This is a genomic window from Pseudomonas sp. URIL14HWK12:I5 (genome assembly GCF_900176445.1).
GTDB lineage: Bacteria > Pseudomonadota > Gammaproteobacteria > Pseudomonadales > Pseudomonadaceae > Aquipseudomonas > Aquipseudomonas monteilii.
The window spans coordinates 282,879-336,294 of the sequence record NZ_FWXQ01000007.1; the positions used below are offsets into that span (position 1 = coordinate 282,879).

67 protein-coding genes and 1 tRNA gene (2 of these 68 only partly in view) are annotated in these 53,416 nt (G+C 61.2%); 19 read left to right on the forward strand and 49 right to left on the reverse strand.

The genetic code is table 11. The features are described 5' to 3' along the window. The 16 genes from hisS to trmJ form a co-directional block, all read right to left on the reverse strand. Positions 1 to 523 carry the start of a histidine--tRNA ligase gene (gene hisS, locus B9A31_RS18035; protein WP_016713198.1) on the reverse strand. The gene continues 767 nt to the left of window position 1, outside the view, so only the first 523 of its 1,290 coding nucleotides appear in the window; its start codon is at positions 521 to 523; its stop codon lies beyond the left edge, outside the window. 25 nt (positions 524 to 548) lie between these two features. Continuing rightward, complete coding sequence (gene ispG / locus B9A31_RS18040) at positions 549 to 1,658, reverse strand: flavodoxin-dependent (E)-4-hydroxy-3-methylbut-2-enyl-diphosphate synthase (RefSeq protein WP_016713199.1); 1,110 nt, start codon at positions 1,656 to 1,658, stop codon at positions 549 to 551. A gap of 3 nt (positions 1,659 to 1,661) precedes the next feature. Further along, the gene (locus tag B9A31_RS18045; protein WP_027615474.1) at positions 1,662 to 2,696 is read right to left on the reverse strand and encodes a RodZ domain-containing protein; all 1,035 of its coding nucleotides are present in this window, start codon (positions 2,694 to 2,696) and stop codon (positions 1,662 to 1,664) included. Beyond that, a complete protein-coding gene (pilW, locus tag B9A31_RS18050) occupies positions 2,693 to 3,454 on the reverse strand; it encodes a type IV pilus biogenesis/stability protein PilW (protein WP_019098531.1) in 762 nt (253 codons plus the stop codon). Before pilW ends, B9A31_RS18045 begins: the two co-directional genes overlap by 4 nt. 14 nt (positions 3,455 to 3,468) lie before the next feature. Beyond that, on the reverse strand, positions 3,469 to 4,614 hold the full coding sequence (gene rlmN, locus B9A31_RS18055) for a dual-specificity RNA methyltransferase RlmN (protein ID WP_016713202.1): 1,146 nt from the start codon (positions 4,612 to 4,614) through the stop codon (positions 3,469 to 3,471). Between the two features lie 28 nt (positions 4,615 to 4,642). Beyond that, complete coding sequence (gene ndk, locus B9A31_RS18060; RefSeq protein ID WP_016713203.1) at positions 4,643 to 5,068, reverse strand: nucleoside-diphosphate kinase; 426 nt, start codon at positions 5,066 to 5,068, stop codon at positions 4,643 to 4,645. An 88-nt stretch (positions 5,069 to 5,156) separates the two neighbouring features. Continuing rightward, the gene (gene iscX / locus B9A31_RS18065; RefSeq protein ID WP_016713204.1) at positions 5,157 to 5,357 is read right to left on the reverse strand and encodes a Fe-S cluster assembly protein IscX; all 201 of its coding nucleotides are present in this window, start codon (positions 5,355 to 5,357) and stop codon (positions 5,157 to 5,159) included. Positions 5,358 to 5,367: 10 nt separating this feature from the next. Continuing rightward, positions 5,368 to 5,709: an ISC system 2Fe-2S type ferredoxin gene (gene fdx / locus B9A31_RS18070; protein WP_016713205.1), complete on the reverse strand. Its 342-nt coding sequence runs from the start codon at positions 5,707 to 5,709 to the stop codon at positions 5,368 to 5,370. 3 nt (positions 5,710 to 5,712) lie between these two features. Further along, positions 5,713 to 7,575: a Fe-S protein assembly chaperone HscA gene (gene hscA / locus B9A31_RS18075; protein WP_025753810.1), complete on the reverse strand. Its 1,863-nt coding sequence runs from the start codon at positions 7,573 to 7,575 to the stop codon at positions 5,713 to 5,715. A 42-nt stretch (positions 7,576 to 7,617) separates the two neighbouring features. Next, positions 7,618 to 8,139: a co-chaperone HscB gene (hscB, locus tag B9A31_RS18080; RefSeq protein WP_025753811.1), complete on the reverse strand. Its 522-nt coding sequence runs from the start codon at positions 8,137 to 8,139 to the stop codon at positions 7,618 to 7,620. An 8-nt stretch (positions 8,140 to 8,147) separates the two neighbouring features. Continuing rightward, entirely contained in the window at positions 8,148 to 8,471 is a 324-nt protein-coding gene (gene iscA, locus B9A31_RS18085) for an iron-sulfur cluster assembly protein IscA (protein ID WP_003248536.1), read from the reverse strand. Positions 8,472 to 8,499: 28 nt separating this feature from the next. Next, positions 8,500 to 8,886, reverse strand: a complete 387-nt coding sequence (gene iscU, locus B9A31_RS18090; RefSeq protein WP_003248539.1) for a Fe-S cluster assembly scaffold IscU — start codon at positions 8,884 to 8,886, stop codon at positions 8,500 to 8,502. Between the two features lie 46 nt (positions 8,887 to 8,932). After that, positions 8,933 to 10,147, reverse strand: a complete 1,215-nt coding sequence (locus B9A31_RS18095) for an IscS subfamily cysteine desulfurase (RefSeq protein WP_012270592.1) — start codon at positions 10,145 to 10,147, stop codon at positions 8,933 to 8,935. A 46-nt stretch (positions 10,148 to 10,193) separates the two neighbouring features. Then, positions 10,194 to 10,685, reverse strand: coding sequence for a Fe-S cluster assembly transcriptional regulator IscR (gene iscR, locus B9A31_RS18100; RefSeq protein ID WP_025753812.1), 492 nt, complete (start codon positions 10,683 to 10,685; stop codon positions 10,194 to 10,196). Between the two features lie 179 nt (positions 10,686 to 10,864). Beyond that, positions 10,865 to 11,650, reverse strand: a complete 786-nt coding sequence (gene cysE / locus B9A31_RS18105) for a serine O-acetyltransferase (RefSeq protein WP_016713210.1) — start codon at positions 11,648 to 11,650, stop codon at positions 10,865 to 10,867. Between the two features lie 3 nt (positions 11,651 to 11,653). Continuing rightward, positions 11,654 to 12,409 carry a tRNA (cytosine(32)/uridine(32)-2'-O)-methyltransferase TrmJ gene (gene trmJ, locus B9A31_RS18110; protein WP_016713211.1) on the reverse strand — a complete coding sequence of 252 codons (756 nt, stop codon included), beginning with the start codon at positions 12,407 to 12,409 and terminating at the stop codon, positions 11,654 to 11,656. Positions 12,410 to 12,560: 151 nt separating this feature from the next. On the opposite strand from trmJ, the gene suhB reads away from it, so the two are divergent. Continuing rightward, on the forward strand, positions 12,561 to 13,379 hold the full coding sequence (gene suhB, locus B9A31_RS18115) for a type III secretion system regulator SuhB (protein ID WP_016713212.1): 819 nt from the start codon (positions 12,561 to 12,563) through the stop codon (positions 13,377 to 13,379). 103 nt (positions 13,380 to 13,482) lie between these two features. On the opposite strand, the gene B9A31_RS18120 is transcribed toward suhB, so the two are convergent. The 6 genes from B9A31_RS18120 to queA form a co-directional block, all read right to left on the reverse strand. Continuing rightward, positions 13,483 to 14,025, reverse strand: a complete 543-nt coding sequence (locus tag B9A31_RS18120; RefSeq protein ID WP_025753813.1) for a glycine zipper 2TM domain-containing protein — start codon at positions 14,023 to 14,025, stop codon at positions 13,483 to 13,485. 120 nt (positions 14,026 to 14,145) lie between these two features. Next, complete coding sequence (gene secF / locus B9A31_RS18125; protein ID WP_016713214.1) at positions 14,146 to 15,054, reverse strand: protein translocase subunit SecF; 909 nt, start codon at positions 15,052 to 15,054, stop codon at positions 14,146 to 14,148. Positions 15,055 to 15,064: 10 nt separating this feature from the next. Continuing rightward, positions 15,065 to 16,927, reverse strand: a complete 1,863-nt coding sequence (gene secD / locus B9A31_RS18130; RefSeq protein ID WP_016713215.1) for a protein translocase subunit SecD — start codon at positions 16,925 to 16,927, stop codon at positions 15,065 to 15,067. A 63-nt stretch (positions 16,928 to 16,990) separates the two neighbouring features. Beyond that, positions 16,991 to 17,326: a preprotein translocase subunit YajC gene (gene yajC / locus B9A31_RS18135; RefSeq protein WP_016713216.1), complete on the reverse strand. Its 336-nt coding sequence runs from the start codon at positions 17,324 to 17,326 to the stop codon at positions 16,991 to 16,993. Positions 17,327 to 17,369: 43 nt separating this feature from the next. Then, the gene (gene tgt, locus B9A31_RS18140) at positions 17,370 to 18,485 is read right to left on the reverse strand and encodes a tRNA guanosine(34) transglycosylase Tgt (RefSeq protein WP_014589748.1); all 1,116 of its coding nucleotides are present in this window, start codon (positions 18,483 to 18,485) and stop codon (positions 17,370 to 17,372) included. A gap of 14 nt (positions 18,486 to 18,499) precedes the next feature. Then, a complete protein-coding gene (gene queA / locus B9A31_RS18145; RefSeq protein ID WP_025753814.1) occupies positions 18,500 to 19,549 on the reverse strand; it encodes a tRNA preQ1(34) S-adenosylmethionine ribosyltransferase-isomerase QueA in 1,050 nt (349 codons plus the stop codon). 106 nt (positions 19,550 to 19,655) lie between these two features. Here queA and B9A31_RS18150 point away from each other — a divergent pair. The 5 genes from B9A31_RS18150 (at position 19,656) to B9A31_RS18170 (ending at position 23,889) form a co-directional block, all read left to right on the forward strand. Beyond that, positions 19,656 to 19,740, forward strand: a tRNA-Leu gene (locus B9A31_RS18150). A 276-nt stretch (positions 19,741 to 20,016) separates the two neighbouring features. Continuing rightward, the gene (locus B9A31_RS18155) at positions 20,017 to 20,544 is read left to right on the forward strand and encodes a hypothetical protein (RefSeq protein WP_084297197.1); all 528 of its coding nucleotides are present in this window, start codon (positions 20,017 to 20,019) and stop codon (positions 20,542 to 20,544) included. After that, a complete protein-coding gene (locus B9A31_RS18160) occupies positions 20,541 to 20,990 on the forward strand; it encodes a hypothetical protein (RefSeq protein ID WP_084297198.1) in 450 nt (149 codons plus the stop codon). The genes B9A31_RS18155 and B9A31_RS18160 overlap by 4 nt, the downstream gene beginning before the upstream one ends. A 501-nt stretch (positions 20,991 to 21,491) precedes the next feature. Continuing rightward, positions 21,492 to 21,851, forward strand: coding sequence for a hypothetical protein (locus B9A31_RS18165; RefSeq protein ID WP_084297199.1), 360 nt, complete (start codon positions 21,492 to 21,494; stop codon positions 21,849 to 21,851). A gap of 448 nt (positions 21,852 to 22,299) precedes the next feature. Further along, entirely contained in the window at positions 22,300 to 23,889 is a 1,590-nt protein-coding gene (locus tag B9A31_RS18170; protein ID WP_084297200.1) for a hypothetical protein, read from the forward strand. 71 nt (positions 23,890 to 23,960) lie between these two features. Here B9A31_RS18170 and B9A31_RS18175 read toward each other — a convergent pair whose 3' ends face one another. From B9A31_RS18175 to B9A31_RS18290, 25 genes are all read right to left on the reverse strand, one after another. After that, complete coding sequence (locus B9A31_RS18175) at positions 23,961 to 26,399, reverse strand: hypothetical protein (protein ID WP_084297201.1); 2,439 nt, start codon at positions 26,397 to 26,399, stop codon at positions 23,961 to 23,963. 1 nt (position 26,400) lies between these two features. Further along, positions 26,401 to 27,351, reverse strand: coding sequence for a phage baseplate assembly protein V (locus tag B9A31_RS18180; RefSeq protein WP_084297202.1), 951 nt, complete (start codon positions 27,349 to 27,351; stop codon positions 26,401 to 26,403). Beyond that, on the reverse strand, positions 27,324 to 28,028 hold the full coding sequence (locus B9A31_RS18185; protein ID WP_084297203.1) for a hypothetical protein: 705 nt from the start codon (positions 28,026 to 28,028) through the stop codon (positions 27,324 to 27,326). Before B9A31_RS18185 ends, B9A31_RS18180 begins: the two co-directional genes overlap by 28 nt. Then, positions 28,025 to 28,579 carry a baseplate complex protein gene (locus B9A31_RS18190; RefSeq protein WP_084297204.1) on the reverse strand — a complete coding sequence of 185 codons (555 nt, stop codon included), beginning with the start codon at positions 28,577 to 28,579 and terminating at the stop codon, positions 28,025 to 28,027. The genes B9A31_RS18185 and B9A31_RS18190 overlap by 4 nt, the downstream gene beginning before the upstream one ends. After that, positions 28,576 to 29,496 (reverse strand): hypothetical protein, encoded by a 921-nt coding sequence (locus B9A31_RS18195; protein WP_084297205.1) that lies wholly within the window; start codon positions 29,494 to 29,496, stop codon positions 28,576 to 28,578. Before B9A31_RS18195 ends, B9A31_RS18190 begins: the two co-directional genes overlap by 4 nt. Next, positions 29,493 to 30,203, reverse strand: a complete 711-nt coding sequence (locus tag B9A31_RS18200; RefSeq protein ID WP_084297206.1) for a DUF4376 domain-containing protein — start codon at positions 30,201 to 30,203, stop codon at positions 29,493 to 29,495. Before B9A31_RS18200 ends, B9A31_RS18195 begins: the two co-directional genes overlap by 4 nt. 10 nt (positions 30,204 to 30,213) lie before the next feature. Next, on the reverse strand, positions 30,214 to 31,815 hold the full coding sequence (locus tag B9A31_RS18205) for a phage tail-collar fiber domain-containing protein (RefSeq protein WP_084297207.1): 1,602 nt from the start codon (positions 31,813 to 31,815) through the stop codon (positions 30,214 to 30,216). Between the two features lie 8 nt (positions 31,816 to 31,823). Further along, the gene (locus B9A31_RS18210; protein ID WP_084297208.1) at positions 31,824 to 32,411 is read right to left on the reverse strand and encodes a phage tail protein; all 588 of its coding nucleotides are present in this window, start codon (positions 32,409 to 32,411) and stop codon (positions 31,824 to 31,826) included. Continuing rightward, positions 32,404 to 33,579, reverse strand: coding sequence for a baseplate J/gp47 family protein (locus B9A31_RS18215; protein WP_084297209.1), 1,176 nt, complete (start codon positions 33,577 to 33,579; stop codon positions 32,404 to 32,406). Before B9A31_RS18215 ends, B9A31_RS18210 begins: the two co-directional genes overlap by 8 nt. Continuing rightward, a complete protein-coding gene (locus tag B9A31_RS18220) occupies positions 33,576 to 33,893 on the reverse strand; it encodes a DUF2590 family protein (protein WP_084297210.1) in 318 nt (105 codons plus the stop codon). Before B9A31_RS18220 ends, B9A31_RS18215 begins: the two co-directional genes overlap by 4 nt. Then, positions 33,893 to 35,860 (reverse strand): phage tail tape measure protein, encoded by a 1,968-nt coding sequence (locus B9A31_RS18225; RefSeq protein ID WP_084297211.1) that lies wholly within the window; start codon positions 35,858 to 35,860, stop codon positions 33,893 to 33,895. Before B9A31_RS18225 ends, B9A31_RS18220 begins: the two co-directional genes overlap by 1 nt. Positions 35,861 to 35,864: 4 nt before the next feature. Next, positions 35,865 to 36,032, reverse strand: a complete 168-nt coding sequence (locus B9A31_RS27780) for a DUF6890 family protein (protein WP_371851094.1) — start codon at positions 36,030 to 36,032, stop codon at positions 35,865 to 35,867. Continuing rightward, a complete protein-coding gene (locus tag B9A31_RS18230; RefSeq protein WP_084297212.1) occupies positions 36,029 to 36,319 on the reverse strand; it encodes a putative phage tail assembly chaperone in 291 nt (96 codons plus the stop codon). Before B9A31_RS18230 ends, B9A31_RS27780 begins: the two co-directional genes overlap by 4 nt. Further along, complete coding sequence (locus tag B9A31_RS18235) at positions 36,316 to 36,810, reverse strand: lysis system i-spanin subunit Rz (protein WP_084297213.1); 495 nt, start codon at positions 36,808 to 36,810, stop codon at positions 36,316 to 36,318. The genes B9A31_RS18230 and B9A31_RS18235 overlap by 4 nt, the downstream gene beginning before the upstream one ends. Continuing rightward, a complete protein-coding gene (locus tag B9A31_RS18240; protein ID WP_084297214.1) occupies positions 36,807 to 37,337 on the reverse strand; it encodes a lysozyme in 531 nt (176 codons plus the stop codon). The genes B9A31_RS18235 and B9A31_RS18240 overlap by 4 nt, the downstream gene beginning before the upstream one ends. After that, a complete protein-coding gene (locus B9A31_RS18245) occupies positions 37,334 to 37,540 on the reverse strand; it encodes a hypothetical protein (RefSeq protein WP_027615456.1) in 207 nt (68 codons plus the stop codon). The genes B9A31_RS18240 and B9A31_RS18245 overlap by 4 nt, the downstream gene beginning before the upstream one ends. Then, complete coding sequence (locus B9A31_RS18250; protein ID WP_084297215.1) at positions 37,537 to 37,749, reverse strand: TraR/DksA C4-type zinc finger protein; 213 nt, start codon at positions 37,747 to 37,749, stop codon at positions 37,537 to 37,539. Before B9A31_RS18250 ends, B9A31_RS18245 begins: the two co-directional genes overlap by 4 nt. Beyond that, on the reverse strand, positions 37,749 to 38,201 hold the full coding sequence (locus tag B9A31_RS18255; RefSeq protein ID WP_084297216.1) for a phage protein: 453 nt from the start codon (positions 38,199 to 38,201) through the stop codon (positions 37,749 to 37,751). Before B9A31_RS18255 ends, B9A31_RS18250 begins: the two co-directional genes overlap by 1 nt. Before the next feature lie 3 nt (positions 38,202 to 38,204). Then, positions 38,205 to 39,320 (reverse strand): DUF2586 domain-containing protein, encoded by a 1,116-nt coding sequence (locus B9A31_RS18260; RefSeq protein WP_084297217.1) that lies wholly within the window; start codon positions 39,318 to 39,320, stop codon positions 38,205 to 38,207. Between the two features lie 10 nt (positions 39,321 to 39,330). Next, positions 39,331 to 40,008: a phage virion morphogenesis family protein gene (locus tag B9A31_RS18265; RefSeq protein WP_084297218.1), complete on the reverse strand. Its 678-nt coding sequence runs from the start codon at positions 40,006 to 40,008 to the stop codon at positions 39,331 to 39,333. Continuing rightward, complete coding sequence (locus tag B9A31_RS18270; protein ID WP_084297219.1) at positions 39,998 to 40,441, reverse strand: phage tail protein; 444 nt, start codon at positions 40,439 to 40,441, stop codon at positions 39,998 to 40,000. Before B9A31_RS18270 ends, B9A31_RS18265 begins: the two co-directional genes overlap by 11 nt. Further along, complete coding sequence (locus tag B9A31_RS18275) at positions 40,438 to 40,902, reverse strand: head completion/stabilization protein (protein ID WP_084297244.1); 465 nt, start codon at positions 40,900 to 40,902, stop codon at positions 40,438 to 40,440. The genes B9A31_RS18270 and B9A31_RS18275 overlap by 4 nt, the downstream gene beginning before the upstream one ends. A gap of 98 nt (positions 40,903 to 41,000) precedes the next feature. Continuing rightward, the gene (gpM, locus tag B9A31_RS18280) at positions 41,001 to 41,798 is read right to left on the reverse strand and encodes a phage terminase small subunit (protein ID WP_084297220.1); all 798 of its coding nucleotides are present in this window, start codon (positions 41,796 to 41,798) and stop codon (positions 41,001 to 41,003) included. After that, positions 41,798 to 42,814 (reverse strand): phage major capsid protein, P2 family, encoded by a 1,017-nt coding sequence (locus B9A31_RS18285; protein WP_084297221.1) that lies wholly within the window; start codon positions 42,812 to 42,814, stop codon positions 41,798 to 41,800. Before B9A31_RS18285 ends, gpM begins: the two co-directional genes overlap by 1 nt. Position 42,815: 1 nt before the next feature. Continuing rightward, positions 42,816 to 43,745 carry a GPO family capsid scaffolding protein gene (locus B9A31_RS18290; protein ID WP_084297222.1) on the reverse strand — a complete coding sequence of 310 codons (930 nt, stop codon included), beginning with the start codon at positions 43,743 to 43,745 and terminating at the stop codon, positions 42,816 to 42,818. A gap of 160 nt (positions 43,746 to 43,905) precedes the next feature. Here B9A31_RS18290 and B9A31_RS18295 point away from each other — a divergent pair, with 160 nt between their 5' ends. Genes B9A31_RS18295 through B9A31_RS18305 form a run of 3 tightly spaced genes read left to right on the forward strand, consistent with a single transcriptional unit; the run spans position 43,906 to position 47,086 of the window. Then, positions 43,906 to 45,972, forward strand: coding sequence for a terminase large subunit domain-containing protein (locus B9A31_RS18295; RefSeq protein WP_084297223.1), 2,067 nt, complete (start codon positions 43,906 to 43,908; stop codon positions 45,970 to 45,972). Continuing rightward, a complete protein-coding gene (locus tag B9A31_RS27550; protein ID WP_256576251.1) occupies positions 45,899 to 46,768 on the forward strand; it encodes a phage portal protein in 870 nt (289 codons plus the stop codon). The genes B9A31_RS18295 and B9A31_RS27550 overlap by 74 nt, the downstream gene beginning before the upstream one ends. A gap of 60 nt (positions 46,769 to 46,828) precedes the next feature. Next, positions 46,829 to 47,086 carry an ogr/Delta-like zinc finger family protein gene (locus tag B9A31_RS18305; RefSeq protein WP_084297225.1) on the forward strand — a complete coding sequence of 86 codons (258 nt, stop codon included), beginning with the start codon at positions 46,829 to 46,831 and terminating at the stop codon, positions 47,084 to 47,086. A gap of 44 nt (positions 47,087 to 47,130) precedes the next feature. On the opposite strand, the gene B9A31_RS18310 is transcribed toward B9A31_RS18305, so the two are convergent. Continuing rightward, a complete protein-coding gene (locus B9A31_RS18310) occupies positions 47,131 to 47,313 on the reverse strand; it encodes a hypothetical protein (protein WP_084297226.1) in 183 nt (60 codons plus the stop codon). Between the two features lie 87 nt (positions 47,314 to 47,400). Beyond that, entirely contained in the window at positions 47,401 to 47,739 is a 339-nt protein-coding gene (locus B9A31_RS18315) for a helix-turn-helix domain-containing protein (protein ID WP_084297227.1), read from the reverse strand. 84 nt (positions 47,740 to 47,823) lie between these two features. Between B9A31_RS18315 and B9A31_RS18320 the strand changes: the two genes are divergently transcribed. The 10 genes from B9A31_RS18320 to B9A31_RS18365 all read left to right on the forward strand — a co-directional run. Beyond that, positions 47,824 to 48,036, forward strand: a complete 213-nt coding sequence (locus B9A31_RS18320) for a DNA-binding protein (RefSeq protein ID WP_084297228.1) — start codon at positions 47,824 to 47,826, stop codon at positions 48,034 to 48,036. Positions 48,037 to 48,066: 30 nt separating this feature from the next. After that, positions 48,067 to 48,546 (forward strand): YmfL family putative regulatory protein, encoded by a 480-nt coding sequence (locus B9A31_RS18325; protein ID WP_084297229.1) that lies wholly within the window; start codon positions 48,067 to 48,069, stop codon positions 48,544 to 48,546. Further along, positions 48,543 to 48,782: a hypothetical protein gene (locus B9A31_RS18330; protein ID WP_135002085.1), complete on the forward strand. Its 240-nt coding sequence runs from the start codon at positions 48,543 to 48,545 to the stop codon at positions 48,780 to 48,782. The genes B9A31_RS18325 and B9A31_RS18330 overlap by 4 nt, the downstream gene beginning before the upstream one ends. 66 nt (positions 48,783 to 48,848) lie before the next feature. Beyond that, positions 48,849 to 49,082: a hypothetical protein gene (locus B9A31_RS18335; protein ID WP_064492840.1), complete on the forward strand. Its 234-nt coding sequence runs from the start codon at positions 48,849 to 48,851 to the stop codon at positions 49,080 to 49,082. A gap of 8 nt (positions 49,083 to 49,090) precedes the next feature. Beyond that, positions 49,091 to 51,778 (forward strand): toprim domain-containing protein, encoded by a 2,688-nt coding sequence (locus tag B9A31_RS18340; protein WP_084297245.1) that lies wholly within the window; start codon positions 49,091 to 49,093, stop codon positions 51,776 to 51,778. A 5-nt stretch (positions 51,779 to 51,783) separates the two neighbouring features. Further along, complete coding sequence (locus B9A31_RS18345) at positions 51,784 to 52,074, forward strand: hypothetical protein (RefSeq protein ID WP_084297231.1); 291 nt, start codon at positions 51,784 to 51,786, stop codon at positions 52,072 to 52,074. 71 nt (positions 52,075 to 52,145) lie between these two features. Beyond that, complete coding sequence (locus B9A31_RS18350; protein ID WP_084297232.1) at positions 52,146 to 52,598, forward strand: hypothetical protein; 453 nt, start codon at positions 52,146 to 52,148, stop codon at positions 52,596 to 52,598. After that, positions 52,595 to 53,008 carry a DUF2528 family protein gene (locus tag B9A31_RS18355; RefSeq protein ID WP_084297233.1) on the forward strand — a complete coding sequence of 138 codons (414 nt, stop codon included), beginning with the start codon at positions 52,595 to 52,597 and terminating at the stop codon, positions 53,006 to 53,008. The genes B9A31_RS18350 and B9A31_RS18355 overlap by 4 nt, the downstream gene beginning before the upstream one ends. Further along, positions 53,005 to 53,208, forward strand: a complete 204-nt coding sequence (locus B9A31_RS18360) for a hypothetical protein (protein WP_084297234.1) — start codon at positions 53,005 to 53,007, stop codon at positions 53,206 to 53,208. The genes B9A31_RS18355 and B9A31_RS18360 overlap by 4 nt, the downstream gene beginning before the upstream one ends. Beyond that, positions 53,198 to 53,416 carry the 5' portion of a hypothetical protein gene (locus B9A31_RS18365; RefSeq protein ID WP_084297235.1) on the forward strand. 21 nt of this gene lie beyond the right edge of the window, so the window shows 219 of its 240 coding nt (coding positions 1–219); its start codon is at positions 53,198 to 53,200; the stop codon falls past the right edge of the window. Before B9A31_RS18360 ends, B9A31_RS18365 begins: the two co-directional genes overlap by 11 nt.

Consider the following 53,416-nt stretch of genomic DNA (forward strand, 5'->3'; position numbering starts at 1 on the left):
GGGCCTCACTGGTACCCAGGCTGTTGAGCTCCAGCTTGACCGCGTCCTGGATGCCCAGCAGTCCCCACAGGCGCCAGGTCAGCATGATCAGCTCGGCATCGATGTCCGGGCCGTCCAGGTTGAACACTTCCACGCCAATCTGGTGGAACTGGCGGTAGCGGCCTTTCTGCGGGCGCTCGTGGCGGAACATCTGGCCGATGTACCACAGTTTCTGCACCTGGCCATTGCCGGTGATGCCATGCTCCAGCACGGCACGCACGCAAGCGGCGGTGCCTTCAGGGCGCAAGGTGAGCGAATCGCCGTTGCGATCCTCGAAGGTGTACATCTCTTTTTCGACGATATCGGTCACTTCACCGATCGAGCGCTTGAACAGCTCGGTGAACTCGACGATCGGCGTACGGATCTGGCTGTACCCGTAGGTGTCCAGCAGCCCGGCCACGGTGCCTTCGAAGTAGCGCCACAGTGGCGACTGTTCTGGCAGGATGTCGTTCATGCCACGGATGGCTTGCAGCGATTTGCTCACGAATAGTCCTTACGAATTCTGTGTGTCAGCCACGGGCGATCAGCGCCGCGTCGGCTTCGGCCTTTTCGGCCGCTTTCTGGCGGATGAGTTTTTCCAGCTCATCGACCAGGTTGTCATTGGTCAGCTTCTGCGCAGGCTTGCCATCGATGTAGATCAGGTTCGGCGTACCGCCGGTCAACCCTACATGGGCTTCCTTGGCTTCGCCCGGGCCGTTGACCACGCAACCGATCACTGCCACATCCAGCGGCACCAGCAGGTCTTCAAGGCGCCCTTCCAGCTCGTTCATGGTCTTGACCACATCGAAGTTCTGCCGCGAGCAGCTCGGGCAGGCGATGAAGTTGATGCCACGCGAGCGCAGGTGCAGCGACTTGAGGATGTCGTAGCCGACTTTCACTTCTTCGACCGGGTCGGCCGCCAGCGAGATACGGATGGTATCGCCAATGCCTTCGGCCAGCAGCATACCGAGGCCGACGGCGGATTTCACCGTCCCCGAACGCAGGCCACCGGCTTCGGTGATGCCCAGGTGCAGCGGCTGCACGATCTGCTTGGCCAGCAGGCGGTAGGCTTCGACGGCCATGAACACGTCCGAGGCCTTGACGCTGACCTTGAAGTCCTGGAAGTCCAGGCGGTCGAGGTGCTCGACGTGGCGCAGGGCCGACTCGACCAATGCGGCCGGGGTCGGCTCGCCGTACTTCTTCTGCAGGTCTTTTTCCAGGGAGCCGGCGTTGACGCCGATACGGATCGGGATACCACGGTCGCGGGCGGCATCGACCACGGCGCGTACACGATCTTCACGGCCGATGTTGCCGGGGTTGATGCGCAGGCAATCCACGCCCAGCTCGGCCACACGCAGGGCGATCTTGTAATCGAAGTGGATGTCGGCGACCAGCGGCACGCTGACCAGCTGTTTGATCTTGCCGAACGCCTCGGCGGCGTCCATGTCCGGCACCGATACACGCACGATGTCCACGCCGGCATCGACCAGGCGCTGGATTTGCGCCACGGTGGCGGCCACATCGTTGGTGTCGGTGTTGGTCATGCTCTGCACCGCGATGGGCGCATCACCACCCACCGGCACATTGCCGACCCAGATTTTGCGGGATTCGCGACGTTTGATCGGAGATTCGCCGTGCATGACTTACTGTCCCAACTTCAGGCGAGCGGTCTCGCCACTGGTGAACGGGGCAACATCGACGGCCTGGCCGTTGTAGCTGACCTGGGCGCCACGGGCAAAGCCCAGACGCACCGCGAACGGCGGCTTGCCGGTCAGTTCGAGGTTGTCCCCCTTGCGCTTGATGGCGCTGAACAGCACCTTGCCGTTGCCATCGGACACCTGGGTCCAGCAATCGGCGGTGAACTGGATGGCGACCTTGGCGCTGCCTGCCGGTACTGCGGCTGGCTCGGTGACAGCCACGGCCGGCGCCGGTGCGGCAGGTGCAACAGCGGCCGGTGCCGGGGTAGCCGGTGCTACCGGGGTAGCCACTGCAGCAGGTGCAGGCTGCGCGGACACTGGCTGGGCCGGTGTCGGCGCAGGCACTGCAGCAAGGGTTGGCGCCGGGCTTGCCGGTGCCTGTTCAGCAGCGGCGGCGGGCTGTTCGGCAGCGCCCTGCTCCAGCGCCAGCGGTGCGCTTTCGGCTTGCTGGCCAGCGGAAACAGCCTGGTCTTCAGGCTCATCGAGCGGGTGAATCTGGGTGGTGCCGTCGGCACTTTCGACTTCGACGTGCTCCAAAGCAATCTTGGCCAGGTCCTTGCCACGCAGGCTGCCCTGGTCCTGCCACCAGACGAAGCCGCCACCGACCACCGCCACCAGCAACAGCAGGCTGACACCGCGCAGAATGTTGTGCGACAGGCGCACCGGCTCTTCGATACGGCCCAGCGAGTGCACCTCGCTGCCTTTGGCGTGGGTGCCGGTGTAGCGGTCGAAGGCCTCTACCAGGGCGGCCTGGTCGAGGTCCATGAGCTTGGCATAGGCGCGAATGTAGCCACGGGCAAACGTATGCCCTGGCAGCTTGTCGAAGGCGCCGGTTTCCACGTGGTTCAACGAACTGACAGTGAGGTTGAGCTTGCGGGCCACCTCGGCTTGAGACCAGTCCCGTTTCTCACGGGCCAGGCGCAAAAGCTCACCGGGGTTCTGGCCAGGCGCTACTGCTACTTCGGGATGCGCGGCGTTCATCGTTGCTCCGACAGGTATTGCTGATATTCCGGCGTACCGGGATAAAGTCGTTGTAATTGCTGGCCCATCTCGGCCAGTGTGCCCTGCTCGTCGAACACCCGGGCAAGGCGACTGCCCAGCAGCAGGCTACGGGCATCGTGGTCGCTCAACTGGCTGAAACGATCGTAGTAGTCCCGGGCCGGCACATAATGCCTGTTTTCGTAGGACAACTCAGCCATTTCCAGCAACGCTTTCGGTTGCCGCTGGTTGAGTTGCAACGCTTTCAGCAGGTAAGCATGCGCCTGGTCGCGGCGATCGAGCTTCAGGGCAGTCAGGCCCAGGTTCTCGTACACGCGTGAGCGCTCAGGATACAGGGTATCGGCGCTGGCCAGGCGAAACATCTGCTCGGCCTCGGCAAATCGCCCCTGAGCATAAAGGAAACTGCCGTAATTGTTGCGCATTCGCGTGTCGCCGGCGCGGGCTTGCAAGGCCTTGCGAAAGTGGGCTTCGGCGAGTGCCGGCTCACCTTCGGCCTGGAATACCAGCGCCAGGGCCGCGTGCGCGTCGGCATCGGTGCTGTCGAGGGCCAGGGCCTTGCCCAGTGGCGCCTTGGCCTGCGCGGTCAAACCCTGTTGCAAATACCCCAGGCCCAGTTGCACATAAGCCCGCCCCGCCTCTGCCCTGCCCTGGCGGCTGGCCAGGGGGTCGCTCGCGCCGCCCGACACACAGCCGGCCAGCAGCAAGAGCGCAAGGATCGACAGCGCGGCGCGCAGGCTCATGGGCAAAGTCCCGGTCAGTGGCTGGCGGCGCTGTCTTGCAGCTCGACGTCCGCGGAGAGCTGGCGCACAGCGATGTAGCGCTCGCTACGGCGGGTGCGGTCGTTGACCTGGCCGACCAGCTGACCACAGGCAGCATCGATATCGTCACCACGGGTGGTGCGGGTGGTGACGTTGAAGCCACCGTGGTGCAGCAGGTCCTGGAAGCGACGAATGGCGTTGTTGCTTGGCCGCTCGTAGCCCGAATGCGGGAACGGGTTGAACGGGATCAGGTTGATCTTGCACGGTACATCGCGCAGCAATTCGATCATTTGCGCGGCATGCTCAGGCTGGTCGTTGACGTCCTTGAGCAGGGTGTACTCGATGGTCAGCACGCGCTTGCCACCCAGGGTGGACATGTAGCCCATGCAAGACTCCAGCAGCACTTTCAGCGGGTACTTCTTGTTGATCGGTACCAGCTTGTTGCGCAGTTCGTCGTTCGGTGCGTGCAGCGACAGGGCCAGCGACACGTCAATGTGCTTGGCCAGCTCGTCGATCATCGGCACCACGCCCGAGGTGGACAGGGTAACGCGACGCTTGGAAATGCCATAGCCCAGGTCATCCATCATGATTTTCATGGCGGCGATGACGTTGTCGAAGTTCAGCAAGGGCTCGCCCATGCCCATCATCACCACGTTGGTAATCGCGCGGTCGACTTTGGCAGGGACGGTCCCGAAGGATTTGTTGGCAAGCCACACCTGGCCGATCACTTCGGCGGCAGTGAGGTTGCTGTTGAAGCCTTGCTTGCCAGTGGAGCAGAAACTGCAGTCCAGGGCACAGCCGGCTTGCGACGATACGCACAAGGTGCCGCGGTCGTCGGTAGGAATGTAGACGGTCTCGACGCAGCTGCCGGAGGCAACGCGGATCACCCACTTGCGGGTACCGTCGGCGGAAATGTCTTCACTGACCACTTCCGGAGGCCGAATCTCGGCAACGGCCTCGAGCTTTTCGCGCAAGACCTTGCCTACGTTGGTCATGGCCGCAAAGTCGGACACGCCAAAATGGTGAATCCATTTCATCACCTGGCCGGCACGGAAGCGTTTTTCCCCGATCGAGTCGAAGAATTGTTCCATTTCCGGCTGGGTCAGACCCAACAGGTTGATTTTGCCAGTAGATGTCGTCATGGATTCACCCTCACCCGTAAGCTTTCGCTTAGCGAGTGGTTACCTCGGTAGCAGCGAAGAAGTAAGCGATTTCGCGAGCAGCAGCAGCTTCGGAGTCCGAACCGTGAACGGCGTTGGCGTCGATCGACTCGGCGAAGTCAGCACGGATGGTGCCTGGAGCAGCTTCTTTAGGGTTGGTAGCGCCCATCAGCTCACGGTTCAGAGCGATGGCGTTTTCGCCTTCCAGAACCTGAACAACAACCGGGCCGGAAGTCATGAAGGCAACCAGGTCACCGAAGAAGCCGCGCTCGCTGTGCTCAGCGTAGAAGCCTTCGGCTTCGGCTTTGGACAGTTGCTTGATTTTCGAGGCAACGATTTTCAGGCCGGCTTCTTCGAAGCGAGTGGTGATCTTGCCGATGACGTTTTTGGCAACGGCGTCAGGCTTGATGATCGAGAAAGTACGTTGAACAGCCATGGAAAACTCCAGAATATGAGTGACACGAAAAATTAAACCCGCGAATTATACGCGGGTTCCGGGGGATTGCCTAACCTGCAAGTGACGCTTAGTCGGCTTCGTCGATCCAGGCAGCCTGGATGGCCTCGAGCACTTTCTCACCGCCGCGTGACGGATCGTCGCTGAACTCTGGCAATGCCAGCACCCAGCGGTGCAGGTCTACGAAATTCACATAACGAGGATCGACCTCAGGCTTGCTTTCTGCAAGCTGAATGGCGATCTCAAGTACATCAATCCATTTCAGGCTCATGGTGCAAACCTCAGTGCGGCGCTTCAGCGGCGTGGTTGAGCGAGTACTTGGGGATCTCGATGGTCAGGTCTTCGTCAGCGACGACCACCTGACACCCCAGGCGCGACTGCGCTTCCAGGCCCCAGGCCTTGTCCAGCATGTCTTCTTCCAGCTCGTCGGCTTCTTCCAGCGAGTCGAAACCCTTGCGCACGATGCAGTGGCAAGTGGTACAGGCCTTGACGCCGCCGCAGGCACTTTCCATCTCGATGTGATGGTCGTGGGCCAGTTCCAGGATATTGGTCCCGGTCGGCGCCTCCACGGTCAGCCCCTCGGGGCAGAACTTCTCATGCGGCAGGAATGTCACCAGCGGCATCGGTTACTCCTCGATCTCATTCAGGTTGCGCCCGGCCAGTGCGGCTTTGACCGTCGAATCAAGGCGACGGGCGGCAAATGCGTCGGTCACCTGCGACAGACGCTTGGTCTGTTGCTCGATGGCTGCGCCATCGGTGCCGGCCAGCAAATCACGTAGTTCTTGCATCTGGAATTCGATGGCTTCGCGCTCGTCACGGCTGAGCAGGCGCTCACCGTCGGCGTCCAGGGCGCCCTGTACCGCTTCAAGCAGGCGCTCGCCGTCCACCTGGTGCTCGCGCAGCTGGCGGGCGTGCTTGTCGGAACCTGCGTGTTCGAAGGAGTCCTTCAGCATGCGGGCGATTTCACCATCGGTCAGGCCGTAGGACGGTTTGACCTGGATGCTGGCTTCCACGCCCGAACCCAGTTCGCGGGCGGCGACGCTGAGCAGGCCATCGGCATCCACCTGGAAGGTGACGCGGATTTTCGCCGCACCGGCAACCATGGCCGGAATGCCGCGCAGCTCGAAACGGGCCAGCGAGCGGCAGTCGCTGATCAGCTCGCGCTCACCCTGCAGGACATGGATCATCATGGCCGTCTGGCCATCTTTATAAGTGGTGAACTCCTGGGCACGCGCCACCGGAATGGTGGTGTTGCGCGGGATCACCTTCTCCATCAGCCCGCCCATGGTCTCAAGACCAAGCGACAGCGGGATGACATCGAGCAGCAGCAGTTCACCACCTTCGCGGCGGTTGCCGGCCAGGGTGTCGGCCTGAATGGCGGCACCGATGGCCACCACCTGGTCAGGATCGATCGAGGTCAGCGGGGGACGGCCGAACAGCCCGCCCACGGCTTCGCGCACTCGTGGTACGCGGGTCGAGCCACCCACCATGACCACGGCACTGACTTCTTCCAGCTCCACGCCACTGTCGCGCACGGCGCGGCGGCAGGCCTTGAGGCTGCGGGCAACCATCGGTTCGATCATGGCTTCGAACTCGGCACGGCTCAGCTCACCCTGCCAGGCGCCATGGCTGACGCCGACCACGTCGGCGTCGGTCAGCGCTTCCTTGGCGGCGCATGCTGTTTGCAGCAACGCACGCTGGGTGGCCGGATCCAGGTCGGACGACAGGCCAGCCTGCTCGATGATCCAGCCGGCAATGGCGTGGTCGAAATCGTCACCACCCAGGGCGGTATCGCCACCGGTGGCCAGCACCTCGAACACACCAGCGGTCAGGCGCAGAATGGAAATATCGAAGGTACCGCCACCCAGGTCATAGATGGCCACCACACCTTCGGCATTCTGGTCCAGGCCATAGGCCACGGCAGCCGCCGTCGGCTCATTGAGCAGGCGCAGCACGTTCAAACCAGCCAGGCGCGCAGCGTCCTTGGTGGCCTGGCGCTGGGCGTCGTCAAAATAGGCCGGCACGGTGATCACCGCGCCTACCAGCTCGCCACCCAGGGTCGCTTCGGCGCGCTCGCGCAGCACCTTGAGGATGTCAGCGGACACTTCCACCGGGCTTTTCGGGCCCTGCACAGTGTCGATGAACGGCATATGCGACTCGCCACCCACAAAGCGGTAGGGCAACTGCTCGCCCAGCTGCTTGACGTCGGCCAGGCCGCGCCCCATCAGGCGCTTGACCGACAGCACGGTGTTCAGCGGGTCGCTGGAAGCGGCATCACGTGCGGCCTGCCCCACTTCGTTGCGCCCTTCGAGGTAGCGCACCGCGGACGGCAGAATGACGTTACCCTGCGCATCAGGCAGGGGCTCGCTACGGCCGCTGCGCAATGCAGCGACCAGAGAGTTGGTGGTACCCAGGTCGATCCCCACCGCCAGGCGGCGCTGGTGCGGCTGAGGGCTTTGACCGGGTTCGGCAATCTGCAGTAGGGCCATGCTTATCTGAATACCTTAGGTGCCATCACGGGCGACACCGGGTTAATCGTCGAGGCGCTCTTCCAGTTGGCGCACTTCTTGGGCGAGCTTGTCGAGGAATTGCATGCGACGCATCAGGCGCTCGGCCTTTTCGCGCTCGCCTGGGGCATCCCAGCAGGCGGCAAAGTCCTCGTTCAGGGTGTCCTGGGCAGCCTTCAGGCGCCGCTTGAACACACCCACGCCGTCAAGGTCGGCTTCGTCCTGCAACTCTTCGAGCTCTTCGCGCCACTGCATCTGCTGCAACAGGAAGTCCGGGTCGTGGACCGTGACTTCCTGGGGCACTTCATGACCACCGATGGCCAGCAGATAGCGGGCGCGACGCGGCGCACTGCGCAGTGTCTGGTAAGCGTCGTTGAGGGCTGCGGACTTCTCCAGCGCTACACGCTGCTCACGCTCGGAGGCGTCGGCAAAGCGGTCGGGATGGACTTCGCGGGCCAACTCGCGGTAGCGAGTGGCCAGCTTGTCGAGGTCCAGGCGGAAGCTTGGCTGGAGGTCAAACAATGCGAAATGACAAGGAGTTCCCACAGCCAGCCTCAAACGTTGAAGCTTTCGCCGCAGCCACACTCACCGCGCACGTTGGGGTTGTTGAACTTGAAGCCTTCGTTCAACCCTTCCTTGACGAAATCCAGCTCGGTGCCGTCGAGGTAGACCAGGCTCTTGGGATCGATGATCACCTTCACGCCGTGGTTCTCGAACACCTGGTCTTCGTCCGCCAGTTCGTCAACGAACTCCAGCACGTAGGCCAGGCCCGAGCAACCGGTGGTGCGCACGCCCAGGCGAATGCCCTCACCCTTGCCGCGCCCGTCGAGGGAGCGGCGAATGTGGTTGGCGGCGGCTTCTGTCATGCTGATAGCCATCAGGACTCCTTACCTCGCAACAGGCGGCTTAGATCAAGCCTTTCTTCTGCTTGTAATCGCGTACCGCTGCCTTGATGGCATCTTCGGCGAGTACCGAGCAGTGGATCTTGACCGGCGGCAACGCCAGTTCTTCGGCCAGCTGGGTGTTCTTGATGGTCTCGGCTTCGTCCAGGGTCTTGCCCTTCATCCACTCGGTGGCGAGGGAGCTGGAAGCAATGGCCGAACCGCAGCCGTAGGTCTTGAACTTGGCGTCTTCGATAACGCCCTGCTCGTTGACCTTGATTTGCAGACGCATTACGTCACCGCACGCCGGGGCGCCGACCATGCCGGTGCCAACGTCTGGGTCTTCGGCATTCATCTTGCCGACGTTGCGTGGGTTTTCGTAGTGGTCGATGACCTTTTCACTGTATGCCATGGTGCAATTCCTTCCTCATCAGGGAGCCGCTCTTGCCGGCGACTGCTTAGTGGGCGGCCCACTCGATCTTGGAGATGTCAACGCCGTCTTTGTACATGTCCCACAGCGGCGACAGCTCACGCAGTTTGTTGACGGCCTCGCAGACTTTCTGCGCGGCGTAGTCGACTTCTTCTTCGGTGGTGAAACGGCCGAAGGAGAAGCGGATCGAGCTGTGCGCCAGCTCGTCGTTGCGGCCCAGGGCACGCAGTACGTACGAAGGTTCGAGCGACGCGGAGGTGCAGGCCGAACCGGACGAAACGGCGATGTCCTTCAGCGACATCAGCAGCGATTCGCCTTCGACGTAGTTGAAGCTCAGGTTCAGGTTGTGCGGTACGCGGGCAGTCTGGCTGCCGTTGACGTACAGCTCTTCAAGGTCCGAAACCTGCTTGAAGAAGCGGTCGCTCAGGGCCTTGATGCGCGCGTTCTCTGCGACCATTTCCTGCTTGGCGATGGCGAAGGCTTCGCCCATGCCGACAATCTGGTGAGTTGGCAGAGTGCCCGAACGCATGCCACGCTCATGACCACCGCCGTGAATGATGGCTTCCAGGCGTACACGCGGCTTGCGGCTGACGTACAGCGCGCCGATACCTTTAGGGCCGTAGACCTTGTGCGCCGAGAACGACATCAGGTCGACTTTCAGTTTTTGCAGGTCGATTTCGACCTTGCCGGCCGACTGGGCGGCATCGACGTGGAACAGGACGCCGCGCGAACGGGTCAGTTCACCGATGGCGGCGATGTCGTTGATCGAGCCGACTTCGTTGTTCACGTGCATCAGCGAGACCAGGATGGTGTCGTCGCGCAGCACTGCTTCTACCATGGCCGGGGTGACGATGCCGTCTTCGCCTGGCTCAAGGTAGGTGACTTCGAAACCTTCACGCTCCAGCTGGCGAGCGGTATCCAGGACCGCCTTGTGCTCGATCTTGGAGGTGATGATGTGCTTGCCCTTGGTCTGATAGAAGTGCGCGACGCCTTTCAGCGCGAGGTTGTCGGACTCGGTGGCACCGCTGGTCCAGACGATTTCGCGCGGATCGGCGTTGATCAGCTCGGCAACCTGGCGACGACCGTTCTCGACCGCTTCCTCGGCCTTCCAGCCGAAGACGTGGGAGCGCGAAGCCGGGTTACCGAAGTTCCCGTCGACCAGCAGGCAGTCGGCCATCTTCTGGGCCACGCGTGGGTCGACCGGAGTGGTCGCGGAGTAATCGAGGTAGATCGGCAACTTCATTTGTCTCTCCTATCAGGCGGTGGCGTCGCTCATCGTCCCTGGGGGATCAATCGACGGCGGACGTCTCAATCTTGTCCAGCTGGGCGGTTCGGCCTGCGACACGTCGCAAGTCCTGGCGCTGGGCGACTTCCTGTACCTCACGGCGCATGACGAGGTCGGCCAGGCTGATGCCGCTGAGGAATTCATGGATCTGCTGGCTGAGGTCGCACCACAGGTGGTGGGTCAGGCAGGTATCACCGGCATGGCAGTCCCCGAGGCCCTGGCAACGGGTAGCATCGACCGACTCGTTGACCGCATCGATGACCTGGGCCACCTGGATGGTTGCCATGCCCCGCGACAGCTGGTAGCCACCGCCTGGACCGCGCACGCTGGAAACCAGGCTGCTGCGGCGCAACTTGGCGAACAGCTGTTCCAGATAAGAGAGGGAAATGCCCTGGCGCTCGGAAATATCGGCCAAAGACACCGGCCCATGCTGCGCGTGCAACGCCAGGTCGAGCATGGCGGTCACGGCGTATCGGCCTTTGGTAGTCAGTCGCATGGCTATTGGGTACCACGGGAGTTTCGGGATGTGTGCGAGTATGCGATTCCCGAGCATTTAAGTCAACTATAAGACCTACTGCTTTAGTCGGGTTTGCATCGGGGAGGCGGGCGCGAGTGTAGCAGACGAGGGGCGTGAGCACACGCCCCGTATGTCACTATGATTTCAGTGCGGCGCAATCAATGCGACTGAGTGTCGCGCTGGGCCACCTTGGCCTCCTCGGCAAAATCATCTTCCGGCAGGGCTGGCAGCTCCTTGGCGCAGTAGTCGCTCCCCATCTTGGTCAGGGCGCCACACATACCCTCCAGCCGCTCGTCCACCGCTTGCAAGTGGTCGAGCATCTGGCCGATGGCACGCGCCACCGGGTCGGGCATGTCGCCACTGACGCCGTAGGCATCGAAGCCGATCTTCTCGGCCATGGCCTTGCGCTTGGCCTCGACTTCGTTGTCTTCGCTCTTGACGATGATCCGCCCAGGGATGCCCACCGCCGTGGCGCCCGCTGGCACCGCCTTGGTCACCACTGCATTGGAACCAATCTTGGCCCCCGCGCCGACCGTGAACGGGCCCAGCACTTTGGCCCCCGCCCCTACCACCACGCCGTTTTCCAGAGTGGGGTGGCGCTTGCCTTTGTTCCAGCTGGTTCCGCCCAGGGTCACGCCCTGATAAAGGGTGACGTCGTCGCCGATCTCGGCGGTTTCGCCAATGACGATACCCATGCCATGGTCAATGAAGAAGCGCCGGCCAATGGTGGCGCCCGGGTGGATCTCGATACCGGTCAGCCAGCGGCCGAAGTTGGACACCAGCCGGGCCAGCCACTTGAAATCACGCTTCCACAAGGCATTGCCCAGACGGTGCAGCCAGATGGCATGCATGCCGGGGTAGCAGGTGAGCACCTCGAAGGCATTGCGCGCAGCCGGGTCACGGTGGAATACGCTTTGAATATCTTCACGCAGGCGTTCGAACATCTGTCAGTCCTTCCGTTTATGCGGCTCGCCCCGGACCACTTTCTGGGTCTCGGTAAGGATGCCGCGCAAAATGCTCATTTCCGAACGCTCGACCGCCACCCGCCCATAAAGCCGGCGCAAGCGCGGCATCAGGTGCTTGGGTTTTTCCGGGTCGAGGAAGCCGATGCCCACCAGGGTTTTTTCCAGGTGGTCGTAGAACAGCTCCATTTCGTCCATGGTCGCCAGCTCGCTGGCGTCAACCTTCTCGACTTTTTCCGGCGCTGCACCGCCAGCTAGCCACGCCATGCGCACCTCATAGGCGAGCACCTGCACGGCAGCAGCGAGGTTCAGCGAACTGAAGTCGGGGTTGGAGGGAATGTGCACGTGGAAGTGACATCGCTGCAGTTCTTCGTTGGTCAGGCCAGCGTGTTCGCGCCCGAACACCAGGGCGATTTCTTCGCCACCATTGGCATGCTCCACCGCCTTGGCACCGCACTCGCGCGGGCCGATCAACGGCCAGGGAATGCTGCGCTCGCGGGCGCTGGTGCCCATGACCAGGTTGCAGCCGACCAGCGCCTGCTCAAGGCTGTCGACCACCTGGGCGTTATCCAGCACATCGTCGGCGCCCGAGGCACGGGCACTGGCATCCACGGCGGGGAATTCTTTCGGCTGCACCAGCACCAGACGCGACAAGCCCATGTTTTTCATGGCACGCGCAGCGCCGCCGATGTTGCCGGGGTGGCTGGTATTGACCAGAACAACACGAATATTTTGCAGCAAGGTGTTGTGCTCACAGATGCAGGAATCAGGGGCTTCGATCTTACAGAACCGACAGACGTAACGCCATGAAAGCAAATGTGACACTTCTGCCGCCAAAGTTTTCTGCTAGAATGATCGGCTTTCTTCTTTAACATCTCCAGGTGACCCGCCCATGCAGCCTATGCTGAATATCGCCCTGCGCGCCGCTCGCAGCGCCAGTGAACTGATTTTCCGCTCCATCGAACGCCTGGATAGCATCAAGGTGGACGAGAAAGAGGCTAAGGACTACGTTTCCGAGGTTGATCGCGCCGCCGAGCAGAGCATCGTCAACGCCCTGCGCAAGGCCTACCCGAACCACTCCATCCAGGGCGAGGAAACCGGCCTGCACGCGGGTAGCGGCGAAGAAGGCAAGGATTACCTGTGGATCATCGACCCGCTGGACGGCACCACCAACTTCCTGCGTGGCATCCCGCACTTCGCCGTCAGCATCGCCTGCAAATACCGTGGCCGCCTTGAGCACGCCGTGATCGTCGACCCGGTTCGCCAGGAAGAATTCACCGCCAGCCGTGGCCGTGGTGCCCAACTCAATGGCCGTCGCCTGCGCGTCAGCTCGCGCACCAGCCTGGAAGGTGCCCTGTTGGGTACCGGCTTCCCGTTCCGTGACAACCAGATGGCTGACATGGACAACTACCTGGGCATGTTCCGCGCCCTGACTGGCCAGACCGCCGGCATCCGCCGTGCCGGTTCCGCCAGCCTGGACCTGGCCTACGTGGCCGCTGGCCGTTTCGACGCCTTCTGGGAGTCGGGCCTGTCCGAGTGGGACATGGCAGCTGGCGTGCTGCTGATCCAGGAAGCCGGTGGCCTGGTGAGCGACTTCAACGGTGGCCACGACTTCCTCGACAAGGGCCACATCGTTGCAGGCAACATCAAGTGCTTCAAGGCCGTACTGACGGCCATCCAGCCGCACCTGCCAGAGAGCATGAAGCGCTAAGCGCAGATCGCCGGAAAGCAAAAAGCACCCCTCGGGGTGCTTTTTTTTGCCTGACAGCTTTGCATTGCCTGCACCGACCTCATCGCCGGCACAGGCAACAAGATCACTGCCCTGCCTCGCTCAGGATCAGCTTGCCATTCTTGTCCACTGGAATGGTCGACCCCGGCTCACGATCCATCTTCACCTTGCCGACCTGATCGCCAAGGGTGTAGGTCACGTTGTAGCCCACCACCTTCTCACTGATGTCATTCACCGTGTTGCAGCGAGTTTGCGTGGTGGTGTAGGTGTCACGCTCCTGCATGCCTTCCTGCACCTTGTTACCGGCATAACCGCCACCGACCGCACCGGCCACGGTGGCGATCTTCTTGCCGGTGCCGCCGCCAATCTGGTTACCCAGCAAACCACCGGCGATTGCACCCACCACAGTACCGGCAATCTGGTGCTGGTCCTTGACCGGTGCCTGACGCGTCACGGCGACGTCCTTGCAGACCTCGCGCGGGGTTTTTACCTGTTGTTTGATCGGTTGCACGTCGGTGACCTGCGCATACTCAGGCCCCTTGTTGACCAAGCTGTAGGTCGCCACAGCACCTCCGGCAGTTACACCGACAGCACCCAGTACCGCACCCACCAGCATTGATTTGTTCACATGAACCTCCTGATCATACCCGCGGGGGTTAGCCCGCCTTCTCCCAGCCTTGGAGCAAAAAAAAAGGCGCGAGTTCAATACTCGCGCCTTTCGGGCAGCCAAACGGCGTGAGACAAGCCTTTATGGGCGCTCGTCCACACCTTCCGCCTTGGCCGGCGGGATCAGGTCTTCGCTGTTCAGGTTCAGCCAGATCAGCACCACGTTGGCGATATAGATCGACGAGTAGGTACCGGCCATGACGCCGATGAACAGGGCCAGCGAGAAGCCGAACAGGTTATCGCCACCGAAGAACAACAGCGCAGCAATGGCCAGCAAGGTCGAAACCGAGGTGGCGATGGTACGCAGGAGGGTCTGGGTGGTGGAAACGTTGATGTTTTCGATCAACGATGCCTTGCGCATGACGCGGAAGTTCTCACGCACCCGGTCGAATACCACGATGGTGTCGTTCAGCGAGTAACCGATGATCGCCAGCACCGCTGCCAGCACCGTCAGGTCGAAGGTGATCTGGAAGAACGACAGGATACCCAGGGTGACCACCACGTCGTGGATCAGCGAAACGATCGCGCCCACGGCGAACTTCCACTGGAAGCGGAAGGCCAGGTAGATGAGGATGCCGCCCAAGGCCAGGAGCATGCCCATGCCGCCCTGGTCGCGCAGCTCTTCACCTACCTGCGGGCCGACGAACTCGACACGCTTGAGGGTGGCCGGGTTGTCACCGCCTGCCTTTTGCAGGGCAGCAGCTACCTTGTTACCCAGTTGCGGGTCATCGCCCGGCATACGCACCAGCAGGTCGGTGGTGGCGCCGAAGCTCTGCACCACAGCCTCGTGGAACCCGGAATCGACCAGCTCGGCACGCACCGCCTTGAGGTCGGCCGGGCGCTCGTAGGTCAGCTCGATCAGCGTACCGCCGGTGAAGTCCAGGCCAAAGTTCAGGCCTTTCTGCCACCAGCTGAACAGCGCCAGCACGGTGAGGAGCACGGTAATGGCGAACGCGACATTGCGCACACCCATGAAGTTGATGGTTTTCATCGCAGCTCCCTCAAACCCACAGCTTCTTGATGTCACGCCCGCCGCAGGTCAGGTTGACCATTGCACGGGTCACCATGACGGCGGTGAACATCGAGGTGAAAATCCCGAGGGACATGGTGACCGCAAAGCCTTTGACCGGGCCGGTACCCATGGCGAACAGGATGCCGCCGACCAGCAGGCTGGTCAGGTTGGCGTCGATGATCGCGGTGTAGGCGCGGTTGAAGCCTTCGTGGATGGCGCGCTGTACCGACATGCCGGCGTTCAGCTCTTCGCGGATACGCGAGAAGATCAGTACGTTGGCGTCTACCGCCATACCCATGGTCAACACGATACCGGCAATACCCGGCAGGGTCAGGGTGGCGCCCAGCAGCGACATCAGTGCAAGCAGCAGCACCATGTTGCCCGCCAGGGCGATGGTGGCGATCACGCCGAAGCCGCGGTAGATGGCGATGATGAACAGCGAGACGAACAGCATGCCCCACAGCGATGCATCGATACCCTTGGTGATGTTGTCGGCACCCAGGCTTGGGCCAATGGTACGTTCTTCAGCGAAGTACATTGGCGCAGCCAGACCACCGGCACGCAGCAGCAGGGCCAGTTCGGACGATTCGCCCTGGCCGTTCAGGCCAGTGATGCGGAACTGGCTACCCAGCGGCGACTGGATGGTCGCCAGGCTGATGATTTTCTTCTCTTCCACGAAGCTTTGTACGGCAACGTCCTTCTCGACGCCGTCGACGGTCTGCTTGACGTAGCGGGTGACCGGCTTCTGCTCGATGAAGATCACCGCCATGCTGCGACCCACGTTGCTGCGGGTAGCGCGGCTCATCAGCTCGCCACCGTGGCCATCCAGGCGGATGTTCACCTGTGGGCGGCCGTGCTCGTCAAAGCTGGCCTGCGCGTCGGTTACCTGGTCACCGGTGATGATCAGGCCACGCTCTACAGGGGCGGAGCGGCCGCCTTCGCGGAACTCGAACACCTCGGTAGTGGCCTTGGACGCGCCTGGCTCGGCACCGAAGCGGAACTCCAGGTTGGCCGTTTTACCGAGAATACGCTTGGCTTCGGCAGTGTCCTGCACACCTGGCAGCTCGACCACGATACGGTTGGCGCCCTGGCGCTGTACCAGCGGCTCAGCCACGCCCAGCTCGTTCACGCGGTTGCGCACGGTGGTGAGGTTCTGCTTGATCGAGTATTCGCGGATTTCGGCAACTTTTGCCTGGGTCAGCGCCAGACGCAGCACCGCAAGCTCGTTGCGCTCGGTGGTGGTCAGGTCGAAGTCATTGAAATTCTTGCGGATCAGGGCACGCGCCTGTTCGCGGGTAGCATCGTCAGCGAAGCCCAGCATGATGCCGCCATCCTGCTGAGGCAGGCTGCGGTAGCGGACGCGCTCTTTGCGCAGCAAGGTCTTGACCTCGCCTTCGTAGACTTTCATGCGGGCCGTCATGGCCTTGTCCATGTCCACTTCCAGCAGGAAGTGCACACCACCGGACAGATCCAGGCCCAGCTTCATCGGGCTTGCACCCAGATTGCGCAACCATTGCGGGGTAGTCTGGGCCAGGTTCAGGGCCACGACGTAATCATCGCCCAGCGCCTTGCGCACGACATCCTTGGCTGGCAGTTGGTCTTCCTGGTTGGTCAGGCGGATCAGCCCGCTGCCCTTCTCGCCCAGGCTTGCGCCCTTGACGGCGATCTTGGCATCGACCAGCGCCTTGCTGACGCGATCGAGGTCGGCCTGGTTCACCTGCAGCGCCGAGCTGGCACCGCTGATCTGCACCGCAGGGTCATCCGGGTAGAGGTTGGGAGCGGAATAAATGAAACCGACCACCAGTACCAGCACGATCAGTGCATATTTCCACAGAGGGTATTTGTTCAGCATCACGCCGCCCGTTCAAGACGCGGGGCGCGTTGCGCGCCCCGACTGGAAAGAAAAAACGGTAACTCAGATAGCCTTGAGCGTACCTTTTGGCAGGGTGGCCGCAATGGCACCCTTCTGGAACTTCAGTTCGACGTTGTCGGACACTTCCAGTACCACGAAGTCATCGGAAACCTTGATGATCTTGCCGGCGATGCCGCCGTTGGTGACAACTTCGTCACCTTTCTGCAAGTTGCTCAGCAGGTTCTTCTGCTCTTTGGCGCGCTTGGCCTGCGGGCGCCAGATCATCAGGTAGAAGATGACCAGGAAACCGACCAGGAAAATCCACTCGAAGCCAGTACCGGCTGGGCCGGCGGCGGGTGCTGCTGCGTCCGCGTAGGCGGCGGGGATCAAGAAGCTCATTGGGCACTCCTAATGTAAATTTTCTAATAATGTGTGCGAACAGTCAGTCCAAAGGCGGCACAGGCAGCCCGCGCTTGGCGTAGAAGGCGTCGACAAAGGCGGCCAATTTACCCTGTTGAATAGCCTCGCGTAAACCGGCCATCAAGCGCTGGTAATGGCGCAAGTTGTGGATGGTATTCAGCATGCTGCTCAGCATTTCGCCGCACTTGTCCAGGTGATGCAGATAGGCGCGGGAGAAGTTGGTGCAGGTGTAGCAGTCACAGGTCGGATCCAGCGGCGATTCATCGTGGCGATGGAACGCGTTGCGGATCTTGATCACCCCTGTATCGACGAACAGATGGCCGTTGCGCGCATTACGCGTCGGCATCACGCAGTCGAACATGTCGACGCCGCGGCGCACACCCTCAACGAGATCTTCCGGTTTGCCTACCCCCATAAGGTAACGAGGTTTGTCAGCAGGCATCTGGCCCGGCAGGTAATCCAGCACTTTGATCATTTCGTGCTTGGGTTCGCCCACCGACAGGCCGCCAATGGCCAGGCCATCGAAGCCGATGTTTTCCAGGCCTTCCAGCGAGCGCATGCGCAGGTCCTGGTACATGCCGCCCTGGACGATACCGAACAGTGCTGCGGTGTTGTCGGCGTGGGCGTTCTTCGAGCGCTGGGCCCAGCGCAGCGATAGCTCCATGGAGGTGCGCGCCACGTCGTGCTCGGCCGGGTACGGGGTGCACTCGTCGAAGATCATCACCACGTCCGAGCCCAGGTCACGCTGCACCTGCATCGACTCTTCCGGGCCCATGAACACTTTCGAGCCATCGACTGGCGAGGCAAAGGTCACGCCCTCTTCCTTGATCTTGCGCATGGCACCCAGGCTGAACACCTGGAAGCCACCCGAGTCGGTGAGGATCGGGCCTTTCCATTGCATGAAGTCGTGCAGGCCGTTGTGCTTCTTGATCACCTCGGTGCCTGGGCGCAGCCACAGGTGGAAGGTGTTGCCCAGGATCATCTCGGCGCCAATGGCCTCGATATCGCGTGGCAGCATGCCCTTGACCGTGCCGTAGGTGCCCACCGGCATGAACGCCGGGGTTTCCACGGTGCCACGAGGGAAGGTGATGCGACCACGACGGGCCTTGCCGTCGGTGGCCAGCAGTTCGAAGGACATTCGACAGGTGCGACTCATGCTTGATCCTCGGGGCCGCGTGGCGCCGGATTGCGGGTGATGAACATGGCATCACCGTAACTGAAGAAGCGGTACCCGTTCTCGACCGCCGCCGCGTAGGCGGCCATGGTCTCGGGGTAGCCGGCGAAGGCCGAGACCAGCATCAGCAGCGTGGACTCCGGCAGGTGGAAGTTGGTGACCAGGGCGTCGACCACATGGAACGGCCGGCCTGGGTAAATAAAGATGTCGGTGTCGCCGCTGAAGGCCTTGAGCACGCCATCACGTGCCGCGCTTTCCAGCGAACGCACACTGGTGGTGCCAACCGCGATCACCCGGCCGCCGCGTGCGCGGCAGGCTTCGATGGCATCGACCACATCCTGGCTCACTTCGAGCCACTCTTTATGCATGTGGTGGTCTTCGATCTTGTCGACCCGCACCGGCTGGAAGGTGCCCGCCCCCACGTGCAGGGTCACGAAGGCCCGCTCCACGCCCTTGGCGGCGATCTTTTCCAGCAGCGCCTCGTCGAAGTGCAGGCCCGCTGTGGGCGCTGCAACCGCACCGGCACGCTGGGCGTACACGGTCTGGTAACGCTCACGGTCGGCGCCGTCGTCCGGGCGGTCGATGTAAGGCGGCAGCGGCATGTGGCCGACGCGGTCGAGCAGTGGCAGCACCTCTTCGGTGAACCGCAGCTCGAACAGCGTGTCGTGACGCGCGACCATTTCGGCCTCGCCACCGCCATCGATGAGGATGACCGCGCCTTCTTTCGGCGCCTTGCTGGCACGCACATGGGCCAGCACCCGGTGGCTGTCGAGCACACGCTCCACCAGCACTTCCAGCTTGCCGCCGGAGGCTTTCTGGCCAAACAACCGCGCCGGAATCACCCGGGTGTTGTTGAACACCATCAGGTCGCCGGGGCGCAGGTAGTCGAGCAAGTCGGGGAATTGCCGGTGCGACAGCGCGCCGGTCGGCCCATCGAGCACCAGCAGACGGCTGCCATGGCGCTCGGCCAACGGGTGGCGGGCGATCAGGGAATCAGGGAGTTCGAAGGAGAAATCGGCGACGCGCATGATGATGTTCGGTTCGGCAGGGCCGGGAAGTTTAGCCCAATGTGTGAAAATTGACCATGAAAGCCGATTGACCGACCAGCGGCAGCTCTCTATACTGCGCGCCACTGCCCTGATGGCGGAATTGGTAGACGCGGCGGATTCAAAATCCGTTTTCGAAAGGAGTGGGAGTTCGAGTCTCCCTCGGGGCACCAATCCGAGCCTGTAGATCCTTGATCTACAGGCTTTTTTTATTTCTGAGGCGTAATTTTGGCGTAGCTCAGGCTGTTGCGAATGCAAGCGCACAACCCCGAGCAGCGAAAACGTAATCAGCAGGTAGCGGGTTCGATTCCTGGTGCCAGGATCGTACAAATAAAAGGCTTGCAGCGATGCAGGCCTTTTTTTGTCCACCACCCCTAAAAAGCCCACTGGGTGTGCCGTGGCGTCATAACGGCAATCCATCATTCGTGTGCAGTCATCGAGGGTCGATAATGGAGTTATCGAACGTACCTGATCCCGATCAGGTAGACAGCGGAGTCGCAGGCAACCAGCAACCTGGTTCTCTTGACGACATCGCTCCCACCCCGCCCCCGTTGGAGGGTGAGTTACTTCCTCGGACAGTCATTCGACTGATCGAAGGGAGTCCAGATCACTATGGCGGAGACCAGCTCGGTCCAGTGATTTCCGCCATCATCAACGATGCTCAATACGACAAAGAACAAGCACGCGGACAGGTCACCGCCATCCAAGCCCGCCTAGACGCAGCCAATGCAGAGCTCGTTGAACAGCGCTTGATTAATGCCCGACTTGAGGAACAGCTGAAAAGCACTGAGGGACAGCTTAAGAGCGGGTTTTATCGAAACATATTCGAGAAATTCTTAACCTTTTGCAGCCCTGTGGCCTTCTCTGTCGCAATTGAATTGTTCAGATTGAAATCCGATTTGTGGTGGGCACTGGCGGCCCTAGGCATAGGGCTTCTCGCGGTCAACTTCTTGCCAGCCAAGGGGAAAAGCTCATGATTCAACCTATCGATACGCTCAGAATAATGGATGTCCAAAATCATGGAGTCGCCAACCAAGAGCGCATAGCAATTTTCGTCCAGAAGATGTGTGACCTCGCGGAGTACTGCTTGATTCTGACGTTGCCAACGCCAGAAGGCGGGGCAGTACCGGTCAAGGATCACATGCTTTGGTTCGGGCAAGGGGTAGTGAATCCTGGTGACTGGATTTTTGTGTATACGGCAGCGGGATCGACCACCATCTTGCCAAACCTTACTAATCAACCTCTCCCTGGATTCCCCCCTCTGCGGTACATAAATATGCATTGGGGCAAGGATCATACCGTTTTCCAAAACCGAGCCTTAAGCCCAATGCTGATCCGAATTGGTGGAACAGGCACGTTGCTGCCTCCTGCCCCGACGTACCAGGGCAACGTGAATAGCGCAGCGCAACCCAGACTCTTCTGAGTAGCGGGCGACCGTAAAGATAACTGTCGATGTGTGAAGGGTCGGTTTTTTCGAGCTGATGATGTGAATGCACGCGTAGCGAGCCGCCCCTCCGCACGTAGAAAAGCAAAATTTAGGTTGACCCCTAAAAAGCTTGTCAGATTTGTCAGATTGTTCTTCTTACCTATGTCTAACCCTTATATCTCAAGGCTTACAGCGTTTTGATGTAGTGTCAGAAAGGTGTCAACGGACTGTCAGAACCTGACAAAACCACACTGTCAGATTTAATCATTTCAAGTGATTGATTTATAAGGTTTTTTTATTGTGCATGTCAGATCTGCATCGTTTTTGACACTGCGTTGTCAGATCGAAAACCCAGTAAATACGCGGCCTCCAACCGATTTCCTGACAGATATCCATGTTCTGACAGGCTTTTGGGGGTCAGCCTGAAAAACCTTTCATGGGGCACCCCGGAGCTATCCTTCAAAATGCCCCACGAAGCGAATTGATCGAGATGAGAAAATGCGCAAAGCAGCCACCCAAGCAGCCCTCCCGAAAATTGAACTGATCCAGAATGGTGAGGCCTGGGAGGTGCACTGGGACTACCAGGAAGCACCGGAAAGCGCGGTACTGTTCAAGCGCCGCGAGTACCTGGATGGCTACATACATGGCAGCCTGGACGGAATCGGCATCCACCCGAAGAACGTCTCCTGTGCCAGTGCGCGTACCGGTACCGTGAAACGCCTTACCGAAGACCAGGCGGTGAGGTTCAAAGACCGCCTCGAGCACATCCTGATCCCCGTGGTGGCCAAAGAATTTGAGCGCTTGAAGAACCTGGGCGACCTTCCACACATGTGGCTGGCGACCGGTACCGAGGAGTGAAACGCTCTGCAATGCCGGTGAATCGCTGAGCCCCCACCCGCCGGGGGTTCCAGCCGGATCGGCGCCCTGCTCCTGGTGCGCTGTGCGCGCACGAAAATGACGGCGTCCAAAAATGAAAAACCCGGAAACCGGGTATTTTTTCGCCAGTCCCTCACGGAATTCGCGGGCTCTAGCCATGGGCGCCCTGTCCCGCCACAGCGGCCAGTCAGCCGCACGGCGTTGCACAACCTTTCATTTTCTTTCACAGCGTGCAATTGCCACCGGCCTGCGCGCGCCCAGTTACGGCGCGGTCTGCAGCTTGGTTTGCACCACCCGGCCGGTTTGCACGATTTCACGACGAAAAGCGCGTCGGCGGGAGGGGGATAAGTGATTTTTCCTCCCGATTTTTTTTCCCGTCCCAGTTTTTGGATATCCTGCATGCTCAAGTATCTTTGCCGGGGAAGGCACCATGAGAGACCTAGGGAATGCAGGGGAAGATCAGGTAAAGGCGTGGTGCGCGCTATCTGGTATCACTGCCAACAAGGCGGTCATAGATCGGTACGGCTGGGATCTTCTTTTTGAAATGCCCAGCGGCTTTGGCTTAGCTACTGCTTCCGGGCTGCATCAGTCCGCTTACGAATGCAAAGTCCAAGTTAAAACGACCGATGGCGGTCCCAAAGGTCTCTCAATTGAGTTGTCGAATTTGCACGCTATGGCTACGACAACCTTTCCGTCGTTTTACTTGCTTGTGGACTATGATGGCGGCGACGTACCCAAGTCTGCTCATCTTGTCCACATTGATGAATCTCTCTGCTCAAGGATCTTAGAGCGCATTCGAAGAGAGACGGCAGAAGACAATAATGTCAAGCTTAACAAAAAGACTATGAGCTTGGATTTTGCCAGCGCACCTAGACTTCAGTCGCTAAATGGCGAGGGATTGAAGCAAGCAATAGTTGAGTGCATCGGTGCTTCGCAATCTGTTTATGTAGCAAATAAACAGCAGCATCTTGCTTCAGCCGGGTATGGCGAAGGCGCTCTCAGCGTGAGCTTCACTGTTGATGAAGAAGACATCAAGCGTTTCGTCGACATGGCCATAGGCGACGAATCAAGATTAGAAGTTAAAGACTTCAGGTCATTTGAAACTAGATTTGGGATTCGAGACAACGCCCCCCTAATTCAGAGTGAAACAGCACTCATATCAATAGAAGATGCTGGCCCGAAAGAACTGGGGAGCATGGTTTTTAGAAATCCAAAAGATGGGACAAAAGTGGAGTGGGAGGCGGATGTATATCGTGCAGCAATGGGGGAATGGGTTCCTGCAGAACACCGAAAAATGAGGATGCGCGCGCCTCGCTTCACCATCGACATCAGACCGGACGGGAAAGAAATTACATTTTGGTTTCACAAGCGGGATAAAGACCAGTCCACCGTGAAGGACCTGATAAAGCACTATCAGCTTCTGACAATGCTGCAGGAGCCAGAAGGCGCAAAGTTGTCGTTATTTGCTCGGCAGCGAGAGCTTAATGCGACAATGAGCATTCATCGCTTCAAATGCGATTACACCGGAGCTCTAAAATCCATCAAGGATGTACAGCGACTTCAAGGCGAGTTTGGTTATCATGATGATTTGAATATATCTCCTAACGAGCTTGGTGAGAAACAAGTGGCCATTGCTGGAGTTTTGATGCTGAGCAGTGACGAAAATTCCGGTGAGGACCTTCGCTCATCTTCCATTGCATCAACGAAAAATGATGGTGTTCGGTTTGTTGAAAACATAATTCCTGGCTACGTCCAGCTTGGCGAAATACACTTCCTGTCTTTGATATTAGTGAAGGGTGAGCTTGTTCAATCAGGTGCTGATTATGAGTTGATTGCATCAAGTAGGCGCCTAATTTATAGGACTTACGGCAGGGATGACGTGCATGGTTTGAAAATGATGGTAGACGAAATTCAGGCGTGCGTGAGCAACCATCATTCAGGGGGTATTGATACAGATTTAATAGAGGAGTTTATGGATTATCTTCGCGACTTGATAAGGCAAAAAGAGCTGGGCAAGTAAGATATATCCTCCAAAGGTCAAAATCTGTGAAAAGCCTGAGAAGCACCACACACGGGCTTCTCAGGCACGGCTTACAGGATGAGCGACTTACCATCAGGTAGGACGTAGCAGAAGGTTTCCATGCCATTTCTCCGCATGGTCACGATCGAGTCATAGCCGTTGGCTGAAATGCCGGCCGATCGCCATGATAGGCCGGCTCGGTATCGGTACCCATTCCCGGCGGCGAATAGCGCGCCTCCAGGATTAAGCACTGCTCCCAAGTACCATTTGCCGGTTGCGGCTCCGCGCACCAGGAACTCGCTATCGATGCAGTAAGATCCATCGCCGGCGCCGTAGTCCTTATCCATCCACAGAGCCATCTGCCCGTTGATTGGATGTTGCAGCACTACACCCCATGCGTTAGGGGCCTGGGCTTTCGTGCCCGAGCCTAGATTGTCGGCCGGGACGAACTCTGTCCGTTGGGTGTCAACGCCATCTAGTACAAGCTGGGTACCCTGGAAGCCGTTGCTAATGAGTTGCAAACCGTAATCTCTGCGCACCAAAACATCCTCGAGTGCGGTGAACGCTGCCACTACCTCCACGCAGCCCGGGACGATGCCTATGCTAAAGGCTTGGCGTCCGACTTCTCGTCCCGATACTTTGGTGTTGTAAGCCTGCAGATGGTTGATGATCTGCATGGTGATGAGCTGTGCCCTACCGCTGCCCTGCGATACAGGCACTCCGTCTGCCAAGATCTGCCAGAGCTTGTTGGTGGCCGTTGGGGCTCCGCCCGATCCACCATCAGAACCATGAGCCCCACCAGTGAATGCTACCGGCCCGCCATCGCCATTTTTCGCGGCCATCAATTGCATGGGTGGCAACCAGTCACTATTGGACGTGCTCATGTTCTGCCAGACAGCGTCGGCCAGGGATCCACCAGGTGCGGACTCTACCGTCCGAATGTTAGGGATCTGATTGATACCGTTCAGCGTCCAGGTCAGACGGTAGCATCTGTTCTCGCTTGCCCAAGCCATGATGAATTCGCGTGCAGCAGTCATAACCCACTCAATAGGCCGGTCATCGCCAGTGTGTGAGGTCGAACGCACGCGATAGCGGCTCGGGTCGATGATGTAGCTGTAGCCCGGATGGAAATCGGCATTCGCCGCCACGTATGTGCCGTAGGCCGGCAGAGCATCGGTATCCAGGGTGATCTTGATTTCCAACCCCAGTACGACCGAGCTGACCAAGTTGATAGTCTGGATGCCGCCGCGTGGGAGTACCGGTGTCGCTGCATCGGTGAAGTTGATGACTGTCAGCAGCGGGTTGGCCTGGGTTTCGTAGTTGGCCGCGTCGATCTCTTCGATGATCCAGCCGTCATCCGGCCCGGCCAGCAGCTGGGTACCGTTCTTGAAGTAGCCAACGCGGTAGTACTTGCCCGGGCGTGCCCCGTTCACCTCGATGTCCAGGAGCACATTCATGAGCGTGGTGGGCGCCGAGCTGGACTTTCCGCCCCGCACCTTTGCCCGCAATGGCAGCACTCGCCCTTTGTTGATGGCCAGCATGTCGCCCAGACCCGAGATGGCCACGTAACAAGCCGGGTCGATGATCCAGGAGAAAGGCCCGCTCGATGCGCTGTTCAGTGCGTTCATCGGCGTGCCAGCGGCGCTCAGTTCAGCAGCGTCGATGGTGATGATGAATTTCAGCCCGGGACGCTGCTTGGGGGTCATGGTGAAGGACTGGACGCCGCCTGTGCGTACGATCGGCGCCGGCGCGTCGGTGAAGCTATGAATGTTGGTGGCCGTGCCGGTTGCAGCGTAGGTCGCCGCGTCGAACTCCTCGATGACGACGCCATGAGCTGAAACCCCGTTTATGGTCGCCTCGTTCTGGAGGTAGCCAACCCGGAAGAATTTACCCTCCAGCAGCGAGGCTTCGCCAACCACCTGGATATCCAGGAACAGCTTGTTCCACTGCACGTTTGCCGGAGAAAGTACTTGGCCACGGGTCATGGCGCGCAGCGGATAGGCCTTGCTCTTGTTGATCGTTCGGGTGTCGGCAGCACCGCTTGGCAGACTGGTCTGCTCGGAGGCCGCGCCGGCAACTTTGCGGTAAAGGGTCACGGCAGATGCGCCCGAAGTGCTCGGGACGCTGAAATACCCACCTTCTTCGGTGTCGCGAAGGCCGTCGGCAATGGTCGGCTTGAGGTTTTTGGAGGCCTCGGTAAGCAGACTGGCCAGCTCTGCGCGCTCAGCTGATCGCTGGGCCTGCAGCAGCGTGTCGGTCACATCGTTGAACTGCACGCGAATCCGGCGATCACGCTCGCCCTGCTTCACACGCAGGTCATACAGGCCATTGGGCGCCGCGATCTGGATCAGGCCGTCATTGGCTGCCGTGAACGGATTGGTCACCGGCACGCCGCCGGCGTTGACCACCCCCGGGGCTTGGGTTTCAGTGCCGCGCAGGTAGACGTAGCAGTCAGCACCGGGCAGAACGTGCCCTTCATCGTCTTGAGCGAAAAAGTTTTTCAGTTCCATGTCATTTTCCGGTGATGGGCTTCAGTTGCCCATTGAGTAGGAGGCTTTCGGTGCTGTGAGCGGTGAAGGCTGCGGCGTTATCGGGCACTGGGCTTGGGCCATGCTTGTGGGCGGCGATCTCGGTGTTCATCTGCATGACCAGGTCGATCAGGTCGCACAGGATCTGCAGGACGTTCACCGACTCGGAGCCAAGCCAAGTGGTTTGGGCGATGCTTTTCCGGGCACCCAGGACGCGCTCCAGGAGCATGCCGCCCACGGCCAAGTTCATCTTCTGGGCGACCACCTGGTTCAAGTCCCTGCCCGTGGCCAGGTTGAGATCGTCCACCGACGCCAGGTTGGCCGCGCCGGCGGATAGCAGCTTGAGCGCGCCCAGCGCCTCGATCGTCTTGATGCCGCCCACAGACTCGGTGGAATGGTCATCCACGGTGCGGCTGTCACTCTGGTAGCGCTCGGCATTGGTCAGGCTTTCAACCTGGCGATCGGTCGACTTGTCGGTGATCCCACCGTCGGTCTGCCGCATCCAGCTGCCGTCGGCCGTGACACGCTGCTGCGCGGCCTCGCTGTGTTGCCACACCTGGTCACCTTTGGGCAGGCGCGGCAGGGACAGGCCGTGCGGGAGGATGCAATGGATGAAGGGCTTGTGTGGCAGGCCCTGGGTGAAGCCGACGACCACGGTCGTGCCTTCTTCGGGGAAGCTGAAAAAGCCCATTTCATCGCCACCCGTGGGCACTGGCAGCGGTACGCCGGCCAGTGTCGGCATCGCGGTGTCAGGCTCGCCGGTCTCGTCCAGGACCTGCAGGTCGACCGCGAAGCGCGGCCGGAAGTCGTCGCAGATGCTCGCGCCGGCGGGAGCATCGGCCACCCCGACAACCCGGGCCATGCGCGGCAGGTGGTAGCCGCCGCTAAGCTCCGGGAACATGCGTTCTACACAGCGACGGATTGCGTCTTCCATTTGATCGCCATTTCGGTACCGACGAGGGCCACAGAGGTAACGCGCTCGCCTTGGTTGATGGTTGCACCCGGGCGCAAGCCAGGCAGTGCCGCGATCACGGCGCTCTGGTTGCCCTGGTAGTTGTTGAACAGCTCGACCGGCAGCTGCAGCGCCGAGCGCTCGCCGAAAAAGCTGTGCTGCCAGCTGCCCGCGAACACTTCGCCGTCGCCCTGCTGCTGCCAGATGAAGTCGGGGATGCTGAAAACCCGGGCCAAGCTGTCCATGGCCTGGAATCCCGAGGCCAGGCTGTAGAAGAACGGCGCCTTAACTGCCGCGTAGGCCTGTTCCGGCACACGGAAGCGCAAGCCTGTTTGGTCGCTGATTGCGGCCAGCACGGTGCGCAGGTCGGCGTGACGTAGGTTCAGCGGCAGCGGCTTGGCCAGGATCGCGGCCAACTCCCGGCAGTACAGGACCTGCTCCACCTGGTTGACCGAGGTGGACCGCTCCACATACCCGATGAAGTGGCGCTGCAGCGGCGCCGCGTTGTAGCCGATATCGAGCGTGACCAACCCCGACACAGGCGCGGTGGTTTTGATGGTGAACTGGGCGCGGCCGGGGGTGCCCAGCTCCAGGCGCACATCATGTTTGACCAGGTCGTGCTCGATGCCCGCGATACGCAGGACGCTGTGGAACTTCACGCTTTGCTCCCCAACCAGTCATCCAGCTTTTTCAGAGTGGTTTCGAAGCCGGTCAGGCCTTGTCCGGTACCGCTGCCATCGGCACCACCGGCGCCGCTGGTGGTACCGCTGACGCCTTGCCCCGGTGCACTCTGAGTCGTTACGGCGTTGCCGGCCCTGCGCTTTTCCACACGCTCGGGGTTCGACAGCTTTTCAGTCAGTCCGAACTGGATTCGCCAGCCGCGCAGCGTGTCGTCTTCCCGGGCACTGACGCCATCGGTGAACTGCACCTGACGCATGCCCATGGCTGTGGCCGTGTCGTTGACGATGCGGTAGGTCTTGAGCTGGCCACCGCTTTCCGTGGCCTCGGCCAGTCGCATGAGCGAGCGCAGGTACTCCGCGTCGACGAAAGGGATCAGCAGCGTGACGGTCAACGTTTTGGGCTTGAAGCCCTTGTGCGCCGTATCGGTGTTGCTGGTCTGCCCCGACATATCGCCGCTGTCGATCCGCATATCCGCGGTGACCTTCATGCTGTGGCCTTGGATCTTCTGGCCGTCCAGAAGTAACGTCATAGGCCCACCAGCTCGCGTACGAAGCTCAGCCCAGGCAGCGAGCCCACCAGCATGGCGCCGGCGGAAATTGGCCATTCGTGACCTGGTGCGGTACCCGCCAGCAGCTGGCGGCGCAGTTCGACCGCATTGCCGGGACCGATCAGCCGGGCCGTCATGGTGGTGTCTGCCGTGGCACCGTCAAACTGGGCCTTGAGGTCATCGAGCTGCTTGGCCATGGCGGCGCTGCGCTCAGCCTTGCGGGTGGCCAGCGCCTGCAGGTCTGCCATGGGCGAACTGGCCGCAAAGCTCTCCAGCGCGGCCAGCTGGCCCGCCATGGCCTGGCTAGCGGCCTTGGTGATGGTGGAACGCTCCAGGGGCAGCTCGCCCCAACGCGGCAACGCGCCGGCGCTCGGCAGTTCCCATTTCACGGCCTCCAGCTCAAACAGCCGGACGGCGCGGTTCTGCGCACGCTGCAGGTCTGGCAACGGCAGCACGGCGTTGAAGCGCCCCAAGGTCGAGGCAAAGTGGTCGTAACGGGTGCCCAGGAACATCACCACCAGTGCGTATTGTTCGCCGCCGGGGCTGTTCTGGTCGGTGACATCGCCCAGCTTGCTGCCCAGGTGGTTGAGCATGTTCGGCGCCGACAGGTAGCGCTGCAGGCCACGGCCTTGGCCAACGCCACTTTGGAAAGGCGTCACCACCAGGCACTTGGGTACCTCGCCCAGGGCGGATGCCAGGCCTTCGCGACCTGCGGCCACTGCTGCTGCCGCCATCCCGCCAACCGGGTTAGGCGAGGTAGTAACCATGTCCTGGAGCGCAGCCAGGCGCGTGCCGGTGCTCGCCAGCTCGCTCGCGGCCAGGTCCTTGGCTGCATCCAAGTCGGACAGCCAACTGGTCGAGTTGCTGGGCCAGCGCATGGTAACGGCGTTCCAGGTCATTGCGCGTCAGCCTCCCAAGCCACCGCCCCGAGGGCTGCGAGATCCTTGGCCTCGCGTGCCTGTTGCAGACGCTCCTTGAACACGTAAGAGCGCTGCAGGCGTTGCAGCTTGAACAAGGTGAACTCGTCGGCCACTTGGCGCAGCTGCGCGGCGGTGTGGGTGCGGAAGGCCTTTACCCCGGCCGCGTCCGTGCAGGGATAGTCCACATCAGTAGCCAGGGCGGCGGCGCCGATCAGGTTCTGCTGATCGTCCAGGGCGCTGCTGTAGCACTGCCGGTCGCCAAGGGCTTGGGACCAGAACCCGCCAGTGATCTCTCGGGTGCAGGCGCTGTCGATCGCTGCAACCTGCGCCTGATACAGCTGTTCCACCGCCGCCGGCACGTCATCGATCCAGTCGCCGTCTTTCCAGATCTGACCTGGTCCTGGTGGCTCGAGGGTGAAGCCCGCCGGCAACTGGCCGTGCCGATCAATCGCCACTGGCTCGCGGGTCTGGGTGTTGTAGGCGGTCAGCCCCAGGTAGGAGTCGATAAGCTGCCAGCGCTGGCCATCCCAGTGGGCGGCCTTGTGCTCAGGGATCGCCGGCGGGGCCAGCTCGACGCAGCCGCCAGGGATCAGCCAGACGCCCTCCTCAAGTGGTGACGGGTCAGCGATCGCCTCCCCGACGAAGATGCCCAGGTGATCGGTCTGGAACACGATCTTGGTCTGCATGGCGTGGCCCTTAGTATTTGACGTAGACCGGGAAAGCGATGTTCAGCGGGCGCGTTTCGGTGCCCCCGGTCGCGTTCACGGTGATGGTGTGGATGTGGTCGGGGACGGGGGCCACGGTGATGGGGTGGGTGTGGCTGCCCGCGCTGCTGGTGGTCGAGTAACCGTTGATGCCGGTTGTCAGGTCGTCACCCGAGGTCAGCACCTCGCCTGTAGTGACCTGGCCAAGCACCTGACCCTCTTTGACCTGGTGCGTGTGGTCACCGGCGGCGGAGCTGGTAGCGGTAGGCGTGTGGGCGCCGGCGGCGGCCGATGTCGCGGGGTGGTTGTGCGACTTGTAGTCATCGGTCTGCAGGCTGCCCCGGGTTCGGCTCGGGTCGAGGCCTTTGCCATCGTCCAGGGCGCGCAGGAAGCGGCCACGCACATCCTGGACGTTGAAGGTAGTTACCCCGTCGCCGGCACCGTAGCGGGTGCCGATCTTGGCAAACAGCCGGGCGAACACGGTGCGCGACACGGCGGCGCCATTGGCCCGCAGCCACCCGTCTGGCGGCGTGTCCTGGTCAAACATGGCCAGCATGCCGACCAGGTTGCCCTCGATCTGCTCGCGGGCAGCCTGGAGCGCTTTGGTGGTGGCCAAAATCTCGCTGCTGACGTCGCTCGGGTTGTCCGTTTTGGCATTGGGCAGGTTGCCCAGATCCACGTCTTCCTTGGTCGTGGCCCGGGCGCGCAGGAATTCGTAGTCTCCTTTCCGGGCTGCCAGGTGCTCGATCACGGATGTGGCAATCGGCTCTGACTTGCGCAGGTCGGTGATAGCCCCCGAGGTCGCTACGCTGGCCAGCTCGATCAGGTAGTGCTCGGTGCCGTCGGCGTCCTGGTAGTCAGCTTTGCTGCTGCCGAAGGCGACGGTCCATTGCGCGCCGACGTCGTTGCCCTGACGGCGCAGTGCCACGTCTAGCCAGGCCTTGGCTGGCAGTGCCGGCAGTTGAACCTGGACAGGCTCACTGAGTGCCAGGCGCACCCCTTCGATGTACGCCACCCCCGCTTTGACCTGGTACAAGCCGAAGCTCTGCTCCAGCTGCAGGCCGCTGTCCAGGAAGCAGACTCGCCCGTAGATGTCGCGGTTGCTCAGCTTCTCGCGGCGATCGATACCGGCCAGGCGCACGCTGAAGTCGTGCTGCCAGGTGCTCGCGTCCACGGTAATGCCAGTGATCTGCTGGGCCCCGTCGTACTCCACCAGGAAGTTGCGGGTGATGTTGTTGCCGATCTGCAGCGGCGGGATGTTCTTGCGCTTCTGCTGCAGCGGCACATAGGCCACGGCCAGCAGGATGTTCTCCTCGGTCTCCAGGCCGATCCAGTTGAAGTCCCAGTCGCCCACGCTGGAATCGACCATGACGCTGTAAATCACCTGGTTCGGGTTGACATAACCCGCCCGATCCACTGCCACGGTGTAGACCTGTTGGCTCACCGGCGGCTTGCCGGCGCCACGGTTTACCGGGGCGTTGGGGTTCAGGTTCGGCACGTTGGCAAAGATGAAGCGCACAACGTTCAGGACCTGCTTTGCAGCCTGTTTCTGAGCGATCAGCGCCTGGCCAGCGAGGGTAATGCTTGCTCCCATGGGGTCTCCTAGGTGTTCTCGGTGGTCACGACGGCCAGTTCGTTGATAACGACCAGGCGATCGGCGGTGTCGTCCAGGACGGCAACCAGGGTTTCCTGGTCGTCATGGAAGTGGGCGATGCGCATGCCCAGGGTTACCGGGGTGATGGTCGTGAACTCGTAGCGCCGGCAGGTGCGGCCGTACTGCTGAATCAGCACGCGCAGCAGCACGGGGTTTGAGCTCAGCTGGGTGTCCGAAAGGTTCAGGCGGATAACGTCCCAGTCCACCCCGTCGATGCGCTCCTCGATCTCGAGGTAGCCAACGCCCAGGCGCTGGAAGATCCGAACGGTGCCGGCCACGCTCCCCGCATCCACGGCGTTGATGAAGGCGTACTTCACCCGCAGGCGGTACAGGCTCTCCGGTTCGCCCTGGAAGCGCTGAATGTCACGCTGCCAAGCCAGCAGATCGAGGACGGACAGGTGGCAGGTTTCCGCGTCCAGCTGCAGCAGCGGCCAGGTCAGCCACTGTTCCACCTTTGTCCACCAGGACTGGGCCGCATCGCGCAACTTGGAAAGCTCGACGCCTTCCAGCCAGAACGGGAGCTTGAGCTTATTCACCAAGCACCACCTGGACGCCATCGAGGCGCGGGATGTTCAGCTGGGAAATGATGTCGGTGTTATCGAAGTCCAGGGACTCGATACCCGAGAACTGCTCGTGCAGTTCCTCGCCCAATCGGCTGAATGAAAACCGCGATTGTGGATAAGTTCGGGTGGGCTGGAAGTCGCTGTCCGTGCTTTCCCGGAACGCTGCGCGGATGAACAGCTCGATGTCGGTCAGCAGCTGGTCCTGCCGCTCGGCACCCACCAGGGCTGTCAGCCACACCGTTACCCGGACGATGTGCTGGGTTGCCGGCATTTCGGCCACCAGCAAGTCATCGCCATGGCCATGGTTGCCCTGGTCACGGATATGGCTGTTGATCGACTCCAGGTAGCTGTCTGCCGGCGAACCTGCCTGGAACAAAACGAAGGCATTGGCGCTGCCCGGGCCACGGGGCGCGTTGTGTTCGAAGTACACACCGTCGGGCTCGACGCCCGGGAACGCGGCAATCATGGCCCGATACACGGCGTCGGTGTGCCATTGGTTGACGGCGCTGAACTGATTGCGTGTGCGCAGGCGCAGGTCGTCGTCGTGCTCCTGGTCTGCCCCGGGCTGGCTCAGCCAGCCATCGGCGTTCACCACCTGGATCACACCAGGGATCGGCTCGGGCAGGATCGAGTAATAACCAGGTGCAAGGTTGTAGCCGCTCCCGGCCTCGGTGGCCTCGACCGGCACCAGGACTTGGGCATCACCGTCGATAAACTGGGTCGCGGCAGTGGTGATCAGCACATAGACGTTGCCGTTGATGGCTACCGATTGCACGCGCACACCGGCGGGGATCTCCAAGGTGCCGGCAACCCCGCTGCGGGTGAACAGCAGTTGGCCTTGGGCCTTGGTGGAAGGCTTGCGGGTGACGTTGACCGCCCAGGCCAGCATGTCCAGCCAGCTGCCAGTGGCGGTCTTGACGAAGAAGTTCGGCAGCACGGTGGCCACGATGAACTCGATCAGCCACATAACAGGCTTGGTCACCAGAGCGGTGACCAGCCGCCAGAACGGCGACCAGGCGCTGGTGTTGCTGAGCTTGCTGCCCTGGGCGGCAACCTCTTTCTCCCAGGCTGCGCGCAGGCCCGCTTCGGTCGTAGGGACGCCGGCGTCCTGCAGGGCTTTCTTGAAGTCCACGTCACTCACAGCACTACCTCAGTCTTTCCAAATGCCACGGTGGTGGCCTTGAGCAGGTACTGGCCGCTGCCGGTTTCGATGATTTCCACGGTGCCGGGCACCAGGCGCTCGTCTTCCTCCACCAGCAGCTCCAGCTGCTTGATGCAGTCGGTACGGCGGAAGCGGTCGCGCTCGGCCATCAGCGTCACCAGCAGACCGCTGTCGCGGATCATGTGGCCGATGTCCTGGGCGATGCTGGCCCGGTCCTCGACCAGCAGCGGCTGGTTCGAGGGGTCAAGGGTCAGGTCGTTGTCGGTGATCAACAGATCGATATAAATGCCCATCAGCCCACCGCCATGCTCATCGTGTTTTCGATCTCCAGCGGGCTGATTTCCTTGCTGGTCGTGATGTTCATGTTCTCAACGTGCAGCTTCTTGCTCTGATCGCTGTTGCTGGTGGTGGTGTTCTGGATCGAACGCAGTAGCCCACCCGGCGGCACTGCCGTGGGCCCTTTCGGGCTGATGCTCACCCCTGACTGGTTCAGGTTCTGCCGGGCCTGCTCTGCCTGAACGTCCGGAATCTGCGGCAGCTTCGGCAAGTCGGCGAACACCGTGTCGATCTCGACGCCCGGGATCTTGTTGAGCATCCCGATCAGGCTGTTGATGGAGTCCTTGAAGATGGACACGATCCCGTTCCAGGCGGTGCTGGCCATGCCGCTCCAGCCGCCGATCGAGCCGAACCAGTTGGAAAGGCTCTGCAACTGGGCGCTGATCCACTGGAAGGCTGCGGTGTTCATGAGTGCACCGGTCCACTGATCCCAGTAGACGATCGCCGCTGCCACCGCCACGCCCAGGGCGATGATGCCGGCGACGACCAGCAGGACGGGGTTGGCCAGCATTGCGGCGTTGACCAGCCAGATGGCGCCCTGCCACAGCAACATGCCGCCACGGACCAGACCCATCCAGGTGTACATGATCACCAGGCCCGCCACGAAGCCGGTGACCATCACCGTGTGGTAAAGGAACATGGCGATCGAGCGGTATCCGGTCCAGGTCAGGATATTCCAGACCACGACCATGCCCAGCCAGACCATCCGGCCCATGCCGACGATCAGGGTTAGCGCTGACATCGCGGTGATGATGCCGAGCACGGCCAGCGTGGCGATGCCGAGCGCCTTGGTGATGTTCGGGAATAGCTGGGTCCAGCGGGTCAACGTCTGGCCGATGCCGACCAGCTTGTTCATGAGCGGGGTCAGCATCGGGATCAGCGCCTGGCCGAATGCAATACGCAGGGCCTGGACCGCTTCCCCGAACTGCTCCCACGGGTCGACCATGGCCTGCGCCATTTTCTCGGCGTTCTCCAGCCCTCGCACCTTGCCCAGCTCAGCGATGCCGTTGCGCAGCCGGTCGGTGTCCATGGCCAGCGCGCCGATCACCTGGGCGCCTTCGCCGCCAAATGCCTCGACCAGCTTGGCATTGCCTGCTGCGCTCTTGAGATCGCCGAACTTGCCTTGCAGTTTGCCGAGGATGTCCAACATCGGCAGAACCTTGCCGTTGGCGTCGGTGAATTGCATGCCCAGCTTTTCCGAGGCGTTGCCGATGTTTTCAAAGAACGCCTTGTAGCGACCGCCGGCGTCGCCGCCTTCCATGGTGCTGCTGAGCGTGCCGATCACCGCCATTTGCTCGGCAAAGCTGACTCCCGAGGCCGTTGCGATCGCGCCCGCTTCCTTGAAGGCATCCTTCAGTTGCGCACCGTCCGTGCGGAACATCTTCACGGCCAGGGCCGTCTGGCTGGTCAGCTGCTCAACCCATTGCACCCGCCCGACCCTGTCGGCTTCGGTCTTGAACAGGTTGTACATGCTGCCCAGGTACTGGCTGGTCGTTTCAGTGTCGGCCTTGGTGGCCTTGGCCAGCACGCTGCTGGCATTGGTGACGGTGGCCAGCTGGTTGCCGACCAACCCTTGGATGGCGCCCTCAATGGATCGGGCCGAGGCAACGAAGTCCACGGCGCTGGCCCCGTATTGAACGGAGAACTCCAGCGCCTTGGCATTGAGCGAAGACAGCGCGTCCTCGGCAGTGCCCATCGCCCTGACATCGCCCAGCGCCCCGTTCAACTCCCGCGCCGGATCCAGCAGCGCGGTGATGCCCTCGAACGACTCCCGCATGCCAACGAAGCCGGCGCCCATGCGCACGATGTTCGCAGCGCCGGCGTCGGCCAGGTCGGTGATGGTGTTCTTGATCTTGCTCGCTGGGCCGGTGACCTTGTCGGTCAGGCTCAGGATGAAGGCCAAGCGGGCAGATTGATCAGCCATGCGGTCATCCGTTCAGTGCGTGGGCAATGCCATTGGCGACGGCGATTTCGTTCCGTCGCCAATACTCGTCTTCCAGCCATTTCGCGGTACCAAGGTTCTCGATCGAAGGCTCGGTACCGGGAAGCCAGCGCTGATGCAGGGCACAGAGCTGGCCGAAGCTGTTCTCCGTCAGGCCGTCAGCGTGCTCGAGGACTTTTTTACGATCACGCCCAGGTCAGGGGCGTATTCCTCGACCAGGGCGCTGGCCAGGGTCATGGTGTAAACCGGGTTCACCAGGAACGGCTTGAGGGACGCCTTCTGTTCCTGCTTGACGGTGCTCATCAGCAGGTTGTGGGCCGGTGCCACCTTGTTGGCCTGGGTGGTGCCGTTGAAGTACTTGGTGATGTCCTGGGGGGTCAGGGTGAAGTCGAACTCTTGCTCTTTGACTTCCAGGGTGATGGTGCGGTTGGCTTCGGTCATGGTGCGGTTCCAGTGGTAGTGGTTGGTTTGGGGCAGACGGTGTCGATGTGGTCCTGCAGCCCCAGGATCATTTGCTCGCTGAGGGCGAGCTGATCGAGGAGGGTGAAATAATCCGGTCGAGCGTTTGGCGCGAGTTCGGCGGTGGTTCCATCAGCCATGCCGGCGGCGCCGGAACTGGCGGGCACTGAGGCGACGGGGCAGATGGCTTGGACGAACAGCCGCTGATCGCCAGAACCGACAGAAAGGCGAAGATCCTCGTTTTTCTTGCGTGCATTCCTCAGCTCCTGAGTGTGTTTGGCGTCATTAGCTGCAGCAGTGGCCAGGCGCGCAGCGGTTATCGTTGCTGCGATGCGCAGGCCGTACGCTTCTTCAAGCGCTGCATCGCGCTCAGCCCGCACCGTTACCAGTTGGTCCTTGTATTCCCAGACAGCCCAGGACAGCACCGCCATCAGCAACAGGGTCAGAACTGAACGCACGGAGTCGAAGGTCATTGCAGGCACAGCCTCATTTCATCGAGCCGGCGGGCATGCAGCCCAGGAACGAACACCTTGTTTCCCTTGGCATCGGTCACAAAGGCCCAGACCGGACGGCCATCCGCGCCCCAAGCCAGCGCCCGGCAGCCCTCGGCGATGCGGCCCGCGTTGATGAGGCCCACGGCCCGGCTCGCGCAGGTACTGGGCTCGCCAAAGTTGTGCCCATGGCTCGACAGCGCGTCGAAGGTGTTCTGTTTGATCTTGTCGTTGGTCAGGCAGCTGGCCAAAACCAGCTGGCCCTTCTCGACCACCAGCTGCTCCACCTCGGCACAGCGCGCCGGCGACCAGTAGTCACCCACCACCACCGGGTAAGGGCTGGTGTAGCCGGTGATTCCCTTGCACACGGTCGGCAGGCCCCGGGCCAGCTGGTCGGCATACACGACGTTCTGGCCGTCGCCCTCCCACTTGCCCAGGAACGCCATCAGCGTGCTGCTGCTCAGCACTAGGGCGATTGAGCCCGTCAGGATCCTGTTGCGCAGGCTCATGGCTTAACCTTCCAGTCGCGCAGCATCTGGCGATACTTCGGTACCAACAGCAGGATCTGCAGCACCATGTAGACGGCGGTCAGCATGTAGGCGACCGATGACCAGTCAACGGCGCCGGTGACCCCTGTTGCAGCCACACCAATCGCGGGCGAGGCCTTGGCCAGGGCAACAACGGTGTCCTGCGCGGCCTGATTCGTGCTCATCGTTGGCCCCCTTTCTCGAAGGTGGACTGGCAAGGAACGCAGCGAGTCTTGCCGCCCAGGGCGCGCCGCGCCTCGGGGATATCACCGCCGCAGTCTTCGCAGTGGGTCAGGCTCGGCCCGCTCGAGCGCGCACGGTCCAGGACGGCAGTGATCGCCTGGTCACGCTGACGCTGCTCGATGACCTGGGCGCGATCAAACGGGCAAACCATCAGGTCAAGCCCTCGATCTCGGCGGCGGACAGGTAAGGCACGCCGTTGATCTTGACGAAGTCCGGGCTGGTGACGTCGTACGGCAGCTTGTGGGTAGTCTTCGCGCCGCCCTTCGGGTCGATGGCCAGCAGGCTGGACACGCGCAGCTTGCAGCCGAAGGCCTCGATCCGGCATTCCTCGTCCCCGACTTTGCCGAAGAAGACGATGTCGAACGGCTCAAGCTCGCGGAAACTGCCGGCAGTCTTGGCCTGGGCGATGATCAGGTTGAAGTTGGTGCTGTCCACCTCGATTTCGCCGGCGGCCGAAACGTCACCGTCTACATGCCCATTGGGAACACCACGGGTCATGGCCACCGTGCTGTTGTCGGTGATGTCCAGCGAAGCCGCCTCGACGTGGAGCAGGCTGTCACCCAGGTTCACGTCAAAATTCTTGCCGCTAAGTTTTGCTGACATGGGTTACTCCGAATCGTCGTTGGAAAGGTCCAGCGCGATGTTCGCGGTGATGTCTTTCGGGCAGTTGAGGGGGCGCAGGGTCAGGTAGGCCACGACAGCGGTCTTGCTGAGCCAGTTGATGACGATGTCGCCATCCTTGGGCTGGGTGATTTCACCCGGGAACACTTGGTCGCCCACGGTGGTGGACTTGGCCATCGCACGCAGCGGGGCCATCAGCGAGGTGATGTTCTTGGCCATGCTGTTGGCCGAGTTGTTAAGGCGCCGATCGGCGATGCGCTGAATCAGCAGGATCCGCACCCGGCGAGCCGCCTTGTCGACGACGCGCAGGTTCTCGATCACCTGGTAGTCGCTACCCGGAGCATCGAGCAGGTTGCCGTCGCCCCAGTACACGCCCGGATAGTCCGCATAGGTCTGCGGCACGGACAGACGCGCGGCATCGAGCACGGTCAGGGTGGCCGTCTGCAGCGGTATGCCGTCCTTGTCGATTGGGGTTTCACCCAGCCCCAGAACCGGGCCAGTGGCCACGCGCATTGGGCTGTCGGCGACGCTGACGGCGGCATTGGCCAAGCGGCCGGCCAGCACGCCCAGGTTGCTGCCATGCAGCTGTGGCACCACCATCACGCGCTGCAGCAGCAAACTGTCGGTGATCGCCTTCTGCTCAAGCTGGTATTCGCTCCAGGTCTGGGTGGGCAGGATGCCGGCAGTAGCCGCCATCACGAACAGTCGACGGGCATAGGTGTTGCCAATGGCCACAGCCGCCTCGTTCATGGCTGTCAGCTCGGCGCCGGCGGTCACCGGCTTGGTGATCACCACCGCCTCGACCGAATAGCCGTGCTGCATGGCCTTGGCCAGGGCGTCCTGCCAGCTGCCATTGGTGGCCACGGGCATGGCCAGGCAGGCCCAACGATCGCCGCCATTGAGGCGCGCAGCGTTGATCTGGGTCTTGAGCTCGCTGGCTGCAACGCCCAGCTGCACATCAAGGTCGCTGTCCTGGTTCAGGGCGAGGATCTGGCCGACGTTCTTCGACGCCGCACCGATGTAGAGGAAATAGCGCTCAACTTCGGTCACAGCACCCTGGCCGAGGTTGAGGTTGTTGACGCTGACTTTGCCGAGTGCCATGTACGCCTCGTTAAACAGGTGAGTTGAGGATCTGGCGCAGCACCAGGTTCACCAGCTCGCTGGTTTCACTGCTGCTCGCGCCCAGGAACTGGCGAGCCGGCAGGGAGATTTCCCAGCTTTGCGCGCCAGAAGTAGCTTGTCGTTCGGTGTCGAGGATCCGGATCAGCAGGCCAGCCTTGGCATAGTTCAGGTGTTCCTGGATCCAGGCGACCGATGCCCTGGTGGCGGCCTTCTTCCCGGGCAGGCGGACCTTGAACCCAAGCTGACGCAGGCGCTTGGCCTGCTTTTGGGTGGCTGCGGTACCGGGGGGAACCTTGTTCCATTGGCGCATTTGGGCCGCTGTACGGCGCTCGGAGACGCCGTTGTGCTGCTGCGAGGCAACCCAGCGGGTAAGCGCGTTCCGCCAACCCAGTTCGGCCTCATCGCCGTTTAGGCGGGTGACCTCGAGGAGCTTGCCGAGGCCCGCTTCCATCTTCTTCTTGCCCTTGGTGCTGTCCTTGCGCGGGGCGAAGGGAGTCCCGTCCACGTTCTTCTGGTTGCGGATGCGTTGCCGGCTTAACGTGCGCACGCGCTTACTGACGTTGTTCAGCAGGCGTTTGCGCTTGGCCAAGGGCAGATCCAGGAGGGCCAGCAGGTTCTCGGCCTCGAGCATGCCGCGCACGTCCAGGGCGAGGTCATTAGGCGCCATCTGCGCTCACCTCCCCTGCTTCGGCCACCCACAGGTCAAACGGGGCAAGAGCCCAGGTCCGGCCCAGCACCTTGATCTCGCCGTCGGGATCCTCGACCAGGTGCTGGGGTTCGATGAACTGCACCTTGATGTCCACGTCCGCTAGGTCGTTGTCGAGCATCGTGACCTCGAAGGTAACGCTCGGCAGGTCCTCGCGTTCCTTGTCGTTCTCCTCGAGCCAGCTGCCAACCAGGGCAAACAGCCGCACCGGCGCGTCAGCGAAACGCTCGATAGCGATGGTGGCGGTGTACTGCATGTCGCCCATGTGTAGGCCTTTCTCGCCCGGCTTCCAGATGAGGTCCATCTGTACCTGGTCGGTCCAGCTGTCGAGCTGCTCAGGCATCACCAGCTGACGCTCGATCAGATAGCGGGTCAGCGCCTGCAGCTTGATCACAGCAGCACCGCCGTCATGCGGCCACGGCCCTGCAGGGCTCGCGCGGCTTGCTGACTGAAGGCCAGGAAGGTTTCGGCACGCTCAGGCGCCTCTTTGCCGGTGTTCTCAGCAAGATCGCGGCGGGTGACGGTCGCGAACTGGGTCAGCAGGCTGGCTTTGGCTCGGGCGTAAACAGCGCGCTTGTACAGCGACGCCTGGAAGGTGCGCTCCGGCAGGACGGTGCTGTCTGCGGATTCAACGTTTGACACTCCAACGTCCTGCCAGCGCGCTTTCAGCTTGGCCAGGTCGAGGTTTACCTCGTGCATGGCCGTGGTCAGGTCAGCAACCAGCATGTCTGCGAGATATTCAGCCGGCAGGCGGTAACCCTTCTGGAACTCGGCAATCGAAAGATCCGGCCAGAAGCCGTCGTTCTCGATGCTTTGATCCACCAGGGTGGTGGGCTTGCCGGAAAATCCGCTCATCGCTGGCCACTCAAATAGGGCAGGTTGCTGCTGCGGGAAGGTCGGGGTCATGAATGACTCGGCCTTGCCGTAGCAACTCCCTGCGGGGGGGAAGACGGTTACTCGGTGTCGGTGCTGTCGCCGGCCGGCTCTTGCTCGCCCGCTGCCTGCAGGACTTCATCGAGCCGGGTTGCAAGCTGGGGGGTCGGCTGTTCGCCTTGAGCGATCGCCTTGGCCAGCGCCTTTCGTGCACCCGCCAGGCGCGTACCCACGCCAATGCTTTCGTACAGAGCCTCGGCTCGTTCGAAGTGCACTATGGCGGAGGTCCAGTCCTTGCGATCCATTGCCAGAATGCCGAGCTGCTTGTGGTATCGAGCCGGAATTCGCTCGAACAGGGACCACTCCCCATCCACCCTGGGCAGCAGGTTACTGACGTAGGGTTCAGGGCTACGGCTGGCCTTGTATTCGGCCTCGGCCCACTCAATCACCTCGTCCGCGATAAAGGTCGGCACGTCGCGGTCGAAGCCTTCCGGCAGTTTCTGACCTTGAGCCATCGCGAAGTCGGCAAGTGCCAGTCCAGCCTCGAACTGGGCGGTATCGAACAGCCAGATCACGACGTACATCAGTACCTGGTTAGGGAAGTTCAGGCCGGATTCGCCGTAGCGCCCGACGTATTCCAGGTACTTGGGCAACAGCTCGTCGCGCTTCATGAGCTGTCGCTGCTCGATGCTGTTGAGGCCCTTCAAGCGCTCGAGGTCCACCTTCAAGGCGTCCTCCATCAGCTTGTAGTGCTTCTGGGCGTTGGCCGGGCTGTTCAGCGCTGCGGCCGGCGAGTACGCCAACGGTGCGGCACTGGCGGCAGCATCTGCCGAGCCTTGTGCGAGGGTGCGCCGCTTGTGCGCCAGTGCCAGGCTCATCAGATCACCTCAACGTTTTCGGTCAGGGCGATCTTCTCCAGCTGCTCGATCACATAGCCTTCGTTACGGCTGTTGTAATCCTCGACGCGGGAGCGTTTCGGGTTATCGACGGTCTGCTTCCGCCAGCTGGTGTCCTGGTAGTAGATCGACAGGTTGTCGAAACTGGTAACCAGAACCGCGTTGACTGGGAAGTACGGCACGCTGAACGCTGGCAGACCGCCGTAGGTGGCGATCACCTGCTGGCTCTCGATGCGCTCCTTTTCGGTCGGCGTGCTGCCCTGGCTGGTATACAGCTTGGCTTTGTCGGCGGCCAGAAGGTCGCTGCCGATGATGGCGACCAGGTCACCACCGTCACGCACGCGCTCATCGATCATCTGCTTGGTGTCGTGCACCAGGGCGTCAAGGTTCGCATAATCGCCGCCCACGCCCATGGTGACCTTGCCAGCCACCGCACCTTCCTTCAGCACCTGTGCCGGGACCTGCTCACGGGCCTGCTGCAGCCAACCCTTGTTCACGTCCTGGAGCAGAGGGTATTGGGTCATGTCCGTCTGGGCGGCAGCATGAGTACCGTGGAAGCCGACCATGATGCGGTCCAAGGCGATCTGCTTCTGCACCGCAGCCGAGTACTTCTGGTGGAAGTCGGGGAATTTCGCCCAGGCATCGATCTTGGCGTAGGCCAGGCTGACATCCGACTCGGTCGAGGACAGCTCGTAGCTATCCTGGTCCAGTGCTGAGGCATCTTTCGCCTCGCGGTCGGTGGTCTTGGTGTTGGTACGGCCGGTCACCGGACCGGAGGTGCCCAGGAACACCTTCTGGCCCTTGATTTCAGTGACCGGAAGAATGTTGATGCGCTGCAGGAAGTCAGCTTTCGCGGTAATCGCGTCGTTCAGTTCCTGCGCGATGCTGGGCTCGACGCTGAACATACGGGTGACAACTTCCACACCGTAGGTTTCGGCCATCGCCACTTGCATCGCAGCATACATCTGCGCGCCGTAGAGACTCAGATTCTGGGCCATGTCAGAGCACTCGCTTCGCTTTGTCGGGGGTTACACCAGTGGTGCGAGGCACCTGGCGGCCTTGTGGCGTGTTCTGCAGCGCGCTGAACTGCTGCTGCAGGTCTTTCAAGGCCGCCAGCACAGCCTTGTTACCGCCACCATTGCGGCGGAACTCGCGTTCTTCTTCAGCCGTGGTGACGATCTCGTCCACAGCGGTGCTCACGTCGTCGACCAAGGTTTGATCGGGTTCTGGTGCATCTTCAGCGGCAGGCTCGATCACTGCCTGGATGCCGGCAGCGACAACCAGCAACTGGGCCAGCAGGGCTTTCAAAGCCGTGGCGGTAGCTTCGTCCATTGGGGGTTTGCTCTCGGGTTGGGTAGTTGGGGTTTCGGGGGCGGTGGCGGGGGCCTCTTCAAGGCCAAAGCGCTTGAACAAGCCTGTGAACATTGCAACGAGCCGACCGATCTCACCCTGCGGCTGGTTGTCATTGAACGAGCCCATGGCGACAGATGCCGCGTAATAGGAGGTGTCATTGGAGCGCTTCGAAAAGTAGAGCTCCTGGGTGCCGACACTGGCGGGCTCGTCAGTGACGCCAAGGCCGGTCAGATAAGCTTTGCCGGTACCCCGGAAGTTCGGGGTGATCTCGACGCTGCTGAACAGCTTCTGCCCGCGATCGTTCAGATAAAGCAACTGATCGTTGGGCTTCAGCTGGGCTTCCAAGGCCACCTCGCCAGGCTGCAGATCATCATCATCCTCAACCAAGCGCACGGCGTAGACGGTCCCGTGGGAGCCAGGCCAACGATCGTGATCGCACCAAATCACCGCCGTGTAGAACGATGGCTTATAGGTTTCAGCAATGTCGCGCAGGTCCTGGGCAAAGATCTCGCGACCATCAGCGGTCAGGCCGCTGACGGCCACACGTTTCCAGAAAGAGACAAGGGATCGAGGCATGGGGACCTGATGAATTGATGACGTTGAGGCCCCCACCATATGGTCCCAACTGCCCCTCAACAAACGGTTTGACTGCGCCCTCCTCCTATTTGCACGTTATAGGACAAGAGCGGAAATATACCGGGAGTTAGCGGCACAATCGGCGCTTAGACTGCGCCGCATGTACTATTCGAACGAAGTCAAAGAAGCTGCCAAACGTCTGTTCCTGCGCCGCTGCAAGGCGAAGGAAATCCAGGCGCAACTCGGGCTGCCTAACGTCCGGATCGTCTATTACTGGATCCGACAGGGCTTATGGGAGGACATGCTCACTGACGAGGAGCCGATGACGGCCGTCAGCCGTCGAATCACGCTTCTTTATGAGAAACCCGGGGCGCTGACCGAGGCCGAGCAGAACGAGCTCGACCGGCTGATCACACAGCGCGAACGGCTGGTCAAGCAATGCGTCAAACCGGCCGCTCCCGCGCCTCAAGCGGAACCGACTGATAGCCAGGGAGGCGAACAGCCTCGTCGCGATCGGAACGAGCGCGGCCAGCGTAAACGTGGGGAGCGTGGCGAGAAGAAACCCAAGCCGGCGAAGAACGATGTCACCGGGCTCACCGAGGTAGATTTCCTCGACAAGTTCATCAGCAAGATGTTCGGCTACCAGAAAGAGCTGTTCGCGGCCAAGCAAAATCCGCTGACAGCCCGGATCCGCAACATTCTCAAGTCTCGCCAGGTGGGCCTGACCTACTACTTCGCCGGCGAAGCCTTCATGGATGCCGTGCTCACTGGGGACAACCAGGTGTTCCTCTCGGCCAGCCGGGCCCAGTCTGAGATCTTCCGCAGCTACATCATCTCGTTCGCCCAGGAATGGTTCGGCCTCGAGCTCACCGGTAACCCCATCGTCTTGAGCAAGGAGGGCAAGCCGTGGGCCGAGCTGCGCTTCCTTAGCACCAACAGCAGTACCGCCCAAGGCCACCACGGGCACGTCTATGTTGACGAGTACTTCTGGATCAAGGATTTCGAGAAGCTGAATAAAGTGGCTTCGGCCATGGCCACCCACAAGAAGTGGCGCAAAACCTATTTCTCCACGCCAAGCGCCGTCACGCACCAGGCCTATCCCTTCTGGACTGGCGAATCCTTCCGCAACCGCAAGAAGAAGCGCGGCACGCCGGCAGTGGCCGAGTGGCCAGCGGCAACGGCATACAGCGCCGGCGCACTGTGCCCAGACGGCCAGTGGCGCAAGACGATCACGATCCTGGATGCGATCAACAGCGGATGCGACCTGTTCGACCTCGAGCAGCTGCAGCTGGAGTACGACGACGATGCGTTTGAGCAGCTGTTCATGTGCAAATTCATCGACAGCTCGCAGGGCGCGTTCCACTTGGCCGATCTGGAGCGGTGCTACAGCGATCTGTCCCTGTGGACAGATTACGATCCCGACGACAAGCGGCCCTTCGGCAACAGACCGGTCTGGATTGGTTATGACCCCAGCCGAACCCGGGACGACGCCACCTGCGTGGTCATTGCGCCACCGCTCGAGGAGGGCGCCAAGTTCCGGATCCTGGAGAAGCACAGTTGGCGGGGCCAGTCGTTCAAGTACCAGGCCAACGAGGTCAAGAAGCTCACCGAGCGTTTCAACGTCCAGCATATCGGCATCGACACCACTGGCATCGGCTATGGCGTGTTCGACCTGGTGTGCGACTTCTACCCGCGTGCTCAGCCGATCCACTACAGCCTCGAGACCAAAAATGCCTTGGTGCTCAAGGCGCAGGACACCATCCAGCACGCCCGGATCGAGTGGGATGCCGGCAGCAGCGACATCGCCCAGGCCTTCCTGACAATCAAGCGTGGCACCACCGGCAGCGGCCAGGTGACATACAGCGCCTCGCGTACAGAAGCCACCGGCCATGCCGACATAGCGTGGGCCATCATGCACGCCCTCCACAACGAACCCCTTAACACCAATCGGCAGCGGCGTAGCCGCTACGTCACCAGCGGATCAGGTACCCATGGCACAAACTCACGTAGCCCATCAGCAGCCCAGACAACCCGTGCGAGCCTTCACGTTCGGCGCGCCCGAGGCCGTTCTGACCAACAACATCGCCAACTACCTCGGGGTGTTTCCCAGCGACGACGGCACCATCTACACGCCACCAGCCTCTCGGGTTGGTCTGGCCAGGCTGCTACAGGCCAACGCGCACCACGGCGCGATCCCGCCGTTCAAGCGCAACCTGCTGCTGCGTGAGTTCATCCCGTCGCAGGGTTTCAGCCTGCAGGCCATGAGCCGATCGGCGCTGGATTTCATGGTGTTCGGTGAGACATACCTGTTACGCAAGACCAGCGTCTTCGGCCAGGTCCTGGAGCTCGAGCACCTGCCCGCGATCAACATGCGGGTAAAGGTCGACGGCGGATTCGTGATGCTCATGCCTGACGGCGGCCGGCTTGAGTTTGACCAGGACGAGGTCGAGCACATCTTCAACTACGACGTGCAACAGAATATCTACGGCATTCCCGACTATCTGGGCGGGCTGCAGGCGCTGCTGCTCAACGAAGCCGCCACCCTGTTCCGCCGGCGCTACTACAACAATGGCGCCCATGTCGGGTACATCTTCTATTCGAACGACCCGAACATGAGCGAGGCGGACGAGGAGGCGCTGCAGGCTCAGATCTCCGGCAGCAAGGGTGTGGGTAACTTCCGCAGCATGTTCGTCAACATCCCGGGCGGCAGCGAGAAGGCCATCCAGATCATCCCGGTTGGTGACTTCCAATCGAAGGATGATCTGGAGAAGGTCAAGAACATCACCAGGAACGACATCATCGCGGCATGGCGTATGAACCCCGCCCTGGCCGGCATCATCCCCGAGAACAGCGCCGGGTTTGGTGACATCGAGAAGATCGACCGGGTGTACACGAACAACGAGATTCGCCCCATCTGCCAGATGTTCAACCAGGTGAACAACACACTGCGCGCAGACAGGCGAATTAGCTGGAAGTCACCGGAAAACGCCGACGAAATCGCTGCCTCTGGTAACGTTTCATAGGTGATATAACTGAAAAATGACGGCATAATGATGGCGCATTGAACCCTGGGGAGGGACACCATGCGAGTCTACTGCACGACTTGTGGCCATAAAGGCCGGATCAGTTCGCGGGACAATGTCACCCGCGCCTATGCAAAGCTCTACTGCCAATGCCTGGACGCAACGTGCGGGCACACCTGGGTATCCGAGCTGTCGTTTTCGCACACCTTGAGACCTTCTGCGCAGCACCTGGATACGCTGATCCTGGACCGCATCAAGAGTCTTCCGGCGGATAAGCAAAAGGAATTGTTCGATCACATGAGCAGGCCTGCAGCCTGATTGGAACCGCCGGCCGATTGGTCGGCGGTTTTGTTTTGGATGACTCAGGAATCCGTGTCGTCCGGATTTTTGGCCAACTGCTCAATAAGGCGCCTCACCTGGTGACGCTCCTGCTCCCGCATCTGGCGAAAACGACCGATCAATCGACGTTCGTTTTCGCTCAGACCGGACCATTCGAAGTCCCTCAGTTCAACGCAATCCTGCTCAGCTACTGCCAAATTCAACATTTGCTAACTCCTTGATATGCAAAGTGAATTTTCAGTTAACAAGGCAGTCATGAGGCTTCAAACAGGAGCGCGACGAAAGGACGGATACTAATGTCCAGCATCATCAAACATAGCTTTAAGGAAGCGGCGCAGCGCTCGCTGGTCTTCAACTGGGATCTGCCGGTACTGCGAGAGGACCGAGTCTTCCTCTGGGCTGAGGGATTCACGAGCCGCAGTCTGGCGAACACCGGTCAGGATGTAAGGAACATCGAAGCCCATCGCCCAGGCTTTGCTCAGATATGTCGCCGTGGCATCGCTAGCGCCCGCCTCATAGTTGGCCTGGGTTCGCTTAACGATGCCGCAGCCCGCGGCAGCCTGGTCTTGGGTAAGTCCGCAACGCTTCCGTTCGTCGCGCAGCCGAGCCCCGATATCTTTCGAATCGTGCAAAATCTTTCATCCAAGGTGTTTACAAATGCATTTTGATGCATCATTCTGCATTCTCACTCACACGAAAATGCATGGAAATGCACTATGCCTAATACCTCGATCAGCGAGCAAGCCCGCCAACGCGCACGTGAAGAACTGGAGCGCCGCGGCCAGACGGTGAAAAGTTTTGCACTACAGAATGACCTAAACCCCAGCACCGTCTACGCGGTGCTGAGGGGTCAGAGCCAATGTCGGCGGGGGGAGGCACACCGTGCTGCTGTCCTGTTAGGCATCAAAGACGGCGTGATCGAAGAGTAAGGCAACTGGCCACTAGGGATAAATCAGAACATGAATCGCTCAGTTCTCAAGACAAGGAAGGATGTGGTCAGCGCGATCATCCGCGCATACCCAGGCGGTCGGGCTCAGGCAGCTGCGCACCTCGGCCTCGAGCTCAAGAAGTTCGACAACCACGCCTACGAAAACAACAACGCCCGTCCGCTCAACGACCTGCAGTTGTGCCAACTGGAAGCCACAGCCCACACGACATTCCTGCCGGAGTTCATCGCTTCGCTGTACGGCGGCATCTTCGTCAAGGTCGCCGATGTCGACGCCCTGGACAACGTCGAGCTCTACGCTATGTCGATGGTCACCTCCGCCAAGCGCGGTGCTGTTGATCTGGAGATTGCGAAGGCCCTGGCCGATGGGTCCATCACCACCGCCGAGGCGGAAGAGATCATGCGCGCCCATGAGGCCCATATGTCCGCTCGCCATACCGAGGTGCTATCGGCGATCGCGCTGCACCGCGCCCGTGCGGGGGTTGCAGCATGAGCACAACACACCCTGACTACCAGGACGTACTCAAGTCCTCGGCGATGCACTACCTGCAACGCCACCAGGCCGAACACCTGAGCGGCGACGACCGTTTGTTCGCCCGTGCTGTTTGCCACCTGGTCGCCGACCACAACGTTTCTGACCCAACTGCTGAAAAAGCCGTGCACCTCGCCATGACCGACCTTGGCCTGGGCGCAGCTGATCGCTCGCACCCCCGCGCAGCGCGCACCTAATCCAACCCATCGCCCTGCCCCGCTTTCCGTGGGTTTGGGTGAGCTGCGTCCGAAGTCGAGGTTTCGATGGATAACAAGATGGTGATCAAGGCGGAAATGAGCCCCGAGCAGGCCACCGCCCTGCTGGCTTTGCTCAAGTCTGAATACCGCCTGGCTCTCACTGAGCACTGGTGGACGGATGCCTACCGCTACGTGCCGGAGAAAGACCGGCACACCGCAATCGTCCTGAAAAACCCCGTCATGGGCGCGCAACGCCGGCTGATCGGCGCGCTGACCTACAGCCTCAAAACTGCGAAGTAACCGTCATGATGAATGAAGATATCCGCTCACAAGTGTTGCAACGGCTTGAAAGTGATTTCGGCCTAAAGCTGCGCGTTGGCACCAACTACATGCGGGGCGGCGTATGTCCGGCCTGTGGAAAGAAAGAGTTGTATGCCCGCCATGACAACCCGTGGCAGATCCGCTGCGGGCGCCCGGAGCGCTGCGGCCACATCGAGCATGTCAAAGGCATCTATGAGGATCTGTTTGAAGACTGGAGCAAGCGCGCCCCGGCCACGGAGAACGACCCCACCCTGACTGCCCGCACCTACCTGGAATTCGCCCGGGGCCTCGATGCGTGGAAGATGACCGGCTGGTTCACCCAGGAAAACTACGTCAACCAGGAAAGCGGCGAGGCCAGCGCCACGGTCCGCTTCCCCCTGCCGAACGGCGGCTACTGGGAGCGGCTGATTGATCGCCCTGGGCGCTTCGGCAAGATGAAGGCCCGCTTCAAGTTCGGGTACAGCGCGCAGGGCCAATGGTGGTGCCCGCCAAGCCTCAAGCTTGAGACTGTCGAGGAGCTGTGGATCGTTGAGGGAATCTTCGACGCCATCGCCCTGGTGCAGAACGGCATCGACGCGGTGTCGGCCATGTCGAGCGTCAACTTCCCGATCGAGGCGTTGAAACAGCTGGCCGAGCAGCGCCCTGGCAATTTGCCAACATTGGTCTGGGCCCTCGACAACGAGCCCACTGCCCGCGGCTACCTGCAGCGCTTTGCCAAGCAGGCATCGGATATGGGCTTCGAGTGCAAGGCCGCACTGATCCCCCAGCGCGACAAGAAGGTGGACTGGAACGATCTGCACCAGCGTTGGCAGTTTGAAGAAGAAGGCCAGGCCCGCAACCACAAGCGCACACGCGACCTGGCTGCTGCCCGGCATGAGGGCGACCTGCTGCTGGCTCCGACTGCCCGCGAGAAGGCTCTGCTGATGTACATGTGGGACGAGGGCTTCACCGAGTTCGCGTTCGACTTCGGCAACCAGACCTATTGGGCCAAGTTCGACCTGTCCAAGCTCGAGGAGGAGCAGAAGGAGCTGGCCGGCAGCAAGGACCAGGACGACGAAGAGGATCGCCGCGATGTCTTGAAGAAGGTTTGCTCGCTGAAACTGCTGGCCAACTGCCGTTTCCAGGCGCTGTACAAGCAGGTCAGCGATGTCACCAACGAGGCCTGGTTCTACTTCCAGGTGGCCGGCAAGCAGGACGATGACGGTGATAACTACACCTTCACGCCCAAGCAGATCTCCTCGAGCAGCGAGTTCAAGACCCGCCTGATGTATTCCGGGGCTACCTGGTTGGGCACACAGAAGCACCTGGACCAGATCATCCTGCGGCAGACCGAAGGCCTCAAGACCGTCGAGACTATCGACTTCCTGGGCTACAGCCGCGACCACCAGGCATACATCTTCAACGACATCGCCATCCACAACGGCTCGATCTACAAGGCCAACGACGAGGATTACTTCGAGTTCGGCAAGCAGCGCGTCAAGTGCCTGATGAAGTCGGTGAAGATCAAGAACAAGCTGGACGCAAAGGACTACCGCGAGGATTGGCTGGAACACCTGTGGACCTGCTTCGGCGAGAACGGCGTGCTGGCCCTGACCTACTGGTTCGGCTCGCTGTTTGCCGAGCAGATCCGCGCCGAGCATGAGAGCTTCCCGTTCCTGGAAATGTCCGGTGAGCCCGATTCGGGCAAAACCACCCTGATCAAATTCCTTTGGAAGCTGTTTGGTCGCCTGTACGAGGGCTTTGACCCGGCCAAGAGTTCGTTCTCTGGTCTGAGCCGAGCCATGGGACAGGTGGCCAACCTGCCCCTGGTGCTGCTCGAGGCCGACCGGAACACCAACGAGGACAACACCAAAGCCTTCGAGTGGGACCAGTTCAAGGACTTCTATGGCGGCGGTACCTTGCGGACCCGTGGCGTGAAGTCCAACAGCAACGACACCTACGAGCCGCCGTTCCGCGCCTCGATCGTGATCGCTCAGAACGCCATCGTCGTTGGTCACGAAGCCATCATCAGCCGGATCTTCCGCCTGCCCTTTCTCAAGCCGACGATCACCGAGGCGAGCCGCCGGGCCGCTGACGCGATCGTGCAGACCGAGCTCGAGGACGTCAGCCACTTCATGATCAAGGCCATGCGGGCCGAGCCGAAGATCCTCAAGCGCTTTGCCGAGCTGTATCCGAAGTACCGCGCCGAGCTGTGGGCCAACCGCAAGCTGACCTCGGATCGTGTGATCAAGAACCACGCCATGATGCTGGCCCTGGTGGACTGCCTGCAGCTGGTGATCGAGATCCCGGAGCACATGGTTAAGGAGTGCCGCAAGTACGTCGAGAAGGCTGCCAGCGAGCGCCAGGCGGCGATCACCACCGACCCGAAAGAGGTGAACGAGTTCTGGCAGGTCTACGACTACCTCGAGTCGCTGCCCGGGGCCCCTCTGGTCAACCACAGCAAGACCCCTGGCCAGATCGCTATCAACCTCAACCAGTTCGCCGAAGTGGCCGTGGAACACCGGCAGCGGATCCCGGAGCTGGGCGTGCTGCGCCGCCTCCTCAAGGACTGCCGTGCACACCAGTGCCTCTCTGAGTCGAAGCGCACCGAAAGCGCCATCCGGTTTCGCATTCAGCAGGCACGGCCATTGGAAAACATCCCCCAGTCCGTTCGCTGCTTTGTCTTCCGGGAGTAACCGCCATGGACATTCACGTAATCAACAGCGACTGGCAGGTAGAGGCGCCGGACCTGATGGGATTCGTCACCGCCCGACTGCCGGCCTCAACCGGATCCGTGCCTCACATCTACGCAGATGCATACGCCGCAGATGGCCTGCTGGAGATCCTGGAAGTGCGCGTCGCACGCGGCGAGCGCGGGATCCTGGTCATGGACTGTTCGCGAGCCCAGGTGCAGGCAGTCCTGGAGTGGGGCACCTGCGACGACGACGGCCAGCTGCAGGACCTCGAGATTTTCCTGGTACGCCGTGACTAGCGGCTGACCGGCAAAAAAGGCGCCGAGGAGTTGCACCTCCCCAACGCCCACCAACCCCAAGGAGAAACAACATGCAAGTAGAAACCCCCGAAGTCGGCACACAGAAGGCTAACACAATGCGGTACGACACCCTGGTAATCCGCGGTGCCTCAGGCAAGACAGTCCCGCGGGAAGTTGACGGCGGCGAAGTTGTCGCCTGGAGCGTGGGCCACGGCCTTGCGGCCATGGATGCACTGGAGGATTTCGTTGGCGACTTGGCAGACGGCAGCTATCACGGGCTGGCGAAGGGCGCTGCAGATGCCCTCAACCTGATGCGCCGCCGCCGAGCCACTGGCTGGGACGCTGACGTTATCGCGGAAGAACCACCAGCAGACTGGCAATCGGCCGTTTCTCGCGCCGAAGTGATGGCCCGCGAGGTGTTCGGCGAGGAAGACGATAACGCCATGCAAGCCATTGACTACATGGCTGGGCTGCTCCTGGCGTTTGAGCCACTCCGTAACCCTGTACAGGGGGACGCGGAATGACCCTCTCTCTCAACATAAAGAAGTTCAAAGTCAAGGACACCTGGAAGGACTACGAGGTGACGCTCGAGGTGGACCTTAACCGACTGACCACCTCGCGCGCTGCGCTGATCAATAGCTTCTGGACTGGGGCCGAGGACCGGGTGGACGAGGAAGGCGAAGACGTTGTCCGTGCCGTCATCCGCATGGCAGGCCATGAGCTGATCTGCGCAATGCTCGAGAACCATGGGGCCAGATTCACCGACAAACAGAAGTTTCCAGGGGAGCGATTCAGTAAGGAGCTGCATGTCAGCGAAGGCTGGGGCGGCGAGGTTCCTTGGGACAACTTCGGTTGGTGCGGGATCCGAGTCGTCGCAGCTGACGTCCAGCAGCCCTCATTCGAGGAGCTGGCTTTGACGGAGGCGACTTCATGAGCCAACAAACACGCCCCCGCTTGGCCAGCCACGCGCTGGACCTGCCCAACCACTGCGACATCTGCAACAAGGCCCGCTCCACCAGGAAGCACCAGCGCTGCAGCCAGATCCGCCAGCAGCGGAAATCAGTTGAATGGGAGGCCTACATGGCCAACGTCGAAGCCAAGAAAGCACAGCAGGACCGCCGATATGCACGCTAATCAAACTCCAACCCACGACCTGGTCATCAGCGTTCGCCTCAGCGCCGGCACCTACACCGCCCGAGCCCGCGGCGAGAAGGCCACCGCCAGCAGCACCATCAGCGCCGATGCAGCGGCACGCGCCTTAGCGAGCAAACTCGGAGCCCTGATGGCCCAACCTGATCTGTTTGCAGCCAACCGCTGCAGCACCGACCCACACGTTCAATTC

Coding starts and splice junctions, on each gene's coding strand:
- B9A31_RS18265 (WP_084297218.1), bottom strand. CDS start 40,008: ATGGCGCCTAATGACCTCGCCCTGGACGTGCGCGGCATGCTCGAGGCC.
- hscA (WP_025753810.1), bottom strand. CDS start 7,575: ATGGCCCTACTGCAGATTGCCGAACCCGGTCAAAGCCCTCAGCCGCAC.
- ndk (WP_016713203.1), bottom strand. CDS start 5,068: ATGGCTGTTCAACGTACTTTCTCGATCATCAAGCCTGACGCCGTTGCC.
- B9A31_RS18045 (WP_027615474.1), bottom strand. CDS start 2,696: ATGAACGCCGCGCATCCCGAAGTAGCAGTAGCGCCTGGCCAGAACCCC.
- pilW (WP_019098531.1), bottom strand. CDS start 3,454: ATGAGCCTGCGCGCCGCGCTGTCGATCCTTGCGCTCTTGCTGCTGGCC.
- iscX (WP_016713204.1), bottom strand. CDS start 5,357: ATGAGCCTGAAATGGATTGATGTACTTGAGATCGCCATTCAGCTTGCA.
- B9A31_RS18155 (WP_084297197.1), top strand. CDS start 20,017: ATGGAGTTATCGAACGTACCTGATCCCGATCAGGTAGACAGCGGAGTC.
- B9A31_RS18165 (WP_084297199.1), top strand. CDS start 21,492: ATGCGCAAAGCAGCCACCCAAGCAGCCCTCCCGAAAATTGAACTGATC.
- B9A31_RS18235 (WP_084297213.1), bottom strand. CDS start 36,810: ATGACCTTCGACTCCGTGCGTTCAGTTCTGACCCTGTTGCTGATGGCG.
- B9A31_RS18225 (WP_084297211.1), bottom strand. CDS start 35,860: ATGGCTGATCAATCTGCCCGCTTGGCCTTCATCCTGAGCCTGACCGAC.
- B9A31_RS18305 (WP_084297225.1), top strand. CDS start 46,829: ATGCGAGTCTACTGCACGACTTGTGGCCATAAAGGCCGGATCAGTTCG.
- rlmN (WP_016713202.1), bottom strand. CDS start 4,614: ATGACGACATCTACTGGCAAAATCAACCTGTTGGGTCTGACCCAGCCG.
- B9A31_RS18295 (WP_084297223.1), top strand. CDS start 43,906: ATGTACTATTCGAACGAAGTCAAAGAAGCTGCCAAACGTCTGTTCCTG.
- B9A31_RS18180 (WP_084297202.1), bottom strand. CDS start 27,351: ATGGAAGACGCAATCCGTCGCTGTGTAGAACGCATGTTCCCGGAGCTT.
- B9A31_RS18255 (WP_084297216.1), bottom strand. CDS start 38,201: ATGTCAGCAAAACTTAGCGGCAAGAATTTTGACGTGAACCTGGGTGAC.
- B9A31_RS18290 (WP_084297222.1), bottom strand. CDS start 43,745: ATGCCTCGATCCCTTGTCTCTTTCTGGAAACGTGTGGCCGTCAGCGGC.
- B9A31_RS18355 (WP_084297233.1), top strand. CDS start 52,595: ATGACCCTCTCTCTCAACATAAAGAAGTTCAAAGTCAAGGACACCTGG.
- B9A31_RS18250 (WP_084297215.1), bottom strand. CDS start 37,749: ATGGTTTGCCCGTTTGATCGCGCCCAGGTCATCGAGCAGCGTCAGCGT.
- iscU (WP_003248539.1), bottom strand. CDS start 8,886: ATGGCATACAGTGAAAAGGTCATCGACCACTACGAAAACCCACGCAAC.
- B9A31_RS18240 (WP_084297214.1), bottom strand. CDS start 37,337: ATGAGCCTGCGCAACAGGATCCTGACGGGCTCAATCGCCCTAGTGCTG.
- B9A31_RS18160 (WP_084297198.1), top strand. CDS start 20,541: ATGATTCAACCTATCGATACGCTCAGAATAATGGATGTCCAAAATCAT.
- B9A31_RS18175 (WP_084297201.1), bottom strand. CDS start 26,399: ATGGAACTGAAAAACTTTTTCGCTCAAGACGATGAAGGGCACGTTCTG.
- B9A31_RS18360 (WP_084297234.1), top strand. CDS start 53,005: ATGAGCCAACAAACACGCCCCCGCTTGGCCAGCCACGCGCTGGACCTG.
- B9A31_RS18260 (WP_084297217.1), bottom strand. CDS start 39,320: ATGGCACTCGGCAAAGTCAGCGTCAACAACCTCAACCTCGGCCAGGGT.
- B9A31_RS18345 (WP_084297231.1), top strand. CDS start 51,784: ATGGACATTCACGTAATCAACAGCGACTGGCAGGTAGAGGCGCCGGAC.
- secD (WP_016713215.1), bottom strand. CDS start 16,927: ATGCTGAACAAATACCCTCTGTGGAAATATGCACTGATCGTGCTGGTA.
- secF (WP_016713214.1), bottom strand. CDS start 15,054: ATGAAAACCATCAACTTCATGGGTGTGCGCAATGTCGCGTTCGCCATT.
- iscR (WP_025753812.1), bottom strand. CDS start 10,685: ATGCGACTGACTACCAAAGGCCGATACGCCGTGACCGCCATGCTCGAC.
- B9A31_RS18195 (WP_084297205.1), bottom strand. CDS start 29,496: ATGACCTGGAACGCCGTTACCATGCGCTGGCCCAGCAACTCGACCAGT.
- B9A31_RS18170 (WP_084297200.1), top strand. CDS start 22,300: ATGAGAGACCTAGGGAATGCAGGGGAAGATCAGGTAAAGGCGTGGTGC.
- B9A31_RS18205 (WP_084297207.1), bottom strand. CDS start 31,815: ATGGGAGCAAGCATTACCCTCGCTGGCCAGGCGCTGATCGCTCAGAAA.
- B9A31_RS18095 (WP_012270592.1), bottom strand. CDS start 10,147: ATGAAGTTGCCGATCTACCTCGATTACTCCGCGACCACTCCGGTCGAC.
- B9A31_RS18350 (WP_084297232.1), top strand. CDS start 52,146: ATGCAAGTAGAAACCCCCGAAGTCGGCACACAGAAGGCTAACACAATG.
- yajC (WP_016713216.1), bottom strand. CDS start 17,326: ATGAGCTTCTTGATCCCCGCCGCCTACGCGGACGCAGCAGCACCCGCC.
- B9A31_RS18220 (WP_084297210.1), bottom strand. CDS start 33,893: ATGGGCATTTATATCGATCTGTTGATCACCGACAACGACCTGACCCTT.
- B9A31_RS18245 (WP_027615456.1), bottom strand. CDS start 37,540: ATGAGCACGAATCAGGCCGCGCAGGACACCGTTGTTGCCCTGGCCAAG.
- suhB (WP_016713212.1), top strand. CDS start 12,561: ATGCAGCCTATGCTGAATATCGCCCTGCGCGCCGCTCGCAGCGCCAGT.
- B9A31_RS18320 (WP_084297228.1), top strand. CDS start 47,824: ATGCCTAATACCTCGATCAGCGAGCAAGCCCGCCAACGCGCACGTGAA.
- gpM (WP_084297220.1), bottom strand. CDS start 41,798: ATGAGCCTGGCACTGGCGCACAAGCGGCGCACCCTCGCACAAGGCTCG.
- B9A31_RS18330 (WP_135002085.1), top strand. CDS start 48,543: ATGAGCACAACACACCCTGACTACCAGGACGTACTCAAGTCCTCGGCG.
- B9A31_RS18230 (WP_084297212.1), bottom strand. CDS start 36,319: ATGACCGAAGCCAACCGCACCATCACCCTGGAAGTCAAAGAGCAAGAG.
- B9A31_RS18200 (WP_084297206.1), bottom strand. CDS start 30,203: ATGCAGACCAAGATCGTGTTCCAGACCGATCACCTGGGCATCTTCGTC.
- queA (WP_025753814.1), bottom strand. CDS start 19,549: ATGCGCGTCGCCGATTTCTCCTTCGAACTCCCTGATTCCCTGATCGCC.
- B9A31_RS18340 (WP_084297245.1), top strand. CDS start 49,091: ATGAATGAAGATATCCGCTCACAAGTGTTGCAACGGCTTGAAAGTGAT.
- B9A31_RS18285 (WP_084297221.1), bottom strand. CDS start 42,814: ATGGCCCAGAATCTGAGTCTCTACGGCGCGCAGATGTATGCTGCGATG.
- ispG (WP_016713199.1), bottom strand. CDS start 1,658: ATGCACGGCGAATCTCCGATCAAACGTCGCGAATCCCGCAAAATCTGG.
- iscA (WP_003248536.1), bottom strand. CDS start 8,471: ATGGCTATCAGCATGACAGAAGCCGCCGCCAACCACATTCGCCGCTCC.
- B9A31_RS18275 (WP_084297244.1), bottom strand. CDS start 40,902: ATGAGCGGATTTTCCGGCAAGCCCACCACCCTGGTGGATCAAAGCATC.
- fdx (WP_016713205.1), bottom strand. CDS start 5,709: ATGCCGCTGGTGACATTCCTGCCGCATGAGAAGTTCTGCCCCGAGGGG.
- B9A31_RS18325 (WP_084297229.1), top strand. CDS start 48,067: ATGAATCGCTCAGTTCTCAAGACAAGGAAGGATGTGGTCAGCGCGATC.
- B9A31_RS18335 (WP_064492840.1), top strand. CDS start 48,849: ATGGATAACAAGATGGTGATCAAGGCGGAAATGAGCCCCGAGCAGGCC.
- cysE (WP_016713210.1), bottom strand. CDS start 11,650: ATGTTCGAACGCCTGCGTGAAGATATTCAAAGCGTATTCCACCGTGAC.
- tgt (WP_014589748.1), bottom strand. CDS start 18,485: ATGTCCTTCGAACTGCTGGCCACCGACGGCAAGGCCCGTCGTGGTCGC.
- B9A31_RS18310 (WP_084297226.1), bottom strand. CDS start 47,313: ATGTTGAATTTGGCAGTAGCTGAGCAGGATTGCGTTGAACTGAGGGAC.
- B9A31_RS18190 (WP_084297204.1), bottom strand. CDS start 28,579: ATGACGTTACTTCTGGACGGCCAGAAGATCCAAGGCCACAGCATGAAG.